Consider the following 57671-nt stretch of genomic DNA (forward strand, 5'->3'; position numbering starts at 1 on the left):
GCAGATATATTGCTTTCTTTGAAAAGAAAATCCGAAGCAATTCCTTATTTAGAACAAGAATTAAAAATAAATGCAAAACAGCCGCATAGAAGAATTCTTTTGGCTGATCTCTATTTAGAACAAAAAAAAGCAGAAAGTACTGATTTAGCCTTGGCACATATGAAGTTAGCCTTGCAAGACAGTCCGAGTGATGAAGTTATTTTATTAAAGTATGCAGATATTATGAAGGTAATGGGGAATTTTGAAAAATCAGTGCATTATTGTATGAAGGCGAGAAGGCAAAATCCATCAAGTACTAAATCGATTATGCAGTTGGCAAATATGTATATCTCTGAAGGTAAAGTTTTAAAAGCTGTGGCATTATTTACAGATTTAATAAATAAGAATGCAAATCAATATGACATATATTTGTGTCGATCAAAAATATTCGAAAAAATGGATGATTTCGATAAAGCAATGTCAGATCTTAATAAAATTCCGACTACAAATCTTCATTTGCGCATTGAGGTATTAAAAGCAAAAGGACGGGTTTTTGCTAAAATGAATAAACTTCCCGATGCAATTGCAGCATGTGAAGAAGTTGCCAACATGGAGCCCACTGCGGATAATTTAGCAAGAGTTGGATTATTGTTTATTAGAATGAAGAATTATCGCAGCGCACTGGGATGGTACGAGCAATCAACCATTATGGAACCTAATCATTCAAAATACATTTATAATTTAGGTTGTTGTTATGAAGCTCTGCGCGATAAACCAAAAGCAATTCAATGTTATGAACTCTCATTAAAACTTGATCCTCAAGCTCGTGAAACTCAAGTAGCTTTAGCACGAATGAAAGGAAAAGCTCTCCCATCTAATTTGAATAAACAGAAAAATTCTAAACTTCCGCAAAAGGCAAGTTAATTTTTATTTGTTTTGCTTTCTCATTTATTTTCCCATATATTCCTTTTAGAGTGATTATTCTATGAGGTAAAAGTATGAATCATAATAAAAATTCTGAAAATGAAAAATCAGAGAAAAAGAAAAATCAAAATGATGACGAACATCAAAAGTGGTTTGCACAAGGAGATCTTCAAGACTTAGCTAAAATTGGCGGAGATATCTTGAAGAAAACAGTTGCAACTGGAATGGATGTTATTAAAGAAGTTAAAGATAACTTTCCAAAAGATGCGACCCAATTTATTGTGAAAGGCAAAGATGAAATTATAAAAGGCCTAACTCAAGAAATGGCTAAAAGTATGATCTCTTTTGGAATTGAAAAGTTTTTTTCAGTTGCGCGGCAACATAAGGTTGAATTTACCATTCGTATCCGAAGAAGTGAACACAATGAAAAGAAGGGGCACGTTATCAGAAAAAGATCCAAAATGGATATAAAAAAAGAGTGAATTACCTATAAGGTGATTCACTCTTTTTTTTGAATTCTAAGAAATCTATAAATTAGCCTTTTGCAGCTGCAGCCACTGTTGCAGCAACTTCAGCAGCAAAATCTTCTGCCTTCTTTTCAACACCTTGACCAAGTTCAAGACGAACAAAAGCGGAAACTTTAAGATCAGCAATTCCAAGTTTTTTCCCAGAGTCAGCAACATGTGCTGCCACAGACTTGCTGTCATCTTTTACAAAGAGCTGATCGACAAGGCAAATTTCTTTGAACCATGTCTTAATGCTACTTGGGACGATTTTAGCAAGAGCCGCTTCTGGTTTACCTTGTTGAAGGAATTTATTGCGGATGATTTCTTCTTCAGCCTTCACAGTTTCAACAGGAATTTCCTGTTCATTAAGGTATTGTGGTTTCATTGCAGCAGCTTGCAAAGCAACATCTTTACCAAGTTCAACGAGAGCTTGATTGTTGTAATGAGCTTCGATTCCTGTTCCAGAAAGTTCAACTAAAACACCAATTTTTCCACCGCCGTGAACATAGGAAGTGACAAAGTTTTTGCCAGAACCAACGCGCTCAAAGCGACGTACAGTGATATTTTCACCAATTTGTGCAACGAGAGCTGTTGCAGCATCTTTCACAGAACTTGTGGAGTCATATTGACTTGCAAGAAGCGCATCAAGGTTTTCTGGTTTGCTTTTGCTAATAAGTGTTTGAAGATTATTTACAAAAGCTTGGAAACCATCATTCTTTGTTACAAAGTCTGTTTCGCAGTTTACTTCGAAAACAAAACCAACATTGTTGCCTTCAACAACAGTTGTGACAACGCCTTCACTTGCAGCACGAGAAGCTTTTTTCGCTGCTGTCGCAAGACCTTTTTCACGAAGAATAACGACTGCTTTTTCCATGTCACCTTCAGCGGCATCAAGAGCTTTTTTACAGTCGCTCATTCCAGCAAGGGTCATTTCGCGTAATTCTTTAACCATTTGTGCTGTTACTACGGCCATTTTATATTCCCTATTTTTAAAGTTGAGAAGAAAGAAAGGTGCTCCATTCGGGGCACCCTTTTTATTTAGTTTGCTTCGTCTTCATCACGGGATTTAAGACGTTTCACCTTAACTTGGGAGCGTCCACCTTCAGAAGAGAAGGAGGAGTCTTCTTTAGTCAATTCAGATCTGCGGCGTTGTTTGCCTTCGAGAGCTGCATCGGAGATAAGGCTTGCATAAAGCTTAATTGCTTTAAGGCTATCGTCGTTTCCAGGGATAATATAGTCGATGCCGTGTGGATCGCTGTTTGTATCGGTAACTGCGATAACTGGAATTCCAAGGCGGTTTGCTTCTGCAATCGCTGTGAATTCTTTTTTAGCGTCGATTACAAAAATAGCAGAAGGAAGGCCTGGCATATTTTTGATTCCGCCGAGAGAGCGCTCGAGCTTAATGCGAAGGCGTTCTTTAAGAGAAACTTCACGTTTTGTAATGCTTTCGTAAGTTCCGTCATTCGCCATTTTTTCAATACGCTTAAGTTTAGTGATACTTGAACGTACAGTTTGCCAGTTAGTCATCATACCACCGAGCCAGCGGTGGTGAATGTGGAACATTCCTGCTCTTTCCGCTTCTTCAACGATAATTTCTTGAGCTTGTTTCTTAGTTGCAACAAAGAGGATGTGTCCACCGTCAGCTACAGTTTGCTCAACAAAAGAAAGTGCATCTTTAAAGAGTTTTTGTGTTTTTTGAAGGTCAATAATGTGAATGCCATTGCGCTCACCGTAGATAAACGGACGCATTTTTGGGTTCCAACGACGAATTTGGTGACCAAAGTGAACGCCAGCATCTAATAAGTCGCGCATTTGTACTTCAACAGTCATACTTAGCTCCTGCTTGGTTATAATGGTTTTAACCCCTTGTATTGCCACGGATTTGTTTAATCCACCAAGCATCTGGCAACACAGAGAATGCTCTAAAACAGGCACACATCTTAAACAATTTTTTGTCAATGAAGTCAAGATGAAAACTGCAAGTCATTGAGCTTGAGACATATATTAGAAAAACATCAATTCATAGGTATATATTTTTTTAATATTTAAAAACATGATTTACCTGCCTATAAAATTTGTATAGTCTCACGTGGTTAATTCTCGTGGCCGCATACCCACACTGTATGTGGGGAGCGATAAGTATAAGGAGTCGTTTGTGAGTTCAACTGTACAAGTTTTTTTACCTGATGGATCGTCCCGTTCCCTTCCTTCCCCTGCAACTGTTCTTGATCTTGCCGCAAGTATCGGTTCTGGTTTAGCTAAAAGTGCAATTGCTGGAAAAATAAATGGGCAAGCAGTCGACCTTGATACCCTTTTAACAAATGGGGTAAAAGTAGAAATCATCACCGATCGGTCTAAAGAAGGTGTTGAAATTATAAGACACTCCACTGCGCATATCATGGCAATGGCGATTCAAGAGCTCTTTCCTGGAACGCAGATTACGATTGGACCTGTGGTAGAAAATCAATTTTATTATGATGTTTACCCTAAAGAAGGAACTAAAATAGGCACAAACGATTTCCCGCTGATCGAGAAAAAAATGCAGGAAATAGTTGCTAAAAATATTCCTGTGAAAAGAAGAGTTGTGAGTAAAGATGAAGCAGTAGCACATTTTTCTAAACTTGGCGAAAAATTTAAAGTTGAAATAGTTGAAGCATTGCCCGCAGAGGGTGAAATAAAAATTTATAATATGGGTGATTGGGATGACCTCTGTCGTGGTCCCCATGTACCAGCTACAGGCAAACTTGGGGCATTCAAACTGATGAGTGTTGCGGGTGCCTACTGGCGTGCGAATAAAGACAATGAACAACTCGTCCGTATATATGGAACTGCTTGGGCAAATAAAAAAGATCTCGATGCTTATTTAAATATGCTAGAAGAAGCAAAAAAACGTGATCATATTTTACTTGGGCGTCAACTCAATCTCTTCACATTAATGAGTGATATTGCCCCGGGTGCAGCGTTCTTTTTTCCAAATGGAGCTAAGCTTTTTACCCTTTTGCAAAATTACATTCGAGTGAAATGGGCGAAATTTGGTTTTCAAGAAATCCAAAGTCCACAAGTTATGAATGTTAACTTATGGAAGGTCAGTGGACATTACGAAAATTATCGTGAAGATATGTACGTTTTTAAAGATGATCATGATGATGAATTTGGAATTAAACCCATGAGTTGTCCTGGCCACGTGCGCATGTTTATGGTGGGACAAAAATCCTATCGCGATTTACCGTTACGTTATGGTGAGTTTGGCATTGTGCACCGCAACGAATTGAGCGGAACATTGCATGGGTTGACTCGTGTGCGTCGTATCACACAAGATGATGGTCATATTTTTTGTATGCTTGGACAAGTTCAAACTGAAATTGTTTCAGCGCTACAATTTGTCAAAGAAGCTTATTCAGAACTTGGCTTTAATGAAGTGACTTATATGCTTTCTACACGCCCAGACAACCGTATGGGTGCTGAGGAAGTATGGGATATAGCAGAAAAGGCTTTGGAAGATTCTTTAAAAGAAGCACAAGTTCAATACAGCATTAACCCTGGTGATGGTGCTTTTTATGGTCCTAAAATTGACTTTAAAGTGAAAGATGCGATTGGACGAATGCATCAGTGTGCAACCATCCAGCTTGACTTTATGATGCCTATGCGTTTTGGAGCGACTTACCAAGCAGCTAATAACACGCAAGAAACTCCTGTAATGATCCACCGTGCCGTTTTAGGTTCACTCGAGCGATTCATGGGCGTGTTTATCGAACACTGCGCAGGTCATTTCCCACTCGGGTTTGCCCCCATTCAGTGTCGTGTCGTAACAGTTACGGAAGCACAAGAAGATTATGCGCGTAAAGTTTCTCAGTATTTGAAAGAAAATGGCGTGCGCGTAGAAACAGATTTCAGCAACGATAAACTGGGTGCTAAAATCCGTGATGCGCAATTGCTGAAAATTCCTTATATGCTTGTTATTGGCGATAAAGAAGCGCAGACAAACACATTGACTGCACGGTATCGGGATGGAAAAAATCTAGCTCCCATGTCACCGGAAGATTTTTTAACCCATGTTAAAACGGAGTGCGGTTCCTTTTGGGGAATTGATACAAATCAAAAATAAAAATTTGTTTTCCATACTGAAATTGATTATGTCAATTGAGCAGTTTTTCAGCTCCATGCAGGAGCTCACATGTTATTCAAAATAAAATCTGTGGAATAGTAATTATCCACAGATTTTTACTCCCTATACAGCAATTAGGGTCAGGAAAGGCGTAAAATGACTTTAGTAAAAATGATCACGAATCTTGGTGAAATTACAATTGAACTTAACGATGAAAAAGCACCTATGACAGCCTCAAATTTCGTTAAATATGTTAAATCTGAGCATTTTGATGGCTCTATTTTTCACCGTGTGATTCCTGGATTTATGATTCAAGGTGGTGGATTTACTGTTGAAATGAAAGAAAAGAAAACAAATAATCCGATTGAAAACGAAGCAAAAAATGGTCTTGGCAACGAACGTGGAACAATTGCTATGGCACGCACAAACGATCCACATTCAGCAACAGCTCAGTTCTTTATTAACTTAACAAATAACGATTTTCTAAACAACCGTGGAGCTCAATGGGGTTATGCGGTCTTTGGTAAAGTGATTGAAGGAATGGATGTTGTCGACGCTATTGCAAAAGTCAAAACAGGCCGCCATGGTTTTCATGACGATGTGCCAACAACTCCTGTGATTATTGAATCAGTTAGAATTGTTGAAGCAAATTAAAATAAATGATCAACTGATTTTAAGAGCTTATTTAATAGTAAGCTCTTTTTTTGTGTAAAAATACTTACATTTAATTTTTAAAAAATAACATAAAATTTAAATAATTTAATATGCCAACCCCTTAATTTTGATTTATTCAAATATTAAAATTTATTTTTAAAGAGAATATTGTGAATTATTTTTTTACAATTTAAATTAATCTATGCTAATTAATTATTTTTTCTAGTATAATTTTCTAAGTGTTTAGTAAATAATCAGGAGAAGAAAATGTTAAAATTTAATTTTTTTATATTTGATTTTGATGGGAATATTTGTGATACAAATAAGGCTGTTCATTACTGTATAACGAAAACGCTTGATGAGTATAATATTAACTTTGATAAAAGTTATTTAGAATATTTAATATCACAGGGCTTGAGTTTAAAAGATACATTCGCAGAGCTAGCGAAAAATACTTGTGTTGAAAGTTTAATTAAACAATATAGAGTAATTTACAATTCAGGAAAAGGGATAGAAATGAGTAATTTGTATCCTAACGTACACGAAGTTTTTGATTATTTAAAATTAAATAATTCTACGATTTTTGTGCTAAGTAATAAAGGAATTATTTCGATATCAGAAGCTTTAAATTATTTTCAATTAGATAAGTATATTGATATGTGTATTGCTGATAGTCTAGAAATGAAAAAAAAGCCGGATCCTATGATATATAATGAGGTTATAAGAACTAAATACACTTATCTAAATCCCCAAGAAGTTTTAATGATTGGAGATAAGGTAGGCGATATTAATTTTGCAAAAAATTCTTTTATTTCATCTTGCTGGGCAAAGTATGGGGATGGAAATAAAGAAGAATGTATCGATTTAAATCTAACATATAAAATAGACTCATTTTCTTCATTATTAGAAATAATTTAAGCTAGATAATGGAAGTATTGTTGGGAACCATTTATTTGTACAAAGCAAAGCGCTTTAATTTTATTTATGTAGGAGCAAGAATCTATTATACTGGAAACAGTTCCGAAGCTTTATAGGAGCTTCTGACCAAAGGTCCCGCTGCAACGGCTTTAAAGCCAAGTTCTTTTGCGCGTGTTTTCCAGTAGTCAAACTCTTCAGGATGGACAAAGCGCTTTACGGTCAAGTGTTTTGTGGTTGGTTGGAGATATTGACCAATCGTTATGATTTCTGTGCCAACTTGGCGCAGATCACAAAGCGTTTCTTCAACTTCAGCGAATTCTTCGCCCAGCCCAAGCATAATAGCACTTTTTGTGTACATACCTTTTGGCCCAATTTTTAAAGCATTTTCAAGAACTTTAAGACTTTGGTCGTATTTTGCGCGTGCGTCGCGCACGCGTGGGCTTAAGCGCCGCACGGTTTCAACATTGTGGGCAAAAACATCGAGGCCCCGGCCTGCATGGACTACTTGGTCAATACTCTCAATTTGTCCTCTAAAATCTCCTGCGAGAATTTCGACTTTGGTTCGGGGATTTTCTTTATGAATCGCTATGATTGTTTCGGCAATGTGCGCTGCCCCGCCATCAGGAATATCGTCTCTATCAACCATAGTAATAACGGCATAATTGAGATTCATCATGCGAATGCTTTCAGCAACTTTGTATGGTTCCTCTTTGTCAAGCAGCCCCCCAGGGTTGCCTGTTTTAATATGGCAGAAGCGGCAGCCTCGTGTGCAGACATCGCCTAAAATCATAAAAGTAGCAGTGCCTGTATTCCAACATCCTGATATATTAGGGCATTTTGCTTCTTCGCAAACTGTGTAGAGTTTTTTCTCTCTGAGATCTTTTTTGATATTAAAAAGGACTTCACCACCGGTGAGACCAACTTTAAGCCATTGAGGTTTTAGGGGACGACCTGTTTTTGGATGAATTTCTGGTTCTATGGCAAGAGCGGCAAGCTTTGCATAAATTTCTTTGCGGCTATCTAAGTTGTCTAGCAGATTTTGAGGTTTGTTTATTTGATTTAAATTGATGTTCTCTGGCATATTTGCACTCTCCAAAAGACCTATGGCACATTCGACGTGGCACATTCAGTTTATCCGTAACAGTGTGCACAAATTAATGCAAACTACGTAAGGACAATCCTCATGTCGAGAATTTCAAGTCTTGAAATGCAGTTAGCGAATGTAAAATCATTATTAAGAACAATGTGTGATGCTGTACATGCGGGCCTGCAAACTTTAGTGCAACATTTTGAGCATCCAAACACAAATAGATTGATTAAAATAGTTGTTCTCGATTCAGAGATAGACAATCTTGAGCGTGCCATCGATGCCTCTATTTTACAAGTTTTTGCAACCCAGCAGCCCTTGGGATACGAATTACGCTTGGCCTATGCTTGTGCAAAAATTGCCCACCATGTTGAGCGGATAGGCGATGCAGTGGAAAGTTTGGCGAGACAACTTGTCAACGGTGACGTTCCAGAACAAAAAGAGATTTTTTTGGAAATGCTGTTAGATACGAAAAATTTATTTGAGCGTTCTTATACTGCCATGTTCGATGGTGACTTGTCACTGATCCAAGAAATACATATTTTAGATGATAAAGTGGATGTAAAACAAAGAGAGCTAAATCTAATTGCAAAGAACATTTTGAAAAAAGGCAATAAAAAAAGTATAGAAAAAGCGCTTAAAATTATCAGTATGAGTTCTAAATTAGAAAAAATTGCCGATTTATGTTGTAACTGGGCAGAACAAATAGATTTTGCAGAAAATGGAATGGCGCGAAGAACGCTGAGAAAAAGAAAATATCGTTTGGTATTTATAGATAATATTGGAGGAATGATAGCAAGTCTCGTTGCATCATTTCTGTATAAAAATGTGAAGGATATTGTTGAGCTTTCTGTTATTACAACTCAATCGATAAAGTCAAATAATATTCTTAACTTTACAAATTTACTTGTTGATTACGAAATCACCCCGCAAATTTTTCCTATTGCAAGAATAACGACTGTTAATTGGAATAATTGTTTGATGTTAATTAAACTGGGTAAATTTGAATTATCAGAAGAAGAATCTGACATAGTTCCTAATAAAACCGTTCAAATTCACTGGCCCGAAATTACGATTGATCCAATTGATATTGAAAATGATCCAAAAAAATTTAAAGAGTTTGCAAATGTTCTCACTCGTAGAACAAATCAACTCGCACAAATAATTGCACGAACACAAGAACAAAATTAATATAAAAAAGTATGACAGAGGAAATATTTTTCATTAAATAGGTATATTATTTGCATTAATAAACAATTTGACACGTCAAAATTTCACTTTCTGACAATTTTCAGACTGACATAATAGAACATCACTCAGGTAAACTACAAGAAATGAAATTTATTTACTTGTATTTATTTTGGAGGAAGAAGAGTTGTTCAAGAAAAAACTCTTCACATATTCATTCTTTACATTTCTTACCGCTGCAGGAGGAGTTTTTGACTCAAACTTGGCAAGTACAGAGATATTAAAAATTAGAAAAGATAAAATTTCTCCAACTTTTCTTGCAGGAGAAGATAGTTATCGCATGGTTTTTGATTTGGGAGAACCGCGGAGGTATGCAACGCGCTTTATTAAAGGAACAAGAACGTTACAAATAAGAGTTATTCCTGCAAGGATGGAAGAGTTTAATAATACATCATTTTATGACACTCGTTTTGTTAAACGTGTGTATATGCGCGAAGAAAAATCTGAAGTTACGATTCATATTCAATTAAAAAATTTACCAATCGGGTGGGTAGTCGCAACACAAAATAAACCTTGGAGAATTTTAATTGATTTTTGGCGAACTGAGCCTGAGAGTAAAAATTTGGAAGCGGACTGGAATTGGCAACCTGATTATATAGAAGGTTTGAGTAAAGAAAATATCCCTGAAATTATGCCTACTTATATTATGCAAAATGAGGTTGTGCAAGATAAAAAATACCCGCCCAAAATGAATGGGCAAAATAAAAGTGAAAGTCAAAAAGTTGTTACCTCTTCAGGTCAAGCAAATAATCAAAAAGCTTTTATTAAAGAAAATAAAAATAAATCACTTCCTTTAATGCCTGAAAAAGATCTTGAAAAAATAAAAAGAGAAAAAGAATATAATTTACCAGAGATATATGGCAGACTTGAAGTTTTAAAACAAATAAGTGAATATAGAATGACGTTGTTACAAGCGCAGATGGGCTCTGTTTTTGGAACGAAAGAAGAATTTGATGTTGGCAAAAATTTTGCTGAAGAGCTGTATAAGAGTGGTCATGAAGATCAAGCATTGAGTATTTATAGAAGACTTGTTGCACTTTCTGAAAGAAAATTTAAATCTGATCCAAAAATTTTATGGCATGCTGGTGAATCAGCTTATCTCACTAGGAATTTTGATTTAGCGAATGATTATTTTAGGTCGCTCTTGTTAAATTCTCCTGGCAGTGAATATGCAGCGTTAGCAAAACTTAGACTTTTAGATATCGATGAATTGAGTAATTCAAAGACAAAAGGAATGGGTAAAACAGGTTATCAAAATGCTCAGAAATATTCTGAAATGGCTTTGTACGACAAAAATCCTCTCATCGTAAAAGTCGCTTCTTCTCTCCGTGTTTTGAATGATGTTGTTGATGAAAATCCAAATGCGGTAAAAACGTATCAGCAAAATATAGACGCTTGCGTCACTTCTGAAAGTATCCCGTTTGACTTGCTGAAAAATTGTGCATATGATCAGATAAGATCTACGGTTGAAAAAGAAAATATCAACACTGCAGACGCTGCCGTTCAGCAATTTAAAAAGAAGGTGGCTGGTGATAAACGCACTGCTATTCTTGAAAATATTGTGAACAGCAGAGTAAAGGATCTCTTAAAGAGCACTGCACAAAATAAACAGTGGGAAGTATGGACACGTTTTGAAAAAGGTGCGCGGCAGACATTACTTGAATTTACGTATTCTGATCCAGAGTCTCTTTTTACCAGAGCAGAAGCTTTTGATGCCGTAGGTGAAAACCAAAAGGCAATTCAACTTTACAGTGCATTTTGGCAAGCTTCGACGGATCAAAAAAGAAAGAATGAAGCAGCTGCCATTACTGCGCGCTTATATTTTCGAAGCAATAAACCTACTGACGCAGAAATATTTTTGCGTCGCATCGAACAAGATGAAAAAAGAAAAGCAGATGGATTAACTGAAAAGTCTGTACAGGCTTTGAAGGAGCTTTCTGTTGCTCCTTACCGTAACAAAATAGCGTTACGTTTACTTTTAGATGAGATGAAACTTGGACGTTATGTTGAACGCGATTTGCCAACTCTGGGTGAATGGGCTCGGGCTTTGCGTGGTACCCCTGATGTCGAACCTCTTTATGAGAAAATTCTGGCATTTCCTGCAAAGTCACTGGATGAAATTCAAACAGTTGAAGCGTCAATCATGCAATATGCAGAAGATTTACGGGATTCGGGCAGATTTGCGAAGTCGGGAGATATGTTTCTTGCAATGGCAAATTTAGCCCAGGGAACACATCGAGCCGAAGCCGCATATAAAGCAGGAGTTGTATATGCGAGAGCAGGCCTTTTCGATAAAGCGAAAACAGCATGGCTCTTAGCAGCAAACGACACTAACGACAAGCGATACTCTTCACTGGCGAGCGAAAGGCTCGACAGACTCAATAAGTAAACAGGTGATTCAGAAATTAAGGGGAGGTTTGTATATGAGTGATGTGCGTCCTATGGGATTGTTTGACATAGATTCTGCAAACTATGGAACACAACAAAGTAACAATGCTGTGGAAGGACGCAGCATTCATTCTAATAATGTTCCAAATGAAACAGATCTAAGAATTTCAGAAGAGGAAATGCTTAGGCATTATCCAACTCGTGATGAAAAAATATATAAATTGCTTGAAGTCGCTAGAACCATTGCTCCAACTAAAGTACCAATTTTAATTACGGGTGAAAGTGGAACAGGAAAAGAAACATTTGCAAAAGCGATACATATTGCTGGTGGAAGAGAAAGAGGTCGCTTTGTTGTCGCAAATAGTTCAAATATTCCTGCTAACTTTTTTGAAATGGAACTCTTTCCTGCGCAAAGAAATCCACACGAATATAATCAAAATCACAGCAATCGTCCACTTGAAACTTGCTCATTGATGCTCGATGAAGTCACTGAGTTAGAAGCATCTATGCAATTAAAGCTTTTAAGAATATTAAAAGAACAAGATGTTAATAAAGGTGCAATAAGACGTGGTACTGCTGCAGATGCAAGAATAATTGCATGTAGTAATAAAAATATTCAAGACGAAGTCAATGCACAAAGATTTCGCAATGACTTATTTTTTAAATTACATGTCATACATTTAGAAATTCCTGCATTGAGACAAAGATTGGTTGATATAGATTTCTATTCCGAGATTTTTCTACGTGAATTTAATATTCAATTTTCTAAAAATGTTCAACTTTCACCTACTGCTAAACAAGCTCTCAGGACGTACACTTGGCCAGGAAATATTCGTGAATTGCGTAACGTTATTCAACGGTCAGTGTTACTTTCAACCCGTGATTACATAGGTGTAGAAGAACTTCATCTAATGAGAGCAAATAGCAGAACAGAAGTTGCTATGGGAGAACCGCTTCCACAGGTAACTTTAAGAGAACTTGAACAGAGACTGATATTGCAAACACTCAGAAGAATGAATGGAAATAGAACTCACACTGCGAAAGCATTAGGAATATCGTTGAGAGCATTGCGTTATAAATTAAATGAGCTGGTTGATTGTGGTTATGAAGTTGAAGGAAAGAATATATGAGCACGGTTATCGGGAATCAAATATTTGGAAAAACAGATTCCGTTTTGGAAGAAAGTCTTAATCAACGGTTAAAAAGACAAGATGTCAATGTTGCAAATATTACGAATTCTCTAACGCCAGGGTATAGATCTTTAGGTTTTGATTTTGAAAAACAATTACAGGCTGCAATTGGTTCTGACAAAGATCTTATTATGAAAGTAAGCAATCCTAAGCACATAAAAGCTCCTGGCATGGGAGCTGATGGAGTTTTAAAGCCAGATCTTTATGTCAAACCAACTGAAAGTATTGGTAACGATGGAAATACAGTAGATGTTGATCAAGAAATGACCGAAATGGCTGGTAACCAAGTGATTTATAGAGCTACAATTGAAACTTTGAATAGAAAACTTGGAATGTTACGTTATGCAATCAATGGTGGAAGATAAATATTAACTAATTAACTTATAGGAGTAAAAAATTATGAGTTTTTTAGAAGGACTTAAAATCAGTGCATCAGGATTATCTGCAGAGCGTATTCGAATGAACGTAATATCTTCGAATATTGCAAATGCAAATACTTCTAGAACAGAAGAAGGTGGTCCTTATAAAAGAAAAGATGTTTTATTTACTGCTCGTAATTCAGGTCTAAGTTTTGATAATCTAATGCGCCTCGCTTTTGATCCAAATTTAAAAGAAGTAAAAGTTGATGGAATTACAGAGGATAGAAGAGCGCCTCGTCTTGTTTTTAATCCTAATCATCCTGATGCAAATGAAAATGGTTATGTTTCCATGCCAAATATCTCAATAATGGAAGAAATGGTGAATATGATCACAAGTAATCGAGCTTTTGAAAGTAATACCCAAGCAATAAATGCGACGAAATCTATGGCAACAACTGCTATAAGTATTGGTAAATAATTTAAAGGTAACAGATCATGTTAAAAGTGATGTCAGCAAATGATCTACATTTTTTAAAGTTACAACAGGAATTAGTTAATTCAAGCATTCCGAGCGGAGGAGGCAGTCCGCCTAAAAATCCGTCAGCTACTGAATTTCTCGATTTAATGGAAAAAGGAATCAAAGAAATTAACACGGGTGCAAGAGAAGCTGAAAAAGCAAGTATGGATTTAGCATCCGGCCGTACAAGTAATATTCATGAAACTATGCTTGCAGTAACAAAGGCTGAACTTGGTTTCGATATGATGGTGCAGATGAGAAATAAAGTGATTGAGGCATACCAAGAGGTTATGAGAATGCAAGTTTAATTAAACCTTTTTAGCAATAATTATTGCTTTGAAGAAAGTAAAAGGAATGATAGAAAAATTTAGGCAATTTTGGTCACAATTTATCGTTCAAAGTAAAGCATTTTATGCTGGTCTAACGAAAGGTCGTAAAATTGCAATTGCTCTCGGTCTTTTTACAATTTTCTTTGCCTTAGCCATGTTTATTTTCTGGAAACCAACAATTAAATACGAAACTGCATTTATGAATTTATCTGCTGATGATAAAACAGCAATTCTCGCTCATTTAAAAAAATCAGGATTTGTCGATTTTAAAATGGAAGGAGATACACTTTCATTTCCTGAAGACAAAATATTAGAAGCGCGCATGTTGCTCGCGCAAGAGGGTCTACCAAGTTCGGGCATAGGAGTGGGTTGGGAAAAGTTCGATGACAGAGCATTTGGTATGTCTGACTTTGATCAACGCATAAATAAACTGCGTGCTTTGCAAGGTGAATTAGCAAGAACAATAAATAAATTGGAGCCGGTAGCGAACAGCAGAGTCCATATTGTTTTACCTGATAATGCTATATTTGCAGAAGAAAAAAAATCACCCACTGCGAGTATTTTTTTAAAATTGAAGCCAAGTAAAACGCTTACACAAAGACAAATTCAAGGTATAATTCATTTGGCAGCACGCGCTGTCGAAGGACTTGAACCGAAGGCAGTGAGCATAGTTGATCAAGATGGTAATATGCTTACGCAGCCCGATGAACAGGATGGTGGAATTGATAAAATCACATCTGCACAGAGAGAATATCAGAGACGGGTTGAGCGAGAGTTAGAACAAAAAATTAGAGATATTTTAGCTCGTGTGGTTGGGCATGATAAAGTTGTTTCAAAAGTTCAAGCTTTTGTTGATTTCAAAAAAGTAGAAACAACTATTTCTGATGTGGATCCAGAAAGAACTGCGGTAATAGCATCTCAACGGAACGAGCAATCTTCTCAAGGGAATGGGCTCAATCCTACAGGTGTTCCTGGTGCTAAAAGCAATTTACCAGGTGAGCGAGAAGACATTGGTGTTGCTGGTGGTTTGACGAACAGTACAAAATCGAGCACAGAGAATTTAAATTTCGAAGTGAAAAAAACATTAAGTAAAATTGTTGAACCAATTGGTAACGTAACAAAACTAAGCGCATCTGTTTTGGTTGATGGAAAAATGGTTGATGGTAAGTTCGTGCCACGAACCAAAGAAGAAATGGATATGATCACAAAATTAGTCAAGAATGCGATTGGCTTTCAAGAAGCACGTGATGCTATTACGGTGGAATCTACGCAATTTGAATTGGATGAATTTGCATTGGCAGAAAAAGCTTCGCTTTCAGCGCGACAAGCTTCGCTTATTCAGACAGCAATTCTTTCAGCGGTTGCTATTGCAGCAATGTTCTTTATTTATATTGCTCTTGTGCGGCCTTATTTTAAATGGCTTACCTATGATCCAGATAAACGATCGAAAGAGCAACTAGAAATGCTTGATTATGAACTCGAAAGATCGGGTGCTGGTGCAAGACGTGTTCAGTTAAAAGAGGATGTGCCCTTTGACAAAATGTCACCTAAAGAGCAAATAATGTATCTTGCTAAAAATGATCCGCAAAAAACCACAGAAGCTATCCGCCAGCTTTTAAATCCAAATCATTAATTATCGTGATTATCTTTTTCTGGGGTAAACTGTTTAAATCCACCTTTGCCTGAAAATTTAAATTTAGAAAGATCTGGAATAGGAGGGGTGCCAGGTTGCATTGCGGGCATGAGAACAATATATTCGACTTCAACATCGCTAGAACCCACTTTTAAAAGATTTTTTCCATCTTCGAAAGATTTTTCATCTATATTATCAGATGCTAATTTTTTAATTTCCCCTTTTAAAACTCCGGGAATTGTGTGTGATGAAGTGTTGTAAGGAATAACTGGGAGAATTACAGAGGACTCATCTCCTTTTAAACAGATATTTCTTGAATTTATGCTCGATTTTCCGCTTCCAGTAATTGGGTAAATATTCACAGGACTTAATAATTGAGCACCTTCGATTGAGTCAAAACTAAAAGAATCACCCGAAAGTAAAGTACAATGCTTTTTTTTGAAATCTTCAGCCATAATTTTTCCAGTATATATTTCAATAAACCAACGGATAATAATTAAATTATTTAAGAATAAAGTGCAAGCGATTTAAAAAGTAATTTTTATTTTCAAGAGCATTCCTCTTTTAAAAGTGGAAATTAAAGAGTGAAGAAGATATTTTGTTAAGATTTTAAAAAAATAAGAGGTATAAAATCATTAAAAAATACCGAGAATATTTAATTAATTTAAACCCATTTCATAAAGTAGCTTACCAATTACAACAGATGATTCGTAATAATTAAAAAAAAGCATTTCTTTAATTATTTAAATTACATTTCGTTTTATTTTGAAATTTATAATTTTGACAAATTTGGTATGGCATTATATTTGCTTTACAAGCAAATAAGAGTGCTGGCATCAGCATTTCTCATTTCTACAAACCGTACAGGCAGATACTCATATGAAAGGAATGTGAATTATGTCAAGGAGTACCCAACATAAAATTTCTGGATATAAGCCCCCGCGTGTGCAAATCACATATGATCTCGAAGTAAATGGCAATCCAAAGGAACAAGATATTCCTTTTGTCATCGGAGTTATGGCAAATTTTTCTGGGCATCTATATCAAAAAGCAAAGAAACTGAAGAGTGAAAAATTTCTTTCTGTTAACAAAGAGAATTTTAATTCAGTCGTGCAATCAATTAATCCAAAACTTAAGATAAAAGTTTTGGATAAAATCAAAAATGATGGTGGATCGAAACAAATTGAACTTGATTTTAAATCAATTGATGATTTTAATCCCGGAAAAATAGCTGAAAAGGTTGATTCTTTGAAAGTTTTGCTTGAGACAAGAAGAAAATTAATTGAATTGCAAACAAGCGTTGATTGTAACGATAAGCTTGAAGAAACTCTAATTCAATTTTTAAAATCACCTGAAGCTTTAAAGCAAATATCAAGCTCACAAAATGAAAAAGAGATTGATTCAAATACGAGCGAAGCATAAGACTCGGTTGATAAAGGATATAAAATGACTCTCAAAACAGATCTTGCAATAAAAACAAATTCATTTTTTAATTTAGAAGATGTCAATATTTCTGTTATCGATCAAGCTCTTACTATTAGTAATCTAAATAAAAATGAAGAGCAAAAAAATAATGCAAAAGAAATGTTAACTGTTTTTGCGGATGAAGTTATTTCGGATCGCATGACTTATAAAAAAAATATTTCGCATATGATCAGTGAAAGAATTGCAGACATTGATGCCCTTCTTTCTGAACAAATAAATGAAATTATTCACAATCAAGAATTTCAAAAATTGGAAGCTTCTTGGCGAGGATTGCAATCTTTAGTTAAATTTGCAGAACCAGATGACAGATTACATATTCGCGTTCTCGATGCCACTAAAGAAGATATTTTAAAAGATTTTGAATCTGCAGCTGAATTCGATGACTCTGGATTATTTAAGCTCGTTTACGAAAATGAATATGGCACATTTGGTGGGACTCCTTATGGACTTCTCGTTGGTGATTATTCATTCGGTAAAGGCCTAGAAGATATCGAATGTCTAAAAGCTATTTCGAAAGTTGCTTCCGCAGCGCATGCACCGTTCGTCGCGGCAGCGAGTTGCGAACTTTTCAATATTAAATCTTTTGAAGATTTGGACAAACCTCGTCATTTAGGTCGTTTATTTAACTCTGCTGAATATGGTTCATGGCAAAGTTTTAGAGAACTTGAAGATTCAAAATATGTAACTTTGACTTTGCCAAGAGTGATTATGCGCCATCCCTATGGGCCAAATGGAATACCTGTGAAGGAATTTTATTTTGAAGAAGATTTAAATGGGACAGAACATGAAAAATATTTATGGGGAAATCCAGCGTTTTCTTTAGCACAAAGAATGGTTGATTCTTTCCGTGAATATGGTTGGTTTTCCAATATCCGTGGTTCGGAAAATGGTGGAGTTGTTGATAGTCTACCTTATCATCCTTTCGTTGACAGCGAAGGTAACAATTCCTTTAAAATGCCAGTAGAAACAATTATTACTGATAGACGTGAAAAAGAACTTGATGATCTTGGATTTTTATCCTTGGTTTATAAGCGTGGTACTGATACTGCAACATTTTTTGGATCAAAAACCATTCATAAGTTGACAGAATATGACAATGATCTTGCAAATGCCAATGCGCAGCTTTCGATAGAATTGCCATACGTGATGGCAGTCTCGCGTTTTGCTCATTATTTAAAAGTGATCATGCGCGATAAAATTGGCTCTTTTACGACTCAGGGGGAGATTGATAATTATTTAAACAATTGGATTTCTCGATATGTTATTTTAGATGATTCCGCAAGCACTTATATTAAGAGTTGTTATCCTTTAAGAGAAGCAAGAATTGATATTTTACCAGTGCCAGGAAAAGTTGGTGCGTATAAAGCTGTCATGTATTTAAGACCACATTTTTACTTAAATGAGTTATCTGTATCTCTTAGATTGGTGACAGAACTTCCGCAAAAATCATAATAAAATTTAAAGGAGAATTAATATCATGAGAGCACTTTTATTAATAGAAGGATTAAAAGGAAGTTTCAAATCTACAACAATTAAAGATGCAATTTCTTTAGAAGATATTGCAGTACCTCAACTTACAGAAGGTGCAAGTTCTAATAAATTAGTTTTAAATGATATGGTTGAAGATATAAATATTTATATGCAAAATATAGATAAAGATCTTATTGATGGGCTTGAAACATTTAAAGATAAATCACGTATTGTTAAGACAATAAAGCTGATTCAAATTGAAAGTACAACTGATAAAGATGGTAAAGAAATAGTAACTCCTGCACATGAGTTTCACTTTTTAAATCACACTTTAGTTGTTATTAAAAATTCAGGTCAAGGTTATGTATTGCAAATAAGAACAAATGAACATAATCCTAATGATAAGACAAATTATCCTGGATACTTCTGTGCGCATTTTAAAAATGGTCAAAAATCAAAGTGTTATTATTCGAGAGTTCTTCAGCTAGAAGATGTTGATAAAATTGATGAAGGATGGGAAATTAATAAACCTAAAAGTTTTGTTTAATTAAAGACTGGATACACTAAAAGAAGTGTATCCTCTTTAAAATCTTCATTTAGAATGGCTAGTGCAATGGAAAGCTTAAAAAAAATTTTCTATTTACCATCTGAAAAGAAGGATCCTTTTTTTTCTATAGCAAGAAATATTTATAATATTTTAAACACTCGAAGCTCACTGCCAGTTTCTCAATTTTTAGAAAATCAAAATTTGAATACTCTGCATTTTGGAATCCCTTGTGTTTCTCATTTTGCCATGGATTCTGAACATGATCGATTTCTTTTGTGTCAAATTGTGCAAAAATCTCTTCAAGTATTTGAACACAGACTATCCTATGTAGAAGTTAATTTTTCTGTCTATGATAAATTAAAAAAAGAAGCGAAACTGTCCATTAATGCAGTGTATCATTCAGGTAATGTAATGGTAAATTTATTGTTAAAGGTGGCTTTATGGGAGTTCGTAATAAATGACTGGAAAATATAGCAATCAGGATTTTTTAAAAATTTACACAGAAACTTTAGAAGAACTGAGAAGCAATGGGCGTATATTTTCGGAACAGAATCCTGATATTGCACCCTACCTTGATTTTTCTTTTAGAAAAAGCAACGATCCTGAAACAGAAAGACTCATTGAATCTTTTGCTTATATGAAGGCACAAGTTGATTATAAGTCCTTCCTTGCAAAGAGTGATTATGCCATCAATTTTATCGAGCATATTTTTCCAGAATTAGTGTCTCCTACTCCTGGTCTCACGATCCTAAAAATAATGCCAAGTCGGAGTTTCTTTAAAAAAGAAATTTCACAGTTTAAAATTGAAAAAGACACAGTCTTTTCTACGAGCAACTCAGATGAAGAAGAGTGTTTATTTTCAACCACTGAAGATACATATATTTCATGTTGCGAAATAAAAAATTTCCGCTATGCAGATATAAATTCAAGCAAAGAAAATATTTATGGCTATAAAAAAGCATTTATTTTTGAAATAGATACTTCCATACCGATAACAGACTTTCAAAATACTAAGTTGTCTATTTTTATTGATGCAGAATTTCAATCTGTTATTTCAATTTTTGACTCTCTCTTGTCTTCAGAATTACCAATACTTATTTTTCGAGATGAAGAAACATGCCCAATTAGAATCCCAAGAGATTCATTGAAACCTATTTATCAACACAATGGACATTATGATCTATGTGAAGAAAACTTACTCCATCCATTGTTTGATTTTATAAATTATTATCAAAAATATTTTTTCTTTAAAATAGATATAAATAGGCCTATCAATATTTTAAAAAAAATAAAATTTATTATTCCTATTGAAGAAGAGGTCTCAATTCCTTTTAGATTAGGAGGAGTCTTTTTTAAATTAAACTGTATTCCAGTGATCAATGTATTTGAAAAAAAACTTGTTCCTATCAAATGCAAAGATCAAAAAAGTGAATACCGGATGAGGGTAGACAATGATCAGCAAAATCTTATTGAAGTTTTGCGAGTCAAAAAACTTGTTACCTATAATTCCTCAACCGGTAAAACAATAGAAATACCAAATTATCATAAGAAATCAAATATAATAAATAAAGAAACTGAGCATTTCTATTGGGCAACAAAACGATCGTTCAACAATACGACTCGCGAAAATGGTTGTTTATATTTGAAATTATTGCGACAGAATAGTTCTTATGCATTTGATTTAGAAATGCCTGATTATATTTTTCCAACAGGAATCTGTACAAATACGAATTTGGTGGAAGGGATTAAACCGAATTCACAATTTAATTGTATTGCATATGATCTTCCTATTGATAAATCGTTTTCATTAATTTGGCCAAAATACTTTCGTAAACCCCTTGATCTCTATGAAAATATGGAAGTCATAAAATTATTATATAAAGTCAATCAAGATCTCTTAAGCAGAAATGCATTTAAAAATTATGATTTTAAAAAAATTATCGAAATATTATCTTCAGGACAAAATCCAATAAAAATATTATTTCAGCAATTATTAAATCAATCGACAGGCTTTGAAGTTGAAGAAACTCTCTCACAGCAAGTTTGGAAGAATCAAAGTTATTACGTGCCAGGAATATTATATAAATTACAATTTTCTAAAGTCATTGGTTTTCCATTAGGCACACATTTTTTAATTTCCTTTCTAAACTCTTATTTTGATTTTATAAGAGACTTTAATTTTTATATAATTTTTAAAGCAGAAAAGATATGACTGAATTGCATCAATTAGAAAATCTATCAGATCGTGAAGAGCAAAATATTGCATTGAATCTTATCCGCAGTTTTTTCTCATTTGAAAAGGTTAAATATTCTCCACGTATGCTATTTTCGTCAACCAGTTGCTTTTCTGTAAAAGATGCAAATGGTATTTATATAAAAAGGAAGTTGCCATTTAAAATAGTTATTCCTGATTATATTTTAGAAAATTTTTCATTACAAACCAGACAGAAAAAGAAAATAATTGTCGATTTTCTGAAAATTTTTATCAATGAGCTTGTCATTCAAGACTATATTGTTATGATGAATCGTGATAGACATCTTTATACTTTTGAAATATCTAGGCAAAAGCATGTTAACTTTTATTTTAATAATAAAAAGAATGTGAAATGTTTTTTTTCAAATTATTTTCAAAATGAGATCGAAATAAAAGAAAACTTTCCTAAAAAACATATTAATAATAGTCAATTTAAGCTTGGTTCGTGCGCTATTTATTCTAAAAATACTAATAAAGGAGCTATGATTGGTTCTGATTTTTACTCATTTTTAAATAGAATTTCAGTTGAAGTAGAGGTAAGGGATGACGAACTAGAAAATTTAGAATATGTTTTAAAGATCTTGAATCTAGAAAAGCATATAATGATTTTGTCGAATAATGTAAAATCTATTTATCATAGAAAATTTTACAAATACAAATTCATAATTGAGGGGGGGAAATGTCTTTATGCTTTTTCAATCCCAAATTTTCACTCTATATGAATAGGAAATATATAATGAATTTAGAAATTAGTGATCTAATACTTCCAGTAAATGAAGAGAAGCCTTTTGGAGAATACCTTAAATTTCATCCCAGATTAATTAAATTAAAAGATATGCGAAAAACGAATTTAGAAAGTAATTTTTTGGATGAAGGGATATGGACTAAAAAAAATGTAATGGCTCCCAATTGGCAAGCATCAATAAAACTTTGTGAAGAGATTTTAAAAGAAAACTCAAAAGATTTACTTGTTTGTGCATATTATGCAGAAGCTCAAGCAAAAGTAAATGGCTTTCAAGGTTTAGATTATGTATTGAAACTTATGCTTTATTTTTGTTTAAATAATTGGGAAGACATATTTCCTCCTCTAGAGGAAGATAATTTTGAATTACGTCTTGCCCCCTTTCATTGGCTTGAAATGAATTTACCTTCAATTATTCGTTGCATGCCTTTGCAAAGTGACAAAGAGGCGATAAGCACTTTAAGCTGGGAAAAATATGATAATCTAATAAAGGAAAATATAAGTGATTTAGTTTCTCATAAAAATGAATATAGAATCATTTTAGATCAGGAAGCAGAAGAGTATATAACTGAATTACATGAAAGTTTAAAATCTATCATTTATTCATTAGAGAAACTTGAAGATTTTATTATTGAACTTGCTGAAAAGTGTAATGAAAAAACAAGTTTTGAATCCCTAATTAATCTGTGCAATGATATCTCTCATTTTATCGAATCATTTATCACTGAAAAACAAGAGCCATCTATCAGTAGTTATGAATATACAGAGCAAAACTTTCAAGCTTTTACAGATCAAAGGCAAGATGAATTTAATAATTCTTTTGAAAAAAACCAAACCAATGTACGAATTGAGCAAAATATTGATTCCATAGAGACAGCATATTCTCTTATTGAAAAAGCAAATGTGTATTTATTAAAGCACAACTCTCATTCACCTTCGCCTTTTCTTATACGGAGAGCGCTTGAATGGCAAAAGAAATCCTTATATGAGGTTTTTATGGAATTATTTGCTACAACATCAAAACCTTCTGAAATATTTACATTACTTGGTCTTTCTAAAACTGACAAATAGAAGTTGGATATAATAAAAATGATTGCAAATAATGATAATGACAGCGTATTAGAAACAGAGTATATTTTGTCCGATGGCATAATTTTGCGCGAATTGATTGAATATAAGCAAATTAAACTGACTGATTTATTTCCTATTCTTGGTCCTGAGTCTTTGATTAAAGAGATATTGATGGATAAGAGGAAGTTAAAGGAAAAGCAAAAATTGTTATTAGCAGAATATTTTGGAACCAGCAGGGATATTTTTTCAGGTGAAGAAGAAGGATTGAGTTCTAATTCTAACTGCAATACCAATGATGAAAATAATTTTGCTACAAACGAAACCCAAAATTTAGAGCAGATGAATTATACGCATCCTGAAGAAAATTCGGAAAGTGACCATGAAATGAATTTGACTGATAATCATTTTTCATCATCTATGTGGGGGTGAAGTTGACCCCATTATTAAAAAAGGTAAGATCTGAAATTTGTCTTTAGGTCTATAGCGAGACTTTTTCTGAATTGTTAACTATTTCTTTATTTTCATTGAATTCAAACGAATAATATCATTGCCTTCCATATCAACTTTTTTTGTTCTCACTTCAAAACTATCTTTAATTTTAAATTCCGAATTGTAGTTTTCTAACTCCATTTTTCCTTCATCATCCAGATTGATTTTTGTTTTATCTATGAGATTAATATGAACAGTTTTTTCATCAATTTTCATTTTTGCTTTGTTATGAATGTCGAGTGATTGAGATTTGTCTCTGAAGTCAAATGAAGAATTGTAATCTTTTGAATGTAAAATAAAACTATGCTCATTAGCAATGACAAATCCGCGCATTTTTCCTTTGTTTTCTTCATCTTTGTCGATCAAAAATTTACATTTATTAAAATTATTATATAAGGAGCCAATGACTATGGGAGAGTCTATGTCATTTTCAAAAAGAACGAGAACTTCATCTCCTGGTGATGGAATGAAGAATGAACCAGATTCATTGCTTGCCCAAATTTGTGCAATACGCGCTAAGACAAATGGTGAACCATTTACCTCTGAAGATGATTTTTCGTTTTGCCAGAAAAAAGAAATTCTTATACGCATAAATGACTTTAAAGTTTCTTCTTCTGTTTGAGTTTCATGAACATAGGCTGTTGTAACAAAATAATTCTGTTTTTGAGTGCTTAATTTTTTGTTAAGCTTATCTGACTTAGGGATCAGAGTTATCAATGCATAGTAGTGAGGATCATAAATTATGCTAGATTGTTCATTAATGTGGATTAAATCTCTTTTAAATTTATGATCAATTTTAATGATACGATATTCATTTTCTAAGTATTTAAAGAAACTTTTTTTAATCATATTTTCGTTAGAATGATATTTTATAGAAATTTCTCTGCCAACTTCAAGATTAGGAAGATTACTTTGTATAAATATTTTGTTGTGAAAGCTGTTGCGACGCACGAGCTCCTTTTCAGCAAAAGCTTGTTTAGGATCAAAAGGGACTTCTGATTTTTGATGATGCGTCACTTCAGTCCAATTGCAAAATCCATTTTTGCTTGAAGTTTCGCCGGGTTTAATAGTTTTTACGTTAGCAGTTACTTTTTTAAAGTCGCAATGAAGAGTAGAAATTTTATTAAATTTAAGGGAAAATGCATGTTCGTATCCTAATGATCTATCATTTAATAAATCAGAATTATAAATTGCTTGATTTTTACTTATGATTTGCTCTTGAAGTGGTTTATTTTTTTTATTTATTTCATTTTCAAAATAGCTTTCAAGTTCGTCTGTAATGATCAGTTCGCTTTCTTTTTCTCCATGAATAAAGAAATAATTTAGGTGATCTTCATCAAGTAATCTGCAGATAAAATCATAATCAGATTCTCCATATTGAATGGTGTTTGTTCGTTTTATAAGAGATGTTGGATCGTATATTTTGAACTTATATTGAAAATTAGAATATTTATTCTTATAAATTTTAAGAATATTATCGATGACCTCTTTTGAATTTAAATCACTCCAAGCTCTATATCCATTATTTTTTGTTAATAACCATAGATATGGCTTGATAATAAATTGAACCTCTATTTTGTCTTCGGATGCCATAAGTGCTTTTATGTTTATATCTGAAATAATACCAGAAAAAAAACGGGGATTTTTTTGTTTCAAAAACTCAATTTTAAATGAAATGTCTTTAGCAAGGAACTCTTCAAAATCGATTTTAGAATTTTGAATTGAATAATTAACTGAGGCATTTATAGTGAATAATTCCGAAACTGTGTCGTTCAAAACTTCGAAAGACTCAATGTTGGCCCCTTTTGAAATTGGACCGTCATTATGTATCGAAACATTTGCTTTAATATTTTTAAAGTTGATTACTTCTTTCATAATTGACCTCAATTTAAATTATTAAGTCCCTTTTTGCTCAATTTTCTTTAATAGATAAGGAGCTGTTTTAGGGAATTTTGGGAAGTTAATTCTTGTTCCTTTTTTATTTTTAAGAAAAAGTGAGATATAAAAACGAATGGATTTATTATCATTTAATGGAACTTCGAACTTAAGATCATTTTTATTGCAGTAATGGCTTTTATTACAATCTGCGTAATCTTCAATAAATTTTAATAAAGACCATCTGTTTCTTATTGTATAATATGCAGAATTATTTGTAATAAATAAATTTTTATCACTGCTGTATTTTTGTAAGGAATATTTTGATCCCTGGGCTAAACTAATCGAAAATTGCAAAGGTTGTAGATAGGTCCACGAAAAGTTTCCGTTTGTGATATTCCCATGACGTGATCCGATTATTTGGTTCCCAGATTGCAAAGACCAATCAATAATTTGATTGCCAAGAATTTCGTTAGCAGAATTTGTTCTAAATTCCATTGCAACATTCCAAGTGACTGGAATTGGATTTCCTTCTTTGTCATACTGAATTGCAAAAAAACTTTGCAGAGAATCCATATATTTAACAAATTTTTGGATATCAATTCTATTTTTATACAATGTGCTGTATTTTTGTAAAATGGGGAGATCTTGCTTTTTGAGTTGTGCATACAATGAAAAAACAAAATTTATATCTTCCAGCGAAGCGTTATCAGTGGTGGAAATATTTTCAGCAAAAGGAAACTCTCCAGAAATTGCAGAATTATAATTGTCAGCAAAACGATCAAAATTATTAAAAGCCTGTTTGATTAGGAGTTTTTGGCATCTATCCGCAAGAGCATGATACAAATTATTTTGCTTTTTAGAAAAGAAATCTTTTTTGGAAATAGTATCGAAATCTTTTGAAATAAATTCAGAACAATTACTGGTTCTGAGTGGCAGAACAGAGTTTATTAGAAATCCTTTTAGCTCTTCAAAGGCTGTTCCTTTGGCTGAGGAGTCAAGAGAGTTTTGTAAGATTGAAAAGTTTTCAGTTAATTTTTCATCGCCTAAATATTTATTTGGACTTGTAAAGTACAAATTTTTTGCTTGAAGAATGGGATTAATATTTCTGTTAAAGAATTTCTTTAAGGAATCGCGCTGAATACTAAGATAAAGCTTCAGATCTTCATCGCTTGTCACACTAAATGCTTTGTATGCCGGAGAAGACTCCCCATCCCACCATTTGAAATCAGGATAAATAGGTGAAAAGAATGCGCTTGAATTCAATAAATCGTTATTTTTATTAAGTTGACGATCTATTTGCTGACGTACGATCTCACTCAAATAAATATTAATATCATTTTGCTCATATTTGACTAGCAAATTTGAAATAGCTTTTAAAACAGGAACAGATAATTGAATATTTTGAATATAAGGATCTATAAATTGATCTGAATTATCTTCATCTTTTTTGCTAAGATCATATATTTGTATGCTTGCAGGGAGCTGTTGATTCCAAAAAATATGGCTGAGCTCTTCTTCTAAATAAGAGAATATATCTGAAAGTTCTTTTGGATATTGTGTTTTATTTATTTGTTCTGAGGCTGTATTGAAAATCAATCCTCTTTGTAAAATATTTTGAATATTATCGATGGACCAGAGAGCATTAGTAGGTAAATTATTGTTTATTGATTTTAAATCCGAGGAAAATGCTTTTGTTTGTGGGATTAGATTACTTTGACTTGTTGTGTCATAAGCTTGAAACATTTTTTCAAGTGAATCAGATAGTTTTAAAAGTGATGGATTAACAGAAAATGAATTATCTTTTATAATAATGAGAGGAAAATTATTTCCAAGTGGAGTGAAACTGGCAACTTTATTTTTTGTGAGTTTAAACTGTTCTTCAGCAATAGAATTGATGTTTTCAAATATTTCTTTACCAAAAGTAGGATTTTCCTCTATTTCTTTGTACATGTTGTAAAAGTTATTGCCGAAAAAAGAGTTAAGACTTTGAAAATCAATTTGCCCTTTTATAATAGCACTTTGTAAACTATTAACATCAGATATCAACGATTTACTATATGTCATTATTTCAGATTTTTTAATATTTTTTAATTGCATAAGGTCAGTATTAATCTTATTAACTGCAACATATATATCATTGTTTTTGATAATTGTATTAAAGTAGCTCTGAATATATTCATTTAAGATATTTTGTGACTGTCTTTTAAAGAAATTATAATCAATATTTACTTGATCAATTACTTTACTGCGGTCAAGGCTCTGAAAAAGAGATATATTTTGTCGAGGTTTCAAGCAATCGATGCCAAATAAAAATTGAGCAGCATATGAGATACCATCACTTGTCTTGCCTTGCTCATTTGAAAGTATATTTAAGTAAATTTCGGTGATTTTTTCATTTTCATCAACAAATTTATTTATTTGGCTTAGAATTGTTGATGTTTCTTCCGTTGCTAAAATATTTTTTTTGTTTGTAACTAAGTAATCATTTATTTTTGTATTAAAGTTTTGAATAATGAATTTACTATAAAAACTAGTAAATTTTGTATCAAATTTCTTGTCGAGAATCTCATTGAGATTTGAATTCCAAGACGGAAAGTTTAATGGATAATTAAATGAAACTTGATTAAGATAATTAGCTGTATTTATAAGATCACAACTCTGAATTTTGAGCTCATCTAAATTTTCAATTTGTTTTGAAATATTTGAGTATTCAGATATAAAGTTATCTAAATTCGTGAAATTTTTTATATAAAATTTAACTTTATTATTTAAAAAATCTTGTGAGGAAATGAGTGAGTAAAAAATAAAAGCAGTGCTGCAAAAGGTTAAAGCACCAAAAGCATAGTTTTTATAAATTTTATTTTGAATACAATGGTCTGAAAAGTCTGAATTTCCCTTCAGATATTTAGAAATATACTCAAACATATTTAATGTTGGTGAATTATTTTCATTATTAAATGACTTTTCACTTAAAATAAAATGAAAATTAATCATAGAAGATTCATTAATATTGAAATTTCTATAGAAAAAATCACAGTAATTCTTTGAAAAAGAAATAAGCGCAATTTTTAACTGAAAGAAGTATAAAATTATTTGAATTTGTGATTCATTATCTGATTTTTGTAAGAAATGCTGCATTTGTGATTCTAAAGAATTCACGCAGCTATCAATGCTATTTTTAATTTCTCGACTTAATTTTTCTGTTCTTGGGGATGATTTGTGGTAAAAACCAAAATTATATTGAATGCTTTCATTGTTATCATCTTTAAGTAAATTCAACGATGGAGGATTTTTAATTTCTGATTTATCAATAAAAAAGACTGGAATTCTTGAATCTAGTGTTTTGCATATCTTTTTGATAATAAGTGAATAATAGAATGCTTCTTGCTTAAAATCTAAATTAAGACTGTTTGTATTGGAAAATATATCATTTTCGGGGTATAGAATGACTCCATCTATTAATTTATTTTTCCTAATTTTCAGTATGTTGTATAAAGTAAAACGGAGCCTTCTACTCAATTGTATTTGATCTTCATTGTCACAGACTAAAAGTTTTTCATGAATAAAGATTAAAATAGAATCGTCAATTTCAATTTTTTCAAAAGGTTTTTTTGAATCAGAAAAAGATTTTTCAAAAGAGGTCTTTTTGTTTAAATTCTTTAAGTTATTCAATTCTTCAAATATTTCGCTTGAATTTTTACTTATTACAAAAAAAACGTTCTTTTTTTGTAATGAATTTTTGTTTTCATAAAACCAGTATCGATCAAATAAAAACTGTTTGAATAATTCATTTTTAATAAAAACAGATATATCAGGATTCCATATGCGAAAGAGAGCAACACAGGAAAAGAATAATAAAATAATGCAAATTAAGATATAAATCATTACAAAAATCATAGAAGAGTCCATCTAAAAGTTTGTTAGAATATTTATGCTTTTAGCAATAAAACCAGTGTTGCTAAACCAGATGTAACAAGATCCAATCAAAAAAATAGTTATGAGAATAAAATTAACTAAAAGAAAAGAATATGATATTTTTCTTTGCTTTGTATTTTCATCGATATTTGATTTTATTAGTAATGATGATTGAGGAATAACCCCGTCAATATTGTATTTTATATCAATTTTATTTTCACTATAAAATTGATATAGTAAAGTCTTAATTTGATCGATTTCGAATTGAGATTCATAAGAGTGATATTTTCCTCTAAAACCAGAACTGAGGCATAAATAATAGCAATAGGAGAGCTCTCTATATTTATAATCTCTATTTGCAATAATATTTTTGCAGTTTTCAAAAAAAACATCACCAGCTAAGCGACTTTGAAAGACTTTTTTCTCTAATGATTCATTTTGCCAGTAAATACGTCCAGGCCAGTTTTTGGTTATAAATTTTTCGTCAATGAACGCTATTAGCATATATTGTAATGATTTGAGAACTGAGTTGTCAAAGTTCTTGTTTTTTTTCAATGTGTCGATTTTGTTTCCAATATATTCAATTAAATCATTAGATATTTTGGTGATATTTTCATCATCAAAGCTTAATAATTGTTCCTCATTTTTTTCAGCTAAATTGTTTTTATTCTCTATTGCTGCATCTATGTTACTAAGAAGATTTTGTATTTTAAAAATACATTCCTGAGTAAATAGAATAGGACATTCATAGTTGTTTAATATGATCATGATTTCTTCCTTGAGTATAGGAGAATTTCATCTGGAGAATTATCGTATTTTTCAGTGATACTAGGTGCAATTATTATGTTAATTTTTTCTTTAGCAACAGTCTCAAATTTGACTCTAACTAAATAAATATTTTTTTGTGGAATTAAATTTTCGTATTTTTCTATTAAATTCCTTTGCATACCTAATACTCTACGCTCGAGAATAACTTCAAAATTTTCCTCATCACATATAATTGCAGATTTTATCCAACTTAAAAAATTTATTTGTGATATGTCAGAATTCTTTTTGAATCCAAGAAGGAAGTGTGATGAATCATTGACTCCAAGAGTGCCTTTATGCACAAGAATAGAATATTTATTATCTATTTTAATAGCTTTTGAAATGGTAAAATCTGTTGGTATCTCTTTTTCTAAATATTCATTTAATATTGTTCTTAATTTTTGGAAACAGGATAAATTGTCGTAGTGATTGTACTCGATTAATGGAGCGGGCATCTCATAAATTTCATTTGATAATATATTAGATACAACTGAATATGTTTCTAAATATAAAATAAATGGATGGAGTTGCTCCGAATGGATACATGCCTCTAAACGCGGTAAGCTTGACTTCATGCATTTTAAAGTTTCAATTCGATCGAGAAGCTCCGTATTTTCTTTCATCATGCTAAATTTTTGCAAAGTTTCAATAATATCTTGGATTTTATATCTGAGTGTCATGCAGATGGAATGACAAATTTTCCAAACTGGCGATTCTCTATTTATCTTAGTTGAGGGTTGTGAAAATTCTCTTGTTTTATATATACTATTCTCATGATAAATTTTAAATAAAGGCAACGATATATAGTGAGGTGTGAGCTCATGCTCAAATAATAGTGAAATATTGGGACGAACTCTCGGGATGGGTATTTCATCTTCCCCAGTATTTTCATCGAAAGCAATATTGTCAATATTCGCAACTTTATAACGAGAATATGTATTATTTAAGATGCTATTTTTATTTTGAATACGTGGAATACTTATATAAAGTGTGAGTGTTTTATTTTCTAAAATATCTTTATATTTGCTAAGATCAAGTTGTGCTTGAGCAGAGTCATAGATTGAATTATAATAATATTCTAAACCATCTTGGAAAATGCATTCTAATTCTTCAATTTTAAATAATCCGGATGCAAATGCAGTTTGATCGATTTTGAAATTTTTTATTCCAAAATGATAAGGTGAAGATTCATAATTGTGATAACGAATGATGTTTTCACAACGTTTAAATGCTTGTTGAAAGTGTTGGGGAGATAATAACATCCCGTCATGCCACATTATTTGATCGGGAATATATTTTAAGCTTGGCATTGTTATTCCTTATTATTTAAAGTTCAACGAAATTGATATATGACCTTCAGCACCGGAAACTTGATTCTGCAAAGATTCCGAGTCATTTGAAAATAAAAATTGATAGGCTGTGCCAAGCGAAAATTTAAGATTTTGCAAAACGTTTATTTCAAGATCAAGTGAAGGTTTAAGTGTTAAAAATTTTAGACTCATTGGTTTTGATGAAGGGGTAATGATTTGTTTGCCATAGGCTTCACCAGCTCCCCCAAATAACTTAATTTTTGGATGAAATATTGAACTCGCATAAGGAATGAATGCAAACGAGTTGCCACAATACCACATATTGCTTATTTCTGAAACAGAGCTATCTTTGTTATTAAGATTAAATTTTTGTACCCCATAATTACAGGATAATGCTACTTGATAGGAATGATTAAGATCTAGACCAATTTCTGTGTTGATTGGAAAGTAAAATTGATTATTTATTTTTTTTATAGCGACTTCTTGATTGATAAATATATCGATATTATCTGTATCTTTTTTTTGCTTGGCATCTGAAACTAAATTTTGTTGTATATAAGTATTATTTTCTTGAGGAGTTTGATAAGCATCAATATACATTTATTTCTCCAAATTCTGTTTAAAATCAAAGCCATTGTAAAAAAAATTGAGATTAAGATTTTTGTATGGATTTATATAGGGTGGATATGTATCTAAATTATTTTGCAAACGTGTAAATAAAAGTCCGCCAACAGCACTGCTTTTTACTTTTATAAAATACTGAGAAAAAAGTGTTTCAGGGGTGAGTTCCAAACGTGCAATAGCAATGTCTGGGGAGTCTCGTAAAATATTTATTTCAGGTGAGTTGCTAAACCATTGTCTCATGTTTAATGAGGCAAGTTTTGTGTAAAGCTCTGGCTTATAAATAATGACGAGTTCAGTTAAAATTGCACTATTTTCGTTAGAATCTTTTTGAATTTGAATTTGTACACCTATTGTGCGTCCAAAAAAACGATCGAGAGCACTTCCTGGCTTTGCTGGAAGTTTACTCTCTTGTGGTATATTGATTTGTGCAATAGGTGCGTTTTTACTCTTTTCGATGTTAAGATCGGAAAGTTTTTGGGCATTTTCTTTTAAAGTATTTATATTATCAAGGTTTGAGTTTAAACTTTGAATGGCGCTCTCTTCTTGAGCGTTTATAGCTGCATTGACTAAAATTGCTAATGAAAAATATAATAAAAGTCTAAGAAATTTTAAGAAATTTTTATTAGAGGAATAGAAAAAGCTCAAGGGATTCTCCATAAATTTCTAAGTAAATTCAGTTGTGTAGAAAAAATGCTGTAATTTGTATGCTTATTTTCTAAGGATAGCATACCTCTTTCCAATGAGGTTATATTTTATTTATTATTTTATCAAGAGCGATTATTTTGCTTACCAAAAAATATAATCTTTTGCTTGTTTGTTAAAGCAGCTTACAATCGGCTATTGGCATGGTTAAATATTTTTTTAAAATGGTGAATTTTAATTTTGCGCTTCAATTTATAACTTAATTTTCATATAAAAAATAATTGTATATAATAAATTATATAAATCGATTTTTATTATAAATATGTTATTTTTTGTTGTTTTTTAATAATAAAGTTATCGAACGATTCTTTTATCCGCCCTTTGCAGCTTTAGCAGCTTAGGTATTGCTAAAAAATGTGGATCTTCCTCTTTACTCTAACTTTGTCTGAAGTTATATTCATCTGTAAATGAGATTTGCTGCAAGAATACTCATTTGTTTTTGTCTCACGTAAAGTATTTTTTAACCATTGAGGCAAAATTTATCTTATTAGTCTAAAATTCTTAGCAACTTGTTTAAATATAAAAATAGGATTGGCGAAAAGATATAAAATGTATATATTTAAAAAACTCTGATGAAGAGTTTGTTTTGTGTTAATTTTTTGTATTTATTCCATACAAATTCTGACCTAATAACTACCACTCTGTCTTCAGTGCTACAAAAATACTACACAGTAAATCCAATAAGAATAAAAATCTTACAGAAAATACTGTAATCGAAAAAATTTAATGGTGATAACTGTATGAAATTTGAAGAGCTAAGTATACTTATTGTTGAAGATTGCCATGAAGAATTAAAGAAATATATTTTACTAGCTCAAAATTGTGGGCTTATTGCTTATGGCGCATCGTCTTATGCTGATGCAAAGCAGATGCTTACCATTCAAAATTTTGATTTATTATTGACTGAAGTTCATTTAACTAAGGAAACCAATGGTGTTTACAATGAACTAGGTTTCGAAATCATCCAGTTTGCCTTAGTCAAACATCCTCAGATCACTGTCTTAACTATGTCTCATAACATGGATCGTATCATCTTTGAAAAAGCATTTGCGCTTGGCACAACTCATTTTTTACGTAAACCAATCACAAAGGCCGATGAAATCGGATTGTATATTAAAACAGCTGCACAAAAAAAACTTTCATTGCAAAATGAGGATTCTCTTGAAGTTGTCTTGAATCATTATTTAAATAATAATTTATATAAGATTTATAAGAATGGTATTATAATATCTTCTAAACATGATAAGTTTTTAAGCGGTGTGGCTAAAAATAAAAAAATTCCTCTTGTACTTTTTGGCGAAACAGGAACTGGAAAAGAAGAATTTGCAAAAATATTACACAAAAAAAGAGTTGAGTTAGAAGGAATGATTCCATTTGTCACAGTAAATTGTCCTCTATTAGACAACGATCTTACAAATTCTTTACTTTTTGGGCATAAAAAAGGAGCATTTACTGGGGCAAATGAAACAACCAATGGTTATGTTGCCGCTGCAAATAATGGTATTTTATTTTTAGATGAAGTGCAGAGTCTTGATATTCCAACTCAACGCAAACTTTTAAGAGTCTTAAACGATGGAAGTTACAGCAGGGTTGGAGATATGCGTATCATTCATTCCTATTTTCAATTGATTGTTGCCACAACAAAGGATCTGGATGAAGAGGTTGAAGCTGGTAGAATGCTTGCAGACTTTAAATACAGAATCAGTGGAGCTGAGTTGACCCTTGAACCTTTACGCAATCGCTCGGATGATTTGATTTTATTTATAGCAATGTTTTTTAAGCAGGAAGGGATCAGCATAAAAGAAGAGTTGCTTAACGAAATCGCTTTCAAATGTCGGAAATGCTTTTGGAAAGGCAATATTCGACAACTTTTTAGAACACTTCAACGCATGCTTATCAACTCTCAATTGCACGAAGAAGATTTAAACATTCATCATTTAGAAATACCCAATGAAAATGTTGAAAAAGCAAATGAAAAAGAATTAAAAAATAATACTGACTCTTCCTTTGAAAATACAGAAAGTGAAATGCAAATATTAAATTCATTACAGCACGCCTTTCAAACCGATCATGCTCTCAATGATCTCCTTGATGAAATTGAAAAACAAATACTGATAAATGCAATTAATCGACACAACAGTATAGCAAAAGCGCATACAGGTCTTGGAATAAGTCGGAATGCGATCGACGCAAAAAGAAAGAAATATAAAATTTAAATTATAATCGGGATTATATATTTTGTATTTGACCTAGACAATTGCAATTGAGTCGTTTTCAGGTGTATCTCTCTGATTGGTGCTGCCAAAGCAGCAATCCTGAAATAAAGGAGAGAATTCAATGCAAAGTGAACTTTCATTAAGAAGCAAAAGGTTTTTAGAGCAGAATCCAATTTTGCCTTTTCATGATCTCAAAAAGAATCAATTATGTGATTTGCAAAAATCGGATCCTTTGTGGGAAATGGCAAAAAATGGGGATAATTCAATTTTTTCTGAAACATTATTAACAACTTTGCTATACGTAAGAAATATTTGTAAGAATTCATTTAATGAAATTGAAGGGGTTGAAGCCTGTACTGCGAAAGTTTGGTCAGCACATGAACACAATCCAGAAAGAAAATTAGCAGGTGGTGGCACGATGACTGTGATACGTGCAGAAACCCTCGAAAAATCGGCAGTGAATATGAGCTGCGTCTGGGGGCCTCATTATCCTGCTTTGGAGGGTGAATATGCAGGTAAGCCATTTTCGGCTGCAGGTGTTTCGCTAATTTCACACCCGCGCAACCCATTTGCTCCAATTATGCATTTAAATATTCGATGTATACAAGTAAATGACAATGATAAGGTAACAACTTGGATTGGTGGAGGAGCTGATCTCACACCTATGATTCCTTTTGAAGAAGATACAGCATTATTTCATGAAAGTATGAAAACAGTTTGCGCTCGTAACGCAAAAATTGCAGATTATGAAAAATTTAAAAAGTGGGCTGACGACTATTTTTATATTCCCCATCGAAAAGAGTCTCGGGGTGTGGGAGGAATATTTTTTGACTTTGTCAAGATAGAAGATGAACAAGATTTATCCCTTTTACTTGATGTTGGGCAATTTGCAGCCCATGCTTATACTGAAATTTTAGTTCGTAGAATTGAGATGCCATACGATAATGCACTTGAAGAAAAGCATCTTTATTGGCGCGGGCGCTATGCAGAATTTAACTTGGTTTATGATCGTGGTACACGCTTTGGCTTAATGACGGGTGGAAATCATGAAGCGATTTTTTGTTCCTTACCTCCAAGAGTAAAATGGTGAAACATGGTTGAAGTTGGCTTTTATTCTTTGTGTTTAGGACTGTGCTTTTCTTTTTATGGCATGGTCATGGGACTTTATTCTTTACACAATCCCAATATTGGGGTTGTTTCAAGTGCTCGAAATGCTCTCATAGCAGTTTTTATTTGTGTCCTTTTAACTTCCTTTGTTATGTGGAATTCAATTTTCTTTCATGATTTTTCTGTAAAATATGTTTATGAACATTCTGCAATCGATATGCCTCCATTATATCTTTTTACTGCATTTTGGAGTGCACTAGAAGGCAGTCATTTACTGTGGACTTTAATAATGAGTTTAGTTGTTACTCTGTCTTTGGTCACAGTAAAAAAGAATAATTTTTCTTTATATCCCGCTCTTTGTGTTGCATATGGTTGTTCTCTATCATTTATGTTGTTATTAACTGTTACTTTTTCTGCTCCTTTAACCCGACTGTTTCCTGTTGGCACTTTCGGTCAAGGAATGAATGCTCTATTACAAAATCCATATATGGCTATACATCCTCCAATGCTCTTTACTGGTTATTGTTTACTTATTGTTCCATTTGCTTACTCTTTTGCTGCTCTTGTGCGGGGTGGATTTACCACAGATTGGCTAATGACAGTAAGAAAATGGGCGTTGTTTGCTTGGGCTGTCCTAACAATTGCTATTTTTCTTGGTGGGAAGTGGGCATATGTTGAACTTGGATGGGCTGGGTATTGGGCTTGGGATCCAGTTGAAAACAGTTCGTTTATGCCTTGGCTTGCATTAACGGCAGGACTTCACACACTTCTTGTCACCGATAAAACGGGACGTTTGCCTCGAATGATGTTATTTTTATTTATGTTTTCATATGCTTTGACTTTTCAAGGAACTTTTATCACTCGATCTGGAGTCATAAGCAGTGTGCATTCTTTTGCTGAAAGCGATATCGGGCCTACCTATTTATTGTGGGTTTGTTTTTTAGTGTCAATTTCTATTGCTATGGTATTTACCAGAGGAAATCGCATTCAAGGTGCTGCAAAATCCAATGAATGGCGTGTCTCAAAAGAGAGTGCTCTTTTATTCACAAATTTTTTCTTACTTTTTTTACTTGCTCTAGTATTTATTGGAACACTTTTGCCATTAATTGTCGAAGCAACCCGTGGAATAAAAATTTCAATCCAACAACCTTTTTTCAATGCTTTTGCCCCTTGGATCGGTTTAAGTCTTGTTTCTTTACTTGGTGTTGGAAATTTAATGCGTTGGAAAAATGGTAAGATTGAAGATCCAATTACTTGTCTGCTCTTTCCATTTCTTTGGTCAGTTGCGATCACTTTTGCGCTTGCAAAAGAAAAAAATTTCGATCTAAAAAGTTCAGTTATTTTTCTCCTCGTTATTTGGACCTGTGGTATATTAATTATGGATCTTATTTATAAATTAAAAGCATTACGCTGGAATGGTAAGATCCTTTTAAAGTATAACAGACCCTATGTCGGTGCTCTTATTATTCATATCGGCTTTTTATTTGCTATTGCGGGTTTTGCTGGGAACTATCGTGGAATATCTGCTGAAGCAAATTTAAATCTGAATGAGTCGACATTTTTTAATGGATATACAATTGTTAATAAAGGACTAAGTTATAATCGAAATTATAATGCTCAATATGTTATAGCAAATATCGAATCTATCGATAGTAAAAATGGTGAAAATAATATTATTAATCCAATGCGGAGCAAATTTACAAATAATGAACAATGGTTTAACGAAATAGGAATTCAATCCAATTTTTGGCATGATCTCTATATTGTTCTTGCCTCATTTGATGTGAATAACCAATCAGTTTCTTTAAAAATGAGTTTTAATCCCACTGTTAAGTTTGTTTGGACGAGTTTAGTTATTATGGTTTTAGGCGCGATTATTTCATTGACACATCGCAAACAGAAAAGAAGTGTAGAAGTAGATGCTTTTGGCAATATCCAAGGAAATCAAGAAACACTAGAAGATATTTTACAAGAGGCAATTGAACGCTCTCCCATAAATGCACAATTTGCTGCCAAAGTTGTTTCTTCTTTTATAATATTGATAGCAATCACTGTTACTTTATTTGGGATTTCAGGAGTGGCTCAAGCCAATCAGGTGCAACCGACGCAATTAAATCCTTTGATGGAAGATGTTGCTAAAGAACTGCGTTGCCCAACTTGTCAAGGAGTCAGTATTTTAGAAAGCGGGACTTTGCAAAGTATTGCTATGCGCACAGAAATCGAAAAGCAGTTGTTAGAAGGAAAAACAAAACCTGAAATTATAAAATATTTTAAAGACTCATATGGCACTTGGATTTTGCGTGAACCCGACGCCCATTCAACTTTGGGACTATTTATTTGGGCAGTGCCTATTGTCGGATTCATCTTAGGACCTTTATTTATTATTTTTGCTCTGCGTAGTTCAAGGAAAAGGCAAGAAAAAGAAAATATAGAGCTTTTTGAAGAAATTCATTTATTTATTCAGAAAAAGAAAGCAGAGGTAAAATCATGATTATAGCTTTAGTTCTCTGCATTTTATTTTCTTTTTTTCTGGTTGTGTTCGTTTTATCGCCTTTATTATCTGCGCAATCTAAGTCACAACTTATTTCTTCTTTTGAAGGTTTTAATAGTCAAGAAGAGCTCAGTAAAATTCTAATTCTTAGGGATTCTCTTTTTCAAAAATTAATATATGGAAAATGTTCTGATAAAACAATTGATCAATGCAGTCATGAAGAGGCTTTGCGTGGTGTTGTCGCTATTTGTAATCGCCTGCAAAAAGCAAATTTGCCTTGGGAGCCCAAAACAGTAAAAGAGCCTGAAGAAGATAGTTTTTTATCTGAAAAAGGTTCGATAAGATTTCATTTTTTAATTTATTGTTTCTTTATTACAATTGGTTTATTTTTGTTTTCTGCAGCTAATGCAAGCGGTGAATTGAAAGCAGAGGTATCAAATCAAGATAACGTAACTGCTCCAAGTGATGTTGTTATACCGCCAGCATATATTATAACAGGAACTGAAAATTGGATTCCTTCCGTAAATCAATTTATTCTAATGCCCCTTCAAGGCAAATTATATGTTTACTATGTTGGAATGTTTACAAATAATAAGAGTGTTAAATATGCAAAAATTCAAATACCCCTCCCTAAAAATTTTGCAGAATTAAAAATCAATGGAAATGATCAGGTCGTTTTTGAAAAAAGTAATCTCTATGATTCAGCTATTGTAAATTTACCTCTCAAAGAAGGTATCAATCAACTGAGCGCTGAGTTTTCCCTTTCTGCTTTAAATGGGACAGTTGAATGGATGTCTAGTGATTTAAAAACTTTACCAGGTTTTTCCATTTTCATTATGCCTGAATATAATGGAACTTTAAGAAATTTATTTTCAACAATAAACGAAAATATAAATATTTGGCCACCACGTATTATAAAGACTCCTGTTGATTATAAATCTTTTGTAGGTCTTGATCCATTTACTAATAGTGAAAGCACAAAAGCAAAACAACAATCACATCAGTTGATTCGAGTAGGAGATGAAAATTCACCCTACCCATATTTTGAAATAAAAGGAATTGTGCCACAAAGAACTCCATTATATATACTTACATTGTTTGTGGCTTGCTTTTTATTTGGTATGACAACCTTTTTTATAATTAAAACGTCAAAATAATTACCAGACTTAACGAAACTAAAAAAAAAATCGGAAGCCTTCTTGCTCGCATGTATTATGGTAGATACAATAAGAATGTGTTGAACATGGAGGTTTCTTTTTATGATACTAAATAGTGAATCAGTAGAACTTATAAGAGCAAATGCTCACCGTCTTGCCCAAGCAATCCGCAGTAAAGATGATTTAGTCGATCTTGCAACTGCAAGTTCTTTTGAACAAGTTTTTTCAGCTATTGAAACTATTCTCACAAATACAGAAATGTATTTTGATGATAATTTACTTATTCAATTAGATGTGCAGACATGGCAAAGTTTTAAAGCAGTATTACTTGTATATACCTTGAATGTTGTTAATCGTCAGATCAATATTGCGCGTGAAAATGATTTCAATCAGCAAGTTGGTCGTGATTTTGGAGCAAGTAGCACAAATCTTTAATTAATTTGTGCTTCATCCCCTTGCACTCTTAACTCGCCTCAAATATGATCACCAAAGAAATAAAGTTACATAGTTTTTCGTTAGTGTAGTTAATGTTTTTAATGTTACCTTATTGGAGGATTTACATGAAAAGCTTTCTCAGAACGATTTCTTTTGTTTCTCTTCTTTCGGTTCCTACTCTTGCATTTGGGCAAAGCCCAACAGATATGTCGAATTTCTCTTTTCGCTTAAAGTTACAAACACGTTTTGATTTGACAGATAGTTATAGGACAAATCAAGGCGATATCTTTGGAACAACAGCTCGTACTGGATTAAATTATAATTATAAAAATGTTTTTGGTATAATCGAATTTCAAGGTGGTTCTGCTACGGATGCAACAACTTCTTCTTCTTCCTCTACTACAAATGGGCAACAAGAATTGTTCGTTGTTAGACGTGCCCATGTAGGTCTAGATATATTTAATACTGAAATGGGTAAAATATCTTTTGTAATAGGCCGTGATCACAATACGGCATCAATCGTTTATGCGCCAGATGCATTTGCGAATTTAATTGCGACGAATATTGACAATATGTCTGCATCAAATAGCCAAGATGGGATTGCGTTACGTTACGCTGGAAAATTTGGATTTGGTGATGTTAAAGCACAAATTGGTTACTACAATAACTTCCCAGTAACCATTTTGAGTGGTGGTGGCACTGGAGCAACATCTCAAACAAATCCATTCGGTACGTCTTCAAAGGGTGTAGGTGATGCAACTTATAACTCCCAATCTAAATCGGGATCGAGAGCATTTGCGGGCCAGATTGGCGTAAATGCCAATGCCGGAGATGGTGTTGTCGAGGCACGCGCTTTTTATAGCATGCAAGCCAATGCAGTGACTAAAACGAGTGCAACTGTATCGAGTAATGAAGCAGCTGATTTAAGTAACGTTGAAGCCTCTCTCGGATATAATTACAAGGGTGGTATGTTGAAAGGAGGGCTTTGGGCTCAATCCTTTTCCGTAGGTAGAACACAAACTGCTAATGGCACTATCACTTCAAACAGCATCACTTATGTGGATGGTGCAACAGACGATTCATTCACTGCAACTGTTGTAGGGCTTGGTGTCACAGGTACGAGCGATCTTTTTGGTCTAAATAACTTGATCACCAGTGGAGATAAACTCACATATGGCTTAGGTTATCAAATGGTGCAGGGACATAACTTTACGAATTCAGGTGCGTCGAGTGTGGGGGTAACTGCTTTTACCAACCAAGTTTCGGCTTTGAATTTTTATAATATAGCGGCGGGTTATGCTCAAGGGGCTTATTCCCTTGAATTGAACTATGTTGGGGTAAATTCAGATAGACCAATATATGCTGACAAAGACGGAAGTTTAAATAAGGACTCTGCATATTTGATTTATTTAGTCGCTACAATAGTCTTGTAAATTTAATTAAAAGATAGATTTCTATCGTAATACAGTATAAAAGCGAGGCAGTCCCTCGCTTTTATACTTTAAAATATTTAAAGAAGAGAATAAGAATATATTTAATTTGGCGCTGATTAAGAAAGCAGTAATAATAGTATTAACCGTTAACGGGTATTTGTTACTTTCGTTAAGTTAGTTGGATTGTCCGGATCTCGTCCACGAGCAATAGCAAGTTTTGCTGCAAAAGGATAAAAAGTGTGAATAAGAGAAATACAATCACACAAAGGATAAATTGAATTTGCAGTTGGCATTAATATTGGTTGATTTTTTAAATTCAAATCAGAAAAATTAAGAATATTATGAGCTCCACAGATAATCATCTGCGCATTTTTTTCGTCAATTTTCTTTATCAGATCAAGCATAGTTTGATAAGTAGCATCTTTTTGTAGAAAAATGAGGACTGGATAATCTTTTTGAATAAGTTCAAAGGGGCCATGCAATACCTCTGCTCCACTGAATGCTTCAGCGTGTAGACCACACGTTTCCTTAAGTTTTAAAGCGGCTTCCATTGCAATTGGAAAGCCATAGCCACGACCAATTACCAAAATATTTTGTGCTGATTTGAATTTTTCAATCGCTGGCTCTATTAAATAATTTTTCTTGGTATTTAAAATTGTGGGCAAATCTTTTAGATACTGTTTTAGTTCTCCATTGAAAGTCCATTCAGCGATAAATTGAACGATACGGACAAGGGAGGCAATATAACTTTTTGTTGCAGCAACAGATTTTTCTTTATCAGCGAGTAAAGGAATATTAAATTCACTTGCCTTAGCTAATGGAGTATTTTCCTCGTTAATAAACGATAACGTAACAGCTCCATGTTGTCTCGCATAAGACAGGCTTTCAATTAGATCTTCGCTTTTTCCAGATTGTGAAATGCAAATAATGAGTGCATTTTTGTAGTTTAATTTAGCTTTATAAAGTGTGTGTACTGAAGGAGAAATTGTAGAAGTCAATATTCCCAAATGTGTTTCAAATGCATATTTTGCAAAAGAAGCAGCGTGATCGGAACTGCCACGAGCTATTGTTGCAATAAAAGGAGGAGGTTCTTTTTTTAATCTGCTAACAATAGCAGAAAAAATCTCAAGGTTTGCTTTCAATTGCTTCTCAATTATTTTAGATGATTCTTGAACCTCTGATTCCATTAAGGTTACTTGACTCATGATTTCTCCTGTTACATTAAAAGAGGATATTTTTGTTCATTTTTCGTTGTACATTTCTCCATGATTAACGAAACAAGAGCTGCTGCAGTCCCTGTCAGTTTATCTTTGAAAGATTCTTTTTTTGGTGTAAAAATATGATAAATGTCATAGTTCTGACTCGCTTCAAGTAAATAATCGTCGCTTGTCTTTATTTCATCGACTAATTTTAACTCTAGAGCTTTCAATCCATACCAATATTCACCGGTTGCAACGGAACTTAAATCTAAATTGTCTCTATACTTTTTAATATGATTTTTAAAAAGTTCGTGTGTATCTTCAAGTTGTTCTTGAAACTTTGCCTTACCTTTTTCAGTGATTTCACCAAGTGGGGTCAATGTTCTTTTATATTCACCCGCAGTCATTTCGAGATAATCAATGTCATTTTTTTTAAGCAATTTATTTAAGTTTGGTAAACTCGCTACAACGCCTATCGAGCCAATAATTGCAAAAGGTGCAGATATAATTTTGTCGGCAAGACAAGCCATCATATAGCCGCCACTCGCTGCGACTTTATCGACACAGATAGTTAATGGAATCTTTTTTTCTCGAATGCGAGCAAGTTGGGATGCCGCCAAACCATATGAGTGAACCATACCGCCAGGACTTTCAAGACGTATAAGAATTTCATCAACTGGTCGAGCTACTTGTAGAAGAGCAGTGATTTGTTCCCTTAAAGCTGTGACTGCACTTGCAGCAATATCTCCATTGAAGTCGAGAACAAATATATTTTTATCTCTTTCTGCAGGAGGTGATTTTTTATCTGCTTTCTTTTTTAATTTATTCTCTTCTTTCTCTTTTTTTTCAATTATTTTTAGCTCAGATGATGTTAAAACTTCATGCAATATTTTGTTTTTGTTTTCCGCGAAAATTTCGTTTATTTTCTTAATATTTATTTTTATATTATTATTTAATTTATTCTTTTTTAAAGAAATAAGAGCAATAATTCCAAAAAATAGAAGGAATAAACCAATGACCCCAAGACCAGCAAGAGTTAATTGAAACCATGAAAAGAAACTGTTTGACATTATTTACCCTCAGTTTTTAATTGTTGTCCGAAACATTTTTTGCAGAATTTATTAATTTTTGTGTTGAGATAAGACCTTGATATAAAACATCAGGAATTTCATCAAACGATGAATTGCTTTTGAAAAAACCATATGCTGGTAAACCTGCAACTCCCCAACGATTGATTAAGACTTGCAGGTCATCTGGACTCTGAGTGAAATCCAGTTGGACGGCTATAAAATTTTTATTGATAATTTCAATGAGTTCTTTGTCTTTCCAAGTTGTTTCTTTCATTTCAAGACAGGCAGTGCACCAATCAGCCCAGACATCAAAAAGAATGGGTTTGTTTGTTTGCATTGCAAGTTTTTTGGCTTCATTAAAATTATAAAGCCAATTAATCCCAGAGCCTTGTACAATTGCTGATTCTATTTTTTTGCTTTTATTTTGAATAAAACTATTTGTTGTAAGTAACGTAAGCCACAAAGCGAGAATTGTACAACTTATGATTAATGCAATTTTTGCTAATTTTCCAATAATGTTTGGTTTAATAAATAATAGGCAAAACACAATAGAAAGTAATAGTAAAATAATAACAATTAAAATATTGGGTTCAGCATAGAAATTTTGAATATATATTGTATTTTGTAGAAAACTTCGTAGGTAATAGAAAGAAAGTGCAAACATAAGTGAGGCAAAAAATATTTTTGTGAAATTGATAAGCTTAGGGAAACGAGGTAGTTTTAAAAACTTTTGGCCAAAAACCCCCAGAAAAATATATGGAATGCCAAAGCCAAGTGCAAAAAAGAACATATAAGTAAAACCTGTAATAGGATTTTTATTTTGGGCTATCAGCACCAATATCATACTGAGCACAGGTCCGGTACAAGGAGCTGATATGAGACCAGAAACTGCACCCATTGTGCCGACAGCGACACGAGGATATTTGTCTGCTAAGGGGACTTTATGCGCTAAGTTTTGTAAAAGGCTGAGATTGAAAAGTCCCAGCATGGAAAGTCCAAGAATAAACATAATGGCTGCAATAAAAATATTGAGCACTGGGTTGGCTAATTGCGCGCCAAAAATATTTCCAGTCATGCCAGCAAATACACCCAAAAGCGAATAAGTTATAACCATGCCTCCCACATAGATTGAGGGAAGGGTTATAGCATGAAATTTTTTCTTTTTACCTTTTTGTGTACCAAATTGAGATAAAACATTAAGAGTAATAGGTATCATAGGGTAAACACAGGGAGTTAAATTCATAAGCAATCCTGCTATAAATAACGCAGGAAATAGAATAAAACTTCCCATGCTCAGAGCCTGTTGAATTTTTAGAGCGAGGCTATCATTTAAATAAGTAATATTTTCTGTTGATAAGTTTCTGAGATCTTTTTTTTCTTCAGAATAAAAGTTTTCTTGCGTTTTTATGACAGATTTATTGTCCATAGGTTTAAAATAAAGTTCATCTTTTAATTCTTCAGCTATGCTATTGCCATTTACAGGTAAAATAAGTTTTGTTGGTACTAAGCAAATAGAATCGGAACAGGATTGCAGCATGATTTCTATTTTATCATTGTGAGAAAATGCTCGATAGTTCTTTAGTGTAAAGACAGTTCCTGATTCAAATACATTTTTACTTTTTTTATAAAAAGGATCTTTATAAACCTTTGAGGGTTTATTTGTAGAATAAGAAATTTCGTAAGGTAGATTGTCTTTTGAAATAACTAAAAATTTAAGTTTATCTTCATAGATTTTAAAATTATTCACAGTTTTTAGTGAAATTTGAAGATTTTTATTGTCGTGATTTTCTCCGCGAAAAATTTGGAAAAAGACAACCTCAGTGATTTTGATGTTTGAGTTTTCATTAGGTGCTTTATATTGAGAAAATGTTTTATTTGCATAGGAGTTTTGACTACAAAATAGTAAAATAAATGCGTAAATTAGATACACTATTGGGCGCTTAGTTATATTTATAAAATTATTTTTAGTCACGTAAAGCCTCAGTTCCTTTTCTTAAATTGACCAAATGCAATTGCATGAGTAGATTGACCTCGTCCTTCGTAAATTTAAAGCGAAGATTAACATTGGAGCAAGTTAATTATGAGTCTTTCAAATTCTTTTAAATTAAAGCGTATTTTAAAACCACAAAACAATACTAAAGTTCTTACTATTGTAATGGATGGAGTGGGATATACCAATCCAAATACGAATTTAACGGCAGAGCTGGCAAAAAATCAGGGGATTTTGCCTTCTGAGGCCTTTTCTACCGGCAATGCAGTAAATGCGGCTTACACTCCAAATTTAAATCGCCTCATTGCAAGTTCATTGTTTCGCACCATAAAAGCACACGGCACTTCTGTAGGTTTACCAAGTGATGATGACATGGGCAACAGTGAGGTGGGGCATAATGCGCTCGGTGCTGGAAGAGTTTTTGCTCAAGGTGCAAAACTTGTAAATTCTGCAATAGAGTCAGGCAATTTATTTTCAGGCAATGCTTGGAAAGAAATTGTTGCTCGCACTGAACTCAAAGATGGAGCGAAAACTTTACATTTGTGTGGTCTCTTTTCAGATGGGAATGTTCATAGTCATATTGATCATCTCTTTGCTCTTATTATTGGTGCAAAGAAAGAAGGCATCAAAAAGGTTCGATTGCATCTTTTACTAGATGGTAGAGATGTGGGTCCATTAACTGCAACATCTTATATTGACAAGCTTGAAAACTTTTTAGGGACGATGAATTCAAATGAATTTAGTTGTCTTGTTGCTTCGGGAGGAGGACGTACTTTTGTCACTATGGATCGTTATGAAAGTGATTGGAGTATTGTTGAGCGTGGTTATAACGCGCACGTATTAGGAGAAGCGCGGTACTTTAAATCTATTCGTGAAGCCGTTGAGATTTTACGTGAGGAGAAAAATTACTACGATCAAGATTTGCCTCCATTTGTATTAGAAAATAATGGTAAACCTATTGGGACAGTTGAAGATGGCGATAGTTTTATTTTCTTCAATTTTAGAGGAGATCGAGCTATTGAAATCACGCGCGCATTAACCGAAGAAAACTTTTCTGCTTTTCCAAGGAAAAGATTTCCTAAAGTTCATTATGCTGGAATGATGCAATATGATGGTGATCTCAAATTACCTGAAATATTTTTGGTCACTCCACCAGCCATTGATCAAACAATGACGGAACTTTTGTGCAATGCAGGTGTGAAACAATTTGCTTGTAGTGAAACGCAAAAATATGGTCATGTTACTTATTTTTGGAATGGAAACCGCAGTGGGAAATTCAATGCAGATCTTGAAAACTATGTAGAAATTGCTTCAGATCAAAGTCCTTTTCAAGAGCGGCCATGGATGAAATCAGCAGAAATTGCGGATGAAACAATAAAACAAATGCATAATAATTCATTTGAAATTGGTCGTATTAATTTTGCCAATGGTGATATGGTAGGGCATTCGGGTGATTTTGCTGCAGCTGTTCTTTCTGTAGCTGCTGTTGATTTAGCCTTAGGTAGAATCATGAAAGCAGCTAAAGAAACAAATACAATTTTAATTGTAACTGCTGACCATGGAAATGCAGATGAAATGTTTGAAGTCGATAAAAAAACAAAAAAAGTTGTTTTTGACAAAAATGGTTTTCCTAAGGTTAAAACAAGTCATACTCTAGCACCAGTACCTCTTGCTATTTATAATACTGAAATTCTTGGGCGAAATATTGAATTAAAAGAAAACTTAGCAAATGCAGGATTATCTAATATTGCTGCAACAGTTCTTGAATTGGCTGGATTTGAAAGCCCTTCTTTTTATGATCCTTCGCTGATTTCATTTTCCGAAAAAAAAAAATTAGTAATACATAATATCGATAAAATTTTTGCTGAAGAAAATCCTGCTGAGCGTTATGCATTGGCAAAATCTGCTTTAGAATTTGCTGATACAATTGCAAAATTGCGGTCAGAGGATGGTTGCCCATGGGATCGGGAACAAACGTTTTCTTCATTGCAAAAATATATGATTGAAGAAGCATATGAAGCTGTGGAATCTTCTCAAAATGTTATAGAAAATAATAATGAAAGTATTCAGAATTTTTGTTCTGAATTAGGTGATGTTTTATTACAAATATTTTTAAATTCACAAATTGCTCAAGAAAAAAAGTATTTTAATATTAGAAATGTTTTTGAAAATGTAAATAAAAAAATGATTTCACGTCATCCTCATGTTTTTCAAAAGGGGAATGAAAAGTTATCAAATGCGAGTGAGGTTATTTCTCTTTGGGATAAAATTAAAGAATCAGAAAAATCTAAAAATCAAGATCAAATAAAAGATCAAAAATTTTCACTACTAAAAAAAGCAATTAAGAAAAAATCATTACCAACATTAAATTTTGGTACTGAAATATCAAAATCAGCCTGGAAAATTGGTTTTAGTTGGCAAACTTTACAAGAAGTTTTTCAAGATGTTGTGTCTGAAGTTAAGGAACTTGAAGATGAGATTCTCGAAAAAGATTTCAATATTGAAAAAGTTATTGATGAACTAGGTGATGTCGTTTACGCTCTCTGTAATCTTGTGAATTTTATTAAAGAAACAAGAAGTGATGCTGTTACAATTGATTTCGATTTGATCGCTCGTGCATCATTTCAAAAATTTATAAATCGTTTCGATGAAATGGAAAATATTATGCTAGAGAATAAAACTCCACTTGATGAAGAGTCTGCGAAAAAACTGACTCTTGATCAATGGAATGAGCTTTGGAAAAAGGCAAAAAAAAGGCGTTATCGTTAATAAGAACCCTTGCCAAAACCAAGGACTCGTAGCATGTTTATGTTTTGTTGCCTAAGACACTCTTAAAGGAATTTATTATGGTATTAAAAAATTTGTTTGGAAAAAAAGATCAAACACAAAAACCTGTTCAATCCAACGTAAATCCAACTGAAAATCATGACGATGTGTCTTCTTCAGCACAACAAAATCAGCCGAATGAACCACAAGCGGCTTTGCATCTTGAAAATGCAATGGTTGAAAATGCACGCAACGACACTCCAGAAACAAGAGCAAAAGTTTATCAAGAGCTTTTATTTTCAGATCTCTTATTATCACTTGCCGATCCCAATCCAAATGAAACACAAGAGCAAACATCTGAAGATGGTAAACCAGAAGTCAATGTTGCTATTCTCTCAAATGCTCAAGGTATTCAATTTGCTGCAGCTTTTACGAGTGCTGCCGCAGCACGTCGCTGGCGTGCCGAAGGTGGTCAGTATGTATCCATTCGTGGGCAAGATGTCTTTAAACTGCTTGAACCAAGTCCAGCAGAAGTGATCGTGGTAAATCCAGGCAGTGCACCATTTGTCGTTTTGAATAAAGTCGATTACCGCCAGTTAGCAATGGGCATAGTCCCTCAATCACAGAAAAGTCCTGTCCAAGTAAACGTTGGCGCAGAACAAGATCAGCAACAGCAAGAAGGGATGCAATTGGCATTTCCTCAAGATGTATTTACAGACGAACAAAAGCAACACACTTATCATATCCTTTCATCGATTGAAAAAGTTGAAGCAGCTGCTCTAGGAGCAATTCTTCCGCCCAATGCACCACAGGATTCTGGCTGGGTTAGAACTGTCTTTTTAAGGATTATAGGTGTTGAAGAAACCCAAGAAGCTGTTCAGTCTTTTTGTTTAAAAGTACGTGAATCAATGCGGAGCAATAATGAGCTTTTCCAAGAAACTCAATTTGAAGTTGGGGTTATGCCCGATCCAAACTTCTGGCTAGCGATGCATCAAAATAATTTTATCTTGCTGGATAAAAATCCACCCAAAACTCCTGCTCAAGAAGAAACTGTTTCCGTTTGAGTCTGAAGTTATATAAGGCTTTTATTTATGCAAAATTATATTATTGAAAATGCTGTTAAACGTGCTGAACATATTTCGAGTGCTGTCAACTGGTATACTCTCGCATTTAAAGAAAACGAAGAGTTTAAGAGAAATTTTTTGCAATTAATAGATGAACTTGTTCAATGCTCAATATTAGAAAAATCTAATAAACAAGTTTTCTTTATTGCAGTCGGAAAATCAGCGCATGTTGCGCAATTAGCTGTGTCTATGCTTGTCAGCGTTGGTATTTTAGCTCGATTTGTTCATCCAACAGAAGCCTTGCATGGAGATCTTGGGGTCGTTGGGCAAAAAGATATAGTTGTTTTGATCTCCAATAATGGCAGAAGCTCTGAACTCTTGCAGCTTATACCTGGCTTAGAAGATAGAAACGTTAAAATTTTTGCTATGACTTCAAAAGAAGATTCTCCATTGGCAAAATTGGCACAGTTTTTATTGTTAATTCCGCCTTTTGATGAAAATTGCCCTCTTGCACAGGCACCGATAACAAGCACAGTAACTTCTTTATCTCTCTGTCAACTGTTGGTTGCAGCAACCGTTGAAATGCGCAATTACCCGATCGATGATTACGCACGTAATCATCCTGGTGGGGCGATTGGGAAAAGAATATTCTTAAAAGCAGATAATCTTATGATTCATGGGAACGACTTACCTACAGTTCATCTCACTGATTCATTTCAAACTGTCGTATCTACTTTTACTAAATATTCTAAAGCCGCAGTGCTCGTTTTAGAGCAACAAAAGTTTTTAGGTCTTATTACTGAAAAAGATCTGCGCAAAGCTATGGAAAAATATGGACCAAAGGTTTTTGAGTGCAGTGCTCATGAAATTATGAATAAAAATCCAACTTCTGTGCGTCCTGGACTCCTTGCCATTGAGGTTTTCCAATTGATGAATTCGAAAAATCCACCTTTTAACTTACTGCCCGTAATTGACAGTGAAGGCAATGGAGTGGGATTGGTTCGTCTGCTCGATTTCGTTGCGGCTGGTGTTACATTATAATTATTATAATTGATTTAGCGTTGTTTGATAGCAATTTTCTCTAAAGTACTCATAGCCATGTCTCGCATTTTTTCGTTCTGATGATTTTTAGAAAGCCAAATAATTTCTCTTTTTATTTCTCCTCCACCTATCATTTCCATCAGTGGAAATAATCTAAATTGCACCCAAGCTTTTTCTTTACGAAAGCTTAAAATCCATTTTTCAACGTTATTACGTGCTATTTTTGCGATTTCATCTCCAAAAATTTCTCTATAAGATGTCGTGGATGCTCCATAGATAATATTTAAATTAGTAAATTCTTCCTCGGTTAATTTGCTTTTTCTTTTTACATTTTCAACTAAATATCTATTCATTAATATAGGAGTCCAAATTCTAAATTTATCTGGATTTTTTAAATCAATATTATCATTTTCAATTTTTCCATATTCTGATATTTCGGATAGAGATGAGTTTTCACTTTCCCGAATTGCTTTAGCAACTTTGACAACCCAATTATTTAAAGCTTTGATATAAGCTTTATCATCAGTCGATTTAAGTGTATCAATCCAACTGCTCAAGCGACCTTCATTAATTTCTTTTTCAATAACATTATTTGCTTCAGGAATACCTGCAATAATGGCAAGGGAAAGTAGTCCTTGTTCGCCTAGTTGTGGTTCATAATCTTTTTTATTAGCCATATTTAAGACATACTCTCTTAATAAATTTTCACAACCCTTTATTTTTTTATTGCTAAGATCTTTAGCGAATTGAGCTCGTACTTTTTCATCAAGTAAAACTTCATTTTTAATCCGCTCAATAAATTCTTTAAGGTAATTAAAACTCTTTCCTGTTTCAAATTCATTGCATAATTTAGTCACTTTTTTTTGTGGTGAAATATTTTCTTTGAGTGTTTTATCTTGGGCAAAAGCATTTAAAGACAAAAAAGAAAATAATATTATAATTTTTTTATTAATCATTGACTCTCTCCACCTTCCATACATAATTATTTTCATTGTCAGTTTTATTTAAATAAGAAATATATAATTTTTTTATTTTATTATCAGCTAAAATATTTTGGGTGAATTCTTTAGCATTCATAGTTTTGTTATTAAATTCGTATTGGATTTCGGATTTCAAAGATTTTGGAATTAAAAGAGAACTGAGTGAAAGTAACAATCTTTGAGGATTTTTTTCCTCTTTAAAGCTATTGATATCAATTGAAAATTTAATTTTATATGAAATCGTCAATTCTTCTTCTAAAGTTCTCAAAGCTCTTATTAATAAACTTCTATTATCAGTCATATTTAAATTTTTAAGGCATAATGTGGGAACAAGATTTTCTCTCAACGCGCGATATCTGTTGTTTAAGATAAACCAAGCAACACCTGCCCAGACTGCAAAGATTGTGAAAATAAAATGAAAAATAAAATTTGCGAGCAAAAAATTCTCCTTTTCTTTACAAAAAGCTTGTCTTTGTGCAAAATCTAATATGCAAATTGTTGCATATTTCTAGCATTTTATTGCACTAAGGGAGTTTTTTCTGCATGGGATCTGAAAATACAAAGACACCACCAAATCAACCTGAAGCTCAAGAGTCAGACTCTAGGCAAACTCCCAATGAAGATATAGAGAAAATAGCACTCGATGCCTACCTATCACTCAAAGAAAAATGCATGAGCTATTTGTCAGAAACCTCTGAACCTATTCTCTATAAAGCATTTAAATTTGCCCACAATTTACATGCTGGGCAAAGAAGAAAAAGTGGTGAACCTTATATCATTCACCCGCTTGCAGTTGCAGAAATCCTCGCTGAATTCAAAATTGATGAAACCTCGTTAGTTGCTGCTATTTTACATGATGTGGTAGAAGACACACATGTGTCGGTAGAAGAAGTCTCTCATGAATTTGGCGAGCCGGTCGCTGCTTTAGTTGAGGGTTTGACGAAATTAGCAAAAGTTCAATTCCGTTCCTCACAAGAAAAAATGGCAGAAAATTTTAGAAAAATGATCGTAGCGATGTCGCGTGATATCCGTGTAATCATAGTAAAACTTGCAGATAGAACCCACAATATGCGGACTCTTCGTGCACTGAGTCTTGAAAAAAGACAGCGTATTGCAGAAGAAACGCTTGAAATTTATGCGCCCTTAGCAGGACGTTTGGGTATGTATAAAATAAAAGCTGAACTCGAAGATCTCTGCCTCAGAGAGCTAAAACCATCTGTTTATTATAGCCTTATATCTAGGGTGGCACAAAAGAAAACGGAAAGAGATAAAATCATTGAAACAGCGCGAGAGCATCTTGCTTTAAAATTAAAAGAGGCAGGAATTGAAGCGAAAGTTTATGGTCGAGCTAAACATTTTTACTCTATTTATCGCAAAATGTCGGACAAGCAAATGGAGTTTGAAGACATTTATGATCTTTTTGCGTTGCGTGTTATCGTTGATTCTCCCAATGAATGTTATGAAACATTAGGAATTATTCATAATATTTATAGACCCGTGCCAGGACGTTTTAAAGATTTTATAGCAATGCCGAAGGCAAACTTATATCAAAGTTTGCACACAACTATTGTTGCTGCCAAAGGTGAATTGCTTGAAGTACAGATTCGCACTGCACAAATGCACCATATTGCAGAAAATGGGATTGCTGCCCATTGGGCATACAAAGAACGTAGAAAAGAAGCCGAAGGTAACAAATTAAATCCAGTAGATTTCGAAAAATTCAAATGGCTGAAGCAAATTGTTCGCCATCAAAAAGAATTGTCAGATCCTGATGAATTTATGGAAGCTGTAAAAGTCGATCTTTTTGATGAAGAAGTTTACGTTTTTTCTCCAAAAGGTGATGTGTTTGAATTACGGAAAGGCTCAACTTGTCTTGACTTTGCCTTTGCCATTCACACGGATTTAGGTCTCAGGACTACCGGTGCAAAAATCAATGGTCGGATTGCTACGTTACGCACACGTCTCCACAGTGGTGATGTCATAGAACTTCTTGTTGGTAATAAAATAAGAGCTACGAAGGATTGGTTGAACTTTACAACCACCACAAAAGCACGGAATAAAATTCGTGCCTGGTTACGCAGTGAAGAACGCACACATGCCAAACAACTTGGTCAAGAAATGCTTGAAGAAGAGCTTACAAAAGTTGGTTCAAGTTTTGAAAAAGTGCAGAAAATGGGTGTTTTCCAAGAAATCAATAAATTTTTTAGTGTAGGTGGTTTTGAGGATCTTATCTTACAAATTGGTTACGGAAAACTCGATGCCAAAGCTGTCGTGCAAAAGCTTTCGCTTGCTGTGCCAATCCAAAAAAATGAAGTCTTATCTGAACCGAGTAAAACGATTCAACAAGAGTTGATCGAGGTGCAAACTGCGCAAGAGATTTTAAAGAACAAGCAAAGTAAGAAGAAAATTGACAGTGAAGATGCCGTTCGAGTTCAAGGAATGACTGGTATCATTGTGAGAATGGCACGTTGCTGTGAACCCCTTCCAGGACAGCCAATAGTAGGTTTTGTTTCAAGGAGTCGAGGTGTTACAGTGCATGCAGCCAACTGTTCTTGGGCTCTTTCAAATGACCCAGCAAGACGTGTGGATTGTACCTGGAACGTTGTTACAGCTGGTGCTCACAATGTGCGCGTGCGTATTACAGCCCATGATAAACCCGGAATTTTGGCAGCTATTACCAAAGTTGTTTCCTCATCGCAGATCAATATCGGAGGAATGGAGTGTTTTACAAATCCGCAAAAAAGAGCAGTCATTTTATTAAAACTTGAATTAGCTGATATTCATCAGCTTAAGGATATACATCAGAAAATTGAAGCGGTAGATGGAATTATCCATGTGGAAAGAACAATGGGATGACAAAAAAAAACTATGAGTCCGTTATTTTGTTGATGGCAGCAGAAGCATTAGAACGATTTGCATATTTTTTTATTTCATTTATTTTTATTATTTACATGATGACCCCACATGGCAGTGGGGGGCTAGGTTTTACCCAAGAGCTCTCATACAAAATAGCTGGTATTTTCTCTCTCTCAATTCTTTTGTTACCACTTTTATTTGCTCCCTTTATTGATAGAAAAATTGGTATGAAGAAAGCAACTCAATGGGGTGCTATTGCTTTATTTATTGGATATATTTTTGCTTTTATAGCTTTTTATTTAAATGCGAATTTTATTTATTTATCATTTTTTTTATGTGCGATTGGCACCTCAATTGTTAAGCCTACAATGAGTGCCCTTGTTTCTAAAGTATTGCCAGAAAACAATTTTATTTTAGATATTTTATACATAATATTTATAATTATTGTAAATATTTCTTCTATTTCATCAGCATATTTTGCTTCAGTTTTAATATCAAAATATGCGATACCTCTATATTTTAATTTTCTAGTTTCAGCTATTTTAATTATGTTTTATTTTATTTTAATAAAAGTATTTTATAAAAGTATGCAAAAAGTACAGACTGAAGTCGAACCTAGTAACATTGAAAATACAAAATTCATTTATTTAGGGAGCTTCCTTCTTTGTTTTTTAATAGGAATAGCAGCGAGTTTATCGGCAAAAATATTTCCAGCCCCACTATCAGCGGTATACTGGGGAGGGATGACCTTAGGTTTAGTTTCGTTAGCCTATTTTCTTTATAAAAAAAGGATTGAAAAAAATAAATATTTTTATAATTACTTTATTCCTGCAACTATTCTGTTTTTTTGTGTAATAAATGTCTTTTTTAAAGATATTGGAACAATTTCTCCAATTATACCTGGAATGTATTCTTCTTTTGATCTCTTTTTTAATTTTGTTGCTTTTCCTATGGCTCTTGCATTTGTAGCGAAAGCTTCAAATGCAAAATATTTGGTTACAGCTCAGGCTGCTCTCCTTTTTCTTTTTGCATATGGCTCAATATTAATGAAAAATTTTTTAAAGCATCCGATGTTTGTTGGTGATTTTAAATTATTATTTCTTGCTATATTAGTTTTCATTATTACATTTCTTATATTAAGAATCAGTAAAAAATATGTAAAAGAATTAAAAGAAAAAGATTAAAAATATTTCCTATCTAATTTAATTTATTTTAAAAAATAAAAATCAACTTATTATTTCAGTCTTTTATATGTGTTAAATAATTGACGGATAGTACATTTTTATGACGACACAGTTACATTCATTCCATTAAAATATCCTTATATAATATTTTATCTTCTGAGATACGTAATTAAATTTTTTACATTAGGAGATTACAATGGTTTATGGGTTGAAACACAAAAAACGGGATATTCTGTTAACTTGTTTTGTTTTAATTTCAGCATCCATAAGTTTACCTGTATTTAGTAAAACGCAATTTTCTGCTAAGGAAGTTATCAGTAAAGTCTATCAAGAAGTAAAAAATTCCGAGAAGAAATTAAGTGAACAAGAAAAAGGAAAAGTGGCAGATTATATTCCTGAATTGGCTGCTGCAAATCCAGAGTATTTTGCGATTTCGATAGCTAATATCAATGGTGGTGTTGAAAGCATTGGAGATTTTAATGTGCCTTTCTCCATTCAATCTATATCAAAACCTTTTATTTATGGTTTAGCTCTCAAAGATCATCAAAACGATACAAAGTTTTCAGTAGATGAGCGTGTGGGTTTAAATGCCACGGGCCATGCATTTAATTCAATTGTTTCAATCACTGAAAAAGAAGATCACAAACAAAATCCTATGGTGAATGCGGGCGCAATTCAAGTCACGAGTTATTTAAAAGAAGGAACTGAACGCGATAAATGGAAGCATGCTTTAAACTATATGAATAGTTTATCAGATGGTAAAACTTTTTTAGGTGAAAAAGTTTATCGCTCAGAATCGGCAACAAATCAAAATAATCAAAAAATTGCTAATATGTTATTCGATTTTAAAATGATTGATGACAACCCAATGGACGCACTTGATCGCTACACTAAGGCTTGTTCCATTATGGTGACCACAAAACAATTGGCTTTGATGGGTGCAACGCTCGCAAATGGTGGAATGAATCCTGTGAGCAAAAAACGCATTTTAAGTAATTCACAAGTAAGAAATATACTTTCACAAATGGTCGTGAGTGGTTTGTACGAAAACAGTGGTGCTTGGTGGACAGAAGTGGGCTTGCCAACAAAAAGTGGTGTTGCAGGTGGTCTTTTGGCTGTGTTTCCTCGTAATTATGCAATTGCTGTCTTTTCTCCACGCCTTGATAAAGCAGGTAACAGTGTGCGTGGGCAAGCCGTGATTAAGAAAATTTCACAAATGTACAATCTGCATATGTTAAATTAATGTTCAATGCTCATGCTTACTTTTTTTACTGAGTTTTTCTGAGTATTCAGCTTCAAACTTTGCAGCACCTTTTGCCTGTAATTCTAATAATAATTTTTTCTCTGGAATAAGATCGAACTCATCTGAGGCAAGAGCTTCTTGAAAATAAGCACTTGCTTCTTTTATATCGCCTTTTCTAAAATGAGCAAGTCCTAAATTAAAATTGATATGTCCTCTGTACTTCTGAAAATATTGAATAGCATTTTTATAAAATGCTATCGCTTGATCGTATTTATGGTGTTTCACTAAAGAAACGCCTTTATTATTAT

Annotated in this window: 48 protein-coding genes (2 of these 48 cut by a window edge); 32 read left to right on the forward strand and 16 right to left on the reverse strand. The window is 33.2% G+C overall.

Annotation, left to right across the window (positions count from 1 at the left end; translation table 11 throughout):
* A protein-coding gene (locus H7355_RS06075; RefSeq protein ID WP_186645831.1) for a tetratricopeptide repeat protein crosses the window boundary here: on the forward strand, positions 1 to 903 show its 3' portion. It extends 630 nt beyond the left edge of the window; only the last 903 of its 1533 coding nucleotides appear in the window; its start codon lies beyond the left edge, outside the window; the stop codon is at positions 901 to 903.
* 74 nt (positions 904 to 977) lie between these two features.
* Positions 978 to 1385: a hypothetical protein gene (locus H7355_RS06080; protein ID WP_186645832.1), complete on the forward strand. Its 408-nt coding sequence runs from the start codon at positions 978 to 980 to the stop codon at positions 1383 to 1385.
* Positions 1386 to 1437: 52 nt separating this feature from the next.
* Here the strand turns inward: H7355_RS06080 and tsf are convergent, their stop codons facing one another.
* Positions 1438 to 2382 (reverse strand): translation elongation factor Ts, encoded by a 945-nt coding sequence (gene tsf, locus H7355_RS06085; RefSeq protein WP_186645833.1) that lies wholly within the window; start codon positions 2380 to 2382, stop codon positions 1438 to 1440.
* A 65-nt stretch (positions 2383 to 2447) separates the two neighbouring features.
* Complete coding sequence (gene rpsB / locus H7355_RS06090) at positions 2448 to 3239, reverse strand: 30S ribosomal protein S2 (RefSeq protein WP_130606949.1); 792 nt, start codon at positions 3237 to 3239, stop codon at positions 2448 to 2450.
* A 325-nt stretch (positions 3240 to 3564) separates the two neighbouring features.
* On the opposite strand from rpsB, the gene thrS reads away from it, so the two are divergent.
* From thrS to H7355_RS06105, 3 genes are all read left to right on the forward strand, one after another.
* Positions 3565 to 5514 carry a threonine--tRNA ligase gene (gene thrS / locus H7355_RS06095; RefSeq protein ID WP_186645834.1) on the forward strand — a complete coding sequence of 650 codons (1950 nt, stop codon included), beginning with the start codon at positions 3565 to 3567 and terminating at the stop codon, positions 5512 to 5514.
* 156 nt (positions 5515 to 5670) lie between these two features.
* Complete coding sequence (locus H7355_RS06100) at positions 5671 to 6168, forward strand: peptidylprolyl isomerase (RefSeq protein ID WP_186645835.1); 498 nt, start codon at positions 5671 to 5673, stop codon at positions 6166 to 6168.
* A gap of 267 nt (positions 6169 to 6435) precedes the next feature.
* A complete protein-coding gene (locus H7355_RS06105) occupies positions 6436 to 7086 on the forward strand; it encodes an HAD family hydrolase (RefSeq protein ID WP_186645836.1) in 651 nt (216 codons plus the stop codon).
* A gap of 85 nt (positions 7087 to 7171) precedes the next feature.
* Here the strand turns inward: H7355_RS06105 and lipA are convergent, their stop codons facing one another.
* Entirely contained in the window at positions 7172 to 8167 is a 996-nt protein-coding gene (gene lipA, locus H7355_RS06110) for a lipoyl synthase (RefSeq protein WP_222435669.1), read from the reverse strand.
* Between the two features lie 102 nt (positions 8168 to 8269).
* On the opposite strand from lipA, the gene H7355_RS06115 reads away from it, so the two are divergent.
* The 7 genes from H7355_RS06115 to fliF all read left to right on the forward strand — a co-directional run bounded on the left by H7355_RS06115 (position 8270) and on the right by fliF (position 15837).
* Positions 8270 to 9364 carry a phosphate signaling complex PhoU family protein gene (locus tag H7355_RS06115; RefSeq protein ID WP_186645837.1) on the forward strand — a complete coding sequence of 365 codons (1095 nt, stop codon included), beginning with the start codon at positions 8270 to 8272 and terminating at the stop codon, positions 9362 to 9364.
* 184 nt (positions 9365 to 9548) lie between these two features.
* Positions 9549 to 11810, forward strand: coding sequence for a tetratricopeptide repeat protein (locus H7355_RS06120; protein WP_186645838.1), 2262 nt, complete (start codon positions 9549 to 9551; stop codon positions 11808 to 11810).
* A gap of 34 nt (positions 11811 to 11844) precedes the next feature.
* Positions 11845 to 12939, forward strand: coding sequence for a sigma 54-interacting transcriptional regulator (locus H7355_RS06125; protein WP_186645839.1), 1095 nt, complete (start codon positions 11845 to 11847; stop codon positions 12937 to 12939).
* Positions 12936 to 13364 (forward strand): flagellar basal body rod protein FlgB, encoded by a 429-nt coding sequence (gene flgB, locus H7355_RS06130; RefSeq protein WP_186645840.1) that lies wholly within the window; start codon positions 12936 to 12938, stop codon positions 13362 to 13364. Before H7355_RS06125 ends, flgB begins: the two co-directional genes overlap by 4 nt.
* Positions 13365 to 13398: 34 nt before the next feature.
* A complete protein-coding gene (gene flgC / locus H7355_RS06135) occupies positions 13399 to 13836 on the forward strand; it encodes a flagellar basal body rod protein FlgC (protein WP_130606975.1) in 438 nt (145 codons plus the stop codon).
* A gap of 17 nt (positions 13837 to 13853) precedes the next feature.
* Positions 13854 to 14183 carry a flagellar hook-basal body complex protein FliE gene (gene fliE, locus H7355_RS06140; protein ID WP_186645841.1) on the forward strand — a complete coding sequence of 110 codons (330 nt, stop codon included), beginning with the start codon at positions 13854 to 13856 and terminating at the stop codon, positions 14181 to 14183.
* A gap of 46 nt (positions 14184 to 14229) precedes the next feature.
* On the forward strand, positions 14230 to 15837 hold the full coding sequence (gene fliF / locus H7355_RS06145; RefSeq protein ID WP_186645842.1) for a flagellar basal-body MS-ring/collar protein FliF: 1608 nt from the start codon (positions 14230 to 14232) through the stop codon (positions 15835 to 15837).
* Here fliF and H7355_RS06150 read toward each other — a convergent pair.
* Positions 15834 to 16292: a hypothetical protein gene (locus H7355_RS06150; protein ID WP_186645843.1), complete on the reverse strand. Its 459-nt coding sequence runs from the start codon at positions 16290 to 16292 to the stop codon at positions 15834 to 15836. The genes fliF and H7355_RS06150 overlap by 4 nt on opposite strands.
* A 442-nt stretch (positions 16293 to 16734) precedes the next feature.
* On the opposite strand from H7355_RS06150, the gene tssB reads away from it, so the two are divergent.
* The 8 genes from tssB (at position 16735) to H7355_RS06190 (ending at position 23835) form a co-directional block, all read left to right on the forward strand.
* Positions 16735 to 17259, forward strand: a complete 525-nt coding sequence (gene tssB / locus H7355_RS06155; protein WP_186645844.1) for a type VI secretion system contractile sheath small subunit — start codon at positions 16735 to 16737, stop codon at positions 17257 to 17259.
* Positions 17260 to 17283: 24 nt separating this feature from the next.
* Positions 17284 to 18774 (forward strand): type VI secretion system contractile sheath large subunit, encoded by a 1491-nt coding sequence (tssC, locus tag H7355_RS06160; protein ID WP_186645845.1) that lies wholly within the window; start codon positions 17284 to 17286, stop codon positions 18772 to 18774.
* A gap of 25 nt (positions 18775 to 18799) precedes the next feature.
* Positions 18800 to 19339 carry a hypothetical protein gene (locus H7355_RS06165; RefSeq protein ID WP_186645846.1) on the forward strand — a complete coding sequence of 180 codons (540 nt, stop codon included), beginning with the start codon at positions 18800 to 18802 and terminating at the stop codon, positions 19337 to 19339.
* A gap of 66 nt (positions 19340 to 19405) precedes the next feature.
* Complete coding sequence (locus H7355_RS06170; protein WP_186645847.1) at positions 19406 to 19813, forward strand: GPW/gp25 family protein; 408 nt, start codon at positions 19406 to 19408, stop codon at positions 19811 to 19813.
* Positions 19797 to 21551, forward strand: a complete 1755-nt coding sequence (locus H7355_RS06175) for a type VI secretion system baseplate subunit TssF (protein WP_186645848.1) — start codon at positions 19797 to 19799, stop codon at positions 21549 to 21551. The genes H7355_RS06170 and H7355_RS06175 overlap by 17 nt, the downstream gene beginning before the upstream one ends.
* Positions 21548 to 22315 carry a hypothetical protein gene (locus tag H7355_RS06180; protein WP_186645849.1) on the forward strand — a complete coding sequence of 256 codons (768 nt, stop codon included), beginning with the start codon at positions 21548 to 21550 and terminating at the stop codon, positions 22313 to 22315. Before H7355_RS06175 ends, H7355_RS06180 begins: the two co-directional genes overlap by 4 nt.
* Positions 22316 to 22329: 14 nt before the next feature.
* Positions 22330 to 23406 (forward strand): type VI secretion system protein TssA, encoded by a 1077-nt coding sequence (tssA, locus tag H7355_RS06185; protein ID WP_186645850.1) that lies wholly within the window; start codon positions 22330 to 22332, stop codon positions 23404 to 23406.
* 18 nt (positions 23407 to 23424) lie between these two features.
* Positions 23425 to 23835, forward strand: coding sequence for a hypothetical protein (locus H7355_RS06190; RefSeq protein WP_186645851.1), 411 nt, complete (start codon positions 23425 to 23427; stop codon positions 23833 to 23835).
* Between the two features lie 78 nt (positions 23836 to 23913).
* Here the strand turns inward: H7355_RS06190 and vgrG are convergent, their stop codons facing one another.
* From vgrG to H7355_RS06220, 6 genes are read right to left on the reverse strand one after another with little or no spacing between them, the layout of a single operon-like run.
* Positions 23914 to 25770, reverse strand: a complete 1857-nt coding sequence (gene vgrG / locus H7355_RS06195) for a type VI secretion system tip protein VgrG (RefSeq protein ID WP_186645852.1) — start codon at positions 25768 to 25770, stop codon at positions 23914 to 23916.
* A gap of 21 nt (positions 25771 to 25791) precedes the next feature.
* A complete protein-coding gene (locus tag H7355_RS06200; protein ID WP_186645853.1) occupies positions 25792 to 29670 on the reverse strand; it encodes a hypothetical protein in 3879 nt (1292 codons plus the stop codon).
* A 12-nt stretch (positions 29671 to 29682) separates the two neighbouring features.
* Positions 29683 to 30456, reverse strand: coding sequence for a DotU family type IV/VI secretion system protein (locus tag H7355_RS06205; RefSeq protein ID WP_186645854.1), 774 nt, complete (start codon positions 30454 to 30456; stop codon positions 29683 to 29685).
* Positions 30453 to 31805 carry a type VI secretion system baseplate subunit TssK gene (gene tssK, locus H7355_RS06210; protein ID WP_186645855.1) on the reverse strand — a complete coding sequence of 451 codons (1353 nt, stop codon included), beginning with the start codon at positions 31803 to 31805 and terminating at the stop codon, positions 30453 to 30455. Before tssK ends, H7355_RS06205 begins: the two co-directional genes overlap by 4 nt.
* 12 nt (positions 31806 to 31817) lie before the next feature.
* Positions 31818 to 32405 carry a hypothetical protein gene (locus H7355_RS06215; RefSeq protein WP_186645856.1) on the reverse strand — a complete coding sequence of 196 codons (588 nt, stop codon included), beginning with the start codon at positions 32403 to 32405 and terminating at the stop codon, positions 31818 to 31820.
* On the reverse strand, positions 32406 to 33074 hold the full coding sequence (locus tag H7355_RS06220) for a hypothetical protein (protein ID WP_186645857.1): 669 nt from the start codon (positions 33072 to 33074) through the stop codon (positions 32406 to 32408). It lies immediately after the preceding gene.
* A gap of 797 nt (positions 33075 to 33871) precedes the next feature.
* Here H7355_RS06220 and H7355_RS06225 point away from each other — a divergent pair.
* From H7355_RS06225 to H7355_RS06250, 6 genes are all read left to right on the forward strand, one after another.
* The gene (locus tag H7355_RS06225) at positions 33872 to 35347 is read left to right on the forward strand and encodes a sigma-54-dependent transcriptional regulator (RefSeq protein WP_186645858.1); all 1476 of its coding nucleotides are present in this window, start codon (positions 33872 to 33874) and stop codon (positions 35345 to 35347) included.
* Positions 35348 to 35468: 121 nt separating this feature from the next.
* Positions 35469 to 36437 carry a coproporphyrinogen III oxidase gene (locus H7355_RS06230; RefSeq protein ID WP_186645859.1) on the forward strand — a complete coding sequence of 323 codons (969 nt, stop codon included), beginning with the start codon at positions 35469 to 35471 and terminating at the stop codon, positions 36435 to 36437.
* Positions 36438 to 36440: 3 nt separating this feature from the next.
* Positions 36441 to 38945, forward strand: coding sequence for a cytochrome c-type biogenesis CcmF C-terminal domain-containing protein (locus H7355_RS06235; RefSeq protein ID WP_186645860.1), 2505 nt, complete (start codon positions 36441 to 36443; stop codon positions 38943 to 38945).
* A complete protein-coding gene (locus H7355_RS06240; protein ID WP_186645861.1) occupies positions 38942 to 40102 on the forward strand; it encodes a hypothetical protein in 1161 nt (386 codons plus the stop codon). Before H7355_RS06235 ends, H7355_RS06240 begins: the two co-directional genes overlap by 4 nt.
* A gap of 102 nt (positions 40103 to 40204) precedes the next feature.
* Entirely contained in the window at positions 40205 to 40537 is a 333-nt protein-coding gene (locus tag H7355_RS06245) for a hypothetical protein (RefSeq protein ID WP_186645862.1), read from the forward strand.
* 125 nt (positions 40538 to 40662) lie between these two features.
* Positions 40663 to 41970, forward strand: coding sequence for a hypothetical protein (locus H7355_RS06250; RefSeq protein ID WP_186645863.1), 1308 nt, complete (start codon positions 40663 to 40665; stop codon positions 41968 to 41970).
* A gap of 146 nt (positions 41971 to 42116) precedes the next feature.
* On the opposite strand, the gene H7355_RS06255 is transcribed toward H7355_RS06250, so the two are convergent.
* From H7355_RS06255 to H7355_RS06265, 3 genes are read right to left on the reverse strand one after another with little or no spacing between them, the layout of a single operon-like run.
* The gene (locus H7355_RS06255) at positions 42117 to 43175 is read right to left on the reverse strand and encodes an SIS domain-containing protein (protein WP_186645864.1); all 1059 of its coding nucleotides are present in this window, start codon (positions 43173 to 43175) and stop codon (positions 42117 to 42119) included.
* Between the two features lie 11 nt (positions 43176 to 43186).
* Positions 43187 to 44239: a protease SohB gene (sohB, locus tag H7355_RS06260; RefSeq protein WP_186645865.1), complete on the reverse strand. Its 1053-nt coding sequence runs from the start codon at positions 44237 to 44239 to the stop codon at positions 43187 to 43189.
* Between the two features lie 16 nt (positions 44240 to 44255).
* Positions 44256 to 46211 (reverse strand): protein-disulfide reductase DsbD family protein, encoded by a 1956-nt coding sequence (locus H7355_RS06265; RefSeq protein WP_186645866.1) that lies wholly within the window; start codon positions 46209 to 46211, stop codon positions 44256 to 44258.
* A 108-nt stretch (positions 46212 to 46319) separates the two neighbouring features.
* On the opposite strand from H7355_RS06265, the gene gpmI reads away from it, so the two are divergent.
* The 3 genes from gpmI (at position 46320) to H7355_RS06280 (ending at position 51100) form a co-directional block, all read left to right on the forward strand.
* Positions 46320 to 48998: a 2,3-bisphosphoglycerate-independent phosphoglycerate mutase gene (gene gpmI, locus H7355_RS06270; RefSeq protein ID WP_186645867.1), complete on the forward strand. Its 2679-nt coding sequence runs from the start codon at positions 46320 to 46322 to the stop codon at positions 48996 to 48998.
* A gap of 77 nt (positions 48999 to 49075) precedes the next feature.
* On the forward strand, positions 49076 to 50059 hold the full coding sequence (locus tag H7355_RS06275) for an SseB family protein (RefSeq protein WP_186645868.1): 984 nt from the start codon (positions 49076 to 49078) through the stop codon (positions 50057 to 50059).
* A 27-nt stretch (positions 50060 to 50086) separates the two neighbouring features.
* Positions 50087 to 51100, forward strand: coding sequence for a KpsF/GutQ family sugar-phosphate isomerase (locus tag H7355_RS06280; RefSeq protein ID WP_186645869.1), 1014 nt, complete (start codon positions 50087 to 50089; stop codon positions 51098 to 51100).
* A 14-nt stretch (positions 51101 to 51114) separates the two neighbouring features.
* Here the strand turns inward: H7355_RS06280 and H7355_RS06285 are convergent, their stop codons facing one another.
* Positions 51115 to 52056 carry a hypothetical protein gene (locus tag H7355_RS06285; RefSeq protein WP_186645870.1) on the reverse strand — a complete coding sequence of 314 codons (942 nt, stop codon included), beginning with the start codon at positions 52054 to 52056 and terminating at the stop codon, positions 51115 to 51117.
* Complete coding sequence (locus H7355_RS06290) at positions 52049 to 52519, reverse strand: hypothetical protein (protein ID WP_186645871.1); 471 nt, start codon at positions 52517 to 52519, stop codon at positions 52049 to 52051. Before H7355_RS06290 ends, H7355_RS06285 begins: the two co-directional genes overlap by 8 nt.
* Before the next feature lie 104 nt (positions 52520 to 52623).
* Here H7355_RS06290 and H7355_RS06295 point away from each other — a divergent pair, with 104 nt between their 5' ends.
* The 3 genes from H7355_RS06295 (at position 52624) to glsA (ending at position 57363) form a co-directional block, all read left to right on the forward strand.
* A complete protein-coding gene (locus H7355_RS06295) occupies positions 52624 to 54936 on the forward strand; it encodes a RelA/SpoT family protein (RefSeq protein WP_186645872.1) in 2313 nt (770 codons plus the stop codon).
* Complete coding sequence (locus tag H7355_RS06300; RefSeq protein WP_186645873.1) at positions 54933 to 56120, forward strand: hypothetical protein; 1188 nt, start codon at positions 54933 to 54935, stop codon at positions 56118 to 56120. Before H7355_RS06295 ends, H7355_RS06300 begins: the two co-directional genes overlap by 4 nt.
* Positions 56121 to 56316: 196 nt before the next feature.
* The gene (gene glsA / locus H7355_RS06305; protein WP_186645874.1) at positions 56317 to 57363 is read left to right on the forward strand and encodes a glutaminase A; all 1047 of its coding nucleotides are present in this window, start codon (positions 56317 to 56319) and stop codon (positions 57361 to 57363) included.
* A 3-nt stretch (positions 57364 to 57366) separates the two neighbouring features.
* Here glsA and H7355_RS06310 read toward each other — a convergent pair whose 3' ends face one another.
* Positions 57367 to 57671, reverse strand: partial view of a tetratricopeptide repeat protein gene (locus H7355_RS06310; protein ID WP_186645875.1) — the 3' end only. It continues 967 nt past the right edge of the window; only the last 305 of its 1272 coding nucleotides appear in the window; its start codon lies beyond the right edge, outside the window — the gene reads right to left on this strand; the stop codon is at positions 57367 to 57369.

Source organism: Fluviispira vulneris (genome assembly GCF_014281055.1).
Taxonomy (GTDB): Bacteria; Bdellovibrionota_B; Oligoflexia; order Silvanigrellales; family Silvanigrellaceae; genus Silvanigrella; species Silvanigrella vulneris.

Coding starts and splice junctions, on each gene's coding strand:
- H7355_RS06080 (WP_186645832.1), top strand. CDS start 978: ATGAATCATAATAAAAATTCTGAAAATGAAAAATCAGAGAAAAAGAAA.
- tsf (WP_186645833.1), bottom strand. CDS start 2,382: ATGGCCGTAGTAACAGCACAAATGGTTAAAGAATTACGCGAAATGACC.
- rpsB (WP_130606949.1), bottom strand. CDS start 3,239: ATGACTGTTGAAGTACAAATGCGCGACTTATTAGATGCTGGCGTTCAC.
- H7355_RS06100 (WP_186645835.1), top strand. CDS start 5,671: ATGACTTTAGTAAAAATGATCACGAATCTTGGTGAAATTACAATTGAA.
- H7355_RS06105 (WP_186645836.1), top strand. CDS start 6,436: ATGTTAAAATTTAATTTTTTTATATTTGATTTTGATGGGAATATTTGT.
- lipA (WP_222435669.1), bottom strand. CDS start 8,167: ATGCCAGAGAACATCAATTTAAATCAAATAAACAAACCTCAAAATCTG.
- H7355_RS06115 (WP_186645837.1), top strand. CDS start 8,270: ATGTCGAGAATTTCAAGTCTTGAAATGCAGTTAGCGAATGTAAAATCA.
- H7355_RS06125 (WP_186645839.1), top strand. CDS start 11,845: ATGAGTGATGTGCGTCCTATGGGATTGTTTGACATAGATTCTGCAAAC.
- flgB (WP_186645840.1), top strand. CDS start 12,936: ATGAGCACGGTTATCGGGAATCAAATATTTGGAAAAACAGATTCCGTT.
- flgC (WP_130606975.1), top strand. CDS start 13,399: ATGAGTTTTTTAGAAGGACTTAAAATCAGTGCATCAGGATTATCTGCA.
- fliE (WP_186645841.1), top strand. CDS start 13,854: ATGTTAAAAGTGATGTCAGCAAATGATCTACATTTTTTAAAGTTACAA.
- fliF (WP_186645842.1), top strand. CDS start 14,230: ATGATAGAAAAATTTAGGCAATTTTGGTCACAATTTATCGTTCAAAGT.
- H7355_RS06150 (WP_186645843.1), bottom strand. CDS start 16,292: ATGGCTGAAGATTTCAAAAAAAAGCATTGTACTTTACTTTCGGGTGAT.
- tssB (WP_186645844.1), top strand. CDS start 16,735: ATGTCAAGGAGTACCCAACATAAAATTTCTGGATATAAGCCCCCGCGT.
- tssC (WP_186645845.1), top strand. CDS start 17,284: ATGACTCTCAAAACAGATCTTGCAATAAAAACAAATTCATTTTTTAAT.
- H7355_RS06165 (WP_186645846.1), top strand. CDS start 18,800: ATGAGAGCACTTTTATTAATAGAAGGATTAAAAGGAAGTTTCAAATCT.
- H7355_RS06170 (WP_186645847.1), top strand. CDS start 19,406: ATGGAAAGCTTAAAAAAAATTTTCTATTTACCATCTGAAAAGAAGGAT.
- H7355_RS06175 (WP_186645848.1), top strand. CDS start 19,797: ATGACTGGAAAATATAGCAATCAGGATTTTTTAAAAATTTACACAGAA.
- H7355_RS06180 (WP_186645849.1), top strand. CDS start 21,548: ATGACTGAATTGCATCAATTAGAAAATCTATCAGATCGTGAAGAGCAA.
- tssA (WP_186645850.1), top strand. CDS start 22,330: ATGAATTTAGAAATTAGTGATCTAATACTTCCAGTAAATGAAGAGAAG.
- H7355_RS06190 (WP_186645851.1), top strand. CDS start 23,425: ATGATTGCAAATAATGATAATGACAGCGTATTAGAAACAGAGTATATT.
- vgrG (WP_186645852.1), bottom strand. CDS start 25,770: ATGAAAGAAGTAATCAACTTTAAAAATATTAAAGCAAATGTTTCGATA.
- H7355_RS06200 (WP_186645853.1), bottom strand. CDS start 29,670: ATGATTTTTGTAATGATTTATATCTTAATTTGCATTATTTTATTATTC.
- H7355_RS06205 (WP_186645854.1), bottom strand. CDS start 30,456: ATGATCATATTAAACAACTATGAATGTCCTATTCTATTTACTCAGGAA.
- tssK (WP_186645855.1), bottom strand. CDS start 31,805: ATGCCAAGCTTAAAATATATTCCCGATCAAATAATGTGGCATGACGGG.
- H7355_RS06215 (WP_186645856.1), bottom strand. CDS start 32,405: ATGTATATTGATGCTTATCAAACTCCTCAAGAAAATAATACTTATATA.
- H7355_RS06225 (WP_186645858.1), top strand. CDS start 33,872: ATGAAATTTGAAGAGCTAAGTATACTTATTGTTGAAGATTGCCATGAA.
- H7355_RS06230 (WP_186645859.1), top strand. CDS start 35,469: ATGCAAAGTGAACTTTCATTAAGAAGCAAAAGGTTTTTAGAGCAGAAT.
- H7355_RS06235 (WP_186645860.1), top strand. CDS start 36,441: ATGGTTGAAGTTGGCTTTTATTCTTTGTGTTTAGGACTGTGCTTTTCT.
- H7355_RS06240 (WP_186645861.1), top strand. CDS start 38,942: ATGATTATAGCTTTAGTTCTCTGCATTTTATTTTCTTTTTTTCTGGTT.
- H7355_RS06245 (WP_186645862.1), top strand. CDS start 40,205: ATGATACTAAATAGTGAATCAGTAGAACTTATAAGAGCAAATGCTCAC.
- H7355_RS06250 (WP_186645863.1), top strand. CDS start 40,663: ATGAAAAGCTTTCTCAGAACGATTTCTTTTGTTTCTCTTCTTTCGGTT.
- H7355_RS06255 (WP_186645864.1), bottom strand. CDS start 43,175: ATGAGTCAAGTAACCTTAATGGAATCAGAGGTTCAAGAATCATCTAAA.
- sohB (WP_186645865.1), bottom strand. CDS start 44,239: ATGTCAAACAGTTTCTTTTCATGGTTTCAATTAACTCTTGCTGGTCTT.
- gpmI (WP_186645867.1), top strand. CDS start 46,320: ATGAGTCTTTCAAATTCTTTTAAATTAAAGCGTATTTTAAAACCACAA.
- H7355_RS06275 (WP_186645868.1), top strand. CDS start 49,076: ATGGTATTAAAAAATTTGTTTGGAAAAAAAGATCAAACACAAAAACCT.
- H7355_RS06280 (WP_186645869.1), top strand. CDS start 50,087: ATGCAAAATTATATTATTGAAAATGCTGTTAAACGTGCTGAACATATT.
- H7355_RS06285 (WP_186645870.1), bottom strand. CDS start 52,056: ATGATTAATAAAAAAATTATAATATTATTTTCTTTTTTGTCTTTAAAT.
- H7355_RS06295 (WP_186645872.1), top strand. CDS start 52,624: ATGGGATCTGAAAATACAAAGACACCACCAAATCAACCTGAAGCTCAA.
- H7355_RS06300 (WP_186645873.1), top strand. CDS start 54,933: ATGACAAAAAAAAACTATGAGTCCGTTATTTTGTTGATGGCAGCAGAA.
- glsA (WP_186645874.1), top strand. CDS start 56,317: ATGGTTTATGGGTTGAAACACAAAAAACGGGATATTCTGTTAACTTGT.